General features: G+C 61.2%; 57 protein-coding genes and 1 tRNA gene (1 of these 58 only partly in view). 26 read left to right on the top strand and 32 right to left on the bottom strand.

All coding sequences use genetic code 11. The annotated features are described in order from the left end of the window. A protein-coding gene (locus ACPYOP_RS23750) for a hypothetical protein (protein ID WP_481412731.1) crosses the window boundary here: on the bottom strand, window positions 1-291 show its 5' portion. 195 nt of this gene lie to the left of the window's left edge; the window shows 291 of its 486 coding nt (coding positions 1-291); its start codon is at window positions 289-291; its stop codon lies beyond the left edge, outside the window. Between the two features lie 274 nt (window positions 292-565). Here ACPYOP_RS23750 and ACPYOP_RS23745 point away from each other — a divergent pair, with 274 nt between their 5' ends. The 3 genes from ACPYOP_RS23745 to ACPYOP_RS23735 all read left to right on the top strand — a co-directional run bounded on the left by ACPYOP_RS23745 (window position 566) and on the right by ACPYOP_RS23735 (window position 4,223). Next, window positions 566-1,429 carry a MurR/RpiR family transcriptional regulator gene (locus ACPYOP_RS23745; protein WP_481412730.1) on the top strand — a complete coding sequence of 288 codons (864 nt, stop codon included), beginning with the start codon at window positions 566-568 and terminating at the stop codon, window positions 1,427-1,429. A gap of 73 nt (window positions 1,430-1,502) precedes the next feature. Further along, a complete protein-coding gene (locus tag ACPYOP_RS23740; RefSeq protein WP_481412729.1) occupies window positions 1,503-2,279 on the top strand; it encodes an SDR family oxidoreductase in 777 nt (258 codons plus the stop codon). Window positions 2,280-2,303: 24 nt separating this feature from the next. Continuing rightward, window positions 2,304-4,223, top strand: coding sequence for a beta-N-acetylhexosaminidase (locus ACPYOP_RS23735; RefSeq protein ID WP_481412728.1), 1,920 nt, complete (start codon window positions 2,304-2,306; stop codon window positions 4,221-4,223). A gap of 100 nt (window positions 4,224-4,323) precedes the next feature. Here ACPYOP_RS23735 and ACPYOP_RS23730 read toward each other — a convergent pair whose 3' ends face one another. After that, window positions 4,324-4,506, bottom strand: a complete 183-nt coding sequence (locus tag ACPYOP_RS23730) for a hypothetical protein (RefSeq protein ID WP_481412727.1) — start codon at window positions 4,504-4,506, stop codon at window positions 4,324-4,326. A 380-nt stretch (window positions 4,507-4,886) separates the two neighbouring features. Here ACPYOP_RS23730 and ACPYOP_RS23725 point away from each other — a divergent pair, with 380 nt between their 5' ends. Next, complete coding sequence (locus ACPYOP_RS23725) at window positions 4,887-5,153, top strand: DUF982 domain-containing protein (RefSeq protein WP_481412726.1); 267 nt, start codon at window positions 4,887-4,889, stop codon at window positions 5,151-5,153. A gap of 60 nt (window positions 5,154-5,213) precedes the next feature. Here ACPYOP_RS23725 and ACPYOP_RS23720 read toward each other — a convergent pair whose 3' ends face one another. The 3 genes from ACPYOP_RS23720 to ACPYOP_RS23710 all read right to left on the bottom strand — a co-directional run bounded on the left by ACPYOP_RS23720 (window position 5,214) and on the right by ACPYOP_RS23710 (window position 7,239). Next, window positions 5,214-5,342 carry a hypothetical protein gene (locus tag ACPYOP_RS23720; protein ID WP_349957165.1) on the bottom strand — a complete coding sequence of 43 codons (129 nt, stop codon included), beginning with the start codon at window positions 5,340-5,342 and terminating at the stop codon, window positions 5,214-5,216. 296 nt (window positions 5,343-5,638) lie between these two features. Next, window positions 5,639-5,725, bottom strand: a tRNA-Leu gene (locus tag ACPYOP_RS23715). A 92-nt stretch (window positions 5,726-5,817) separates the two neighbouring features. Next, entirely contained in the window at window positions 5,818-7,239 is a 1,422-nt protein-coding gene (locus ACPYOP_RS23710) for a phosphomannomutase (RefSeq protein WP_481412740.1), read from the bottom strand. 189 nt (window positions 7,240-7,428) lie between these two features. On the opposite strand from ACPYOP_RS23710, the gene ACPYOP_RS23705 reads away from it, so the two are divergent. Beyond that, the gene (locus ACPYOP_RS23705; protein ID WP_481412725.1) at window positions 7,429-7,857 is read left to right on the top strand and encodes a BA14K family protein; all 429 of its coding nucleotides are present in this window, start codon (window positions 7,429-7,431) and stop codon (window positions 7,855-7,857) included. A 25-nt stretch (window positions 7,858-7,882) separates the two neighbouring features. On the opposite strand, the gene ACPYOP_RS23700 is transcribed toward ACPYOP_RS23705, so the two are convergent. Further along, a complete protein-coding gene (locus tag ACPYOP_RS23700; RefSeq protein ID WP_481412724.1) occupies window positions 7,883-8,176 on the bottom strand; it encodes an Rdx family protein in 294 nt (97 codons plus the stop codon). Between the two features lie 136 nt (window positions 8,177-8,312). Here ACPYOP_RS23700 and ACPYOP_RS23695 point away from each other — a divergent pair, with 136 nt between their 5' ends. After that, the gene (locus ACPYOP_RS23695) at window positions 8,313-9,047 is read left to right on the top strand and encodes a type 1 glutamine amidotransferase (RefSeq protein WP_481412723.1); all 735 of its coding nucleotides are present in this window, start codon (window positions 8,313-8,315) and stop codon (window positions 9,045-9,047) included. Between the two features lie 90 nt (window positions 9,048-9,137). Next, window positions 9,138-9,593 carry a GFA family protein gene (locus tag ACPYOP_RS23690; protein WP_481412722.1) on the top strand — a complete coding sequence of 152 codons (456 nt, stop codon included), beginning with the start codon at window positions 9,138-9,140 and terminating at the stop codon, window positions 9,591-9,593. Window positions 9,594-9,595: 2 nt separating this feature from the next. Here the strand turns inward: ACPYOP_RS23690 and ACPYOP_RS23685 are convergent, their stop codons facing one another. The 3 genes from ACPYOP_RS23685 to lepA are packed head-to-tail and all read right to left on the bottom strand — an operon-like array spanning window position 9,596 to window position 12,017. After that, window positions 9,596-9,895 carry a CcdB family protein gene (locus ACPYOP_RS23685; RefSeq protein WP_481412721.1) on the bottom strand — a complete coding sequence of 100 codons (300 nt, stop codon included), beginning with the start codon at window positions 9,893-9,895 and terminating at the stop codon, window positions 9,596-9,598. Further along, entirely contained in the window at window positions 9,895-10,125 is a 231-nt protein-coding gene (locus ACPYOP_RS23680; protein ID WP_112508970.1) for a type II toxin-antitoxin system CcdA family antitoxin, read from the bottom strand. Before ACPYOP_RS23680 ends, ACPYOP_RS23685 begins: the two co-directional genes overlap by 1 nt. A gap of 59 nt (window positions 10,126-10,184) precedes the next feature. Continuing rightward, a complete protein-coding gene (gene lepA / locus ACPYOP_RS23675; protein ID WP_481412720.1) occupies window positions 10,185-12,017 on the bottom strand; it encodes a translation elongation factor 4 in 1,833 nt (610 codons plus the stop codon). 170 nt (window positions 12,018-12,187) lie between these two features. Between lepA and ACPYOP_RS23670 the strand changes: the two genes are divergently transcribed. The 3 genes from ACPYOP_RS23670 (at window position 12,188) to ACPYOP_RS23660 (ending at window position 13,943) form a co-directional block, all read left to right on the top strand. Continuing rightward, complete coding sequence (locus tag ACPYOP_RS23670) at window positions 12,188-12,760, top strand: helix-turn-helix domain-containing protein (protein ID WP_481412719.1); 573 nt, start codon at window positions 12,188-12,190, stop codon at window positions 12,758-12,760. A gap of 14 nt (window positions 12,761-12,774) precedes the next feature. Continuing rightward, on the top strand, window positions 12,775-13,296 hold the full coding sequence (locus ACPYOP_RS23665) for an N-acetyltransferase family protein (RefSeq protein WP_481412718.1): 522 nt from the start codon (window positions 12,775-12,777) through the stop codon (window positions 13,294-13,296). A 131-nt stretch (window positions 13,297-13,427) separates the two neighbouring features. Continuing rightward, window positions 13,428-13,943 carry a hypothetical protein gene (locus ACPYOP_RS23660; protein WP_481412717.1) on the top strand — a complete coding sequence of 172 codons (516 nt, stop codon included), beginning with the start codon at window positions 13,428-13,430 and terminating at the stop codon, window positions 13,941-13,943. On the opposite strand, the gene ACPYOP_RS23655 is transcribed toward ACPYOP_RS23660, so the two are convergent. After that, window positions 13,931-14,548, bottom strand: coding sequence for an HAD-IA family hydrolase (locus ACPYOP_RS23655; RefSeq protein ID WP_481412716.1), 618 nt, complete (start codon window positions 14,546-14,548; stop codon window positions 13,931-13,933). The two genes, ACPYOP_RS23660 and ACPYOP_RS23655, sit on opposite strands and share 13 nt — an antisense overlap. Window positions 14,549-14,696: 148 nt before the next feature. Here ACPYOP_RS23655 and ACPYOP_RS23650 point away from each other — a divergent pair, with 148 nt between their 5' ends. Beyond that, the gene (locus ACPYOP_RS23650) at window positions 14,697-15,722 is read left to right on the top strand and encodes a histone deacetylase family protein (RefSeq protein ID WP_481412715.1); all 1,026 of its coding nucleotides are present in this window, start codon (window positions 14,697-14,699) and stop codon (window positions 15,720-15,722) included. Window positions 15,723-15,819: 97 nt separating this feature from the next. Continuing rightward, window positions 15,820-16,734: an EamA family transporter gene (locus tag ACPYOP_RS23645; RefSeq protein WP_481412714.1), complete on the top strand. Its 915-nt coding sequence runs from the start codon at window positions 15,820-15,822 to the stop codon at window positions 16,732-16,734. A 279-nt stretch (window positions 16,735-17,013) separates the two neighbouring features. Here ACPYOP_RS23645 and ACPYOP_RS23640 read toward each other — a convergent pair whose 3' ends face one another. Further along, entirely contained in the window at window positions 17,014-17,691 is a 678-nt protein-coding gene (locus tag ACPYOP_RS23640; RefSeq protein WP_481412713.1) for a CDP-diacylglycerol diphosphatase, read from the bottom strand. A gap of 281 nt (window positions 17,692-17,972) precedes the next feature. Continuing rightward, the gene (locus ACPYOP_RS23635; protein WP_481412712.1) at window positions 17,973-18,440 is read right to left on the bottom strand and encodes a group III truncated hemoglobin; all 468 of its coding nucleotides are present in this window, start codon (window positions 18,438-18,440) and stop codon (window positions 17,973-17,975) included. A gap of 263 nt (window positions 18,441-18,703) precedes the next feature. Between ACPYOP_RS23635 and mbfA the strand changes: the two genes are divergently transcribed. Together mbfA and ACPYOP_RS23625 are read left to right on the top strand one after the other, a co-directional pair. Next, the gene (gene mbfA, locus ACPYOP_RS23630) at window positions 18,704-19,687 is read left to right on the top strand and encodes an iron exporter MbfA (RefSeq protein WP_481412711.1); all 984 of its coding nucleotides are present in this window, start codon (window positions 18,704-18,706) and stop codon (window positions 19,685-19,687) included. 243 nt (window positions 19,688-19,930) lie between these two features. After that, complete coding sequence (locus tag ACPYOP_RS23625; RefSeq protein ID WP_481412710.1) at window positions 19,931-20,116, top strand: hypothetical protein; 186 nt, start codon at window positions 19,931-19,933, stop codon at window positions 20,114-20,116. Window positions 20,117-20,238: 122 nt separating this feature from the next. On the opposite strand, the gene ACPYOP_RS23620 is transcribed toward ACPYOP_RS23625, so the two are convergent. Together ACPYOP_RS23620 and ACPYOP_RS23615 are read right to left on the bottom strand one after the other, a co-directional pair. Then, window positions 20,239-20,838 (bottom strand): transglutaminase-like cysteine peptidase, encoded by a 600-nt coding sequence (locus ACPYOP_RS23620; RefSeq protein ID WP_481412709.1) that lies wholly within the window; start codon window positions 20,836-20,838, stop codon window positions 20,239-20,241. A gap of 235 nt (window positions 20,839-21,073) precedes the next feature. Further along, window positions 21,074-21,886, bottom strand: a complete 813-nt coding sequence (locus tag ACPYOP_RS23615; protein WP_481412708.1) for an alpha/beta hydrolase — start codon at window positions 21,884-21,886, stop codon at window positions 21,074-21,076. A gap of 277 nt (window positions 21,887-22,163) precedes the next feature. On the opposite strand from ACPYOP_RS23615, the gene infC reads away from it, so the two are divergent. The 3 genes from infC (at window position 22,164) to rplT (ending at window position 23,667) form a co-directional block, all read left to right on the top strand. Continuing rightward, window positions 22,164-22,700, top strand: coding sequence for a translation initiation factor IF-3 (infC, locus tag ACPYOP_RS23610; protein WP_184461881.1), 537 nt, complete (start codon window positions 22,164-22,166; stop codon window positions 22,698-22,700). Between the two features lie 321 nt (window positions 22,701-23,021). Then, window positions 23,022-23,225: a 50S ribosomal protein L35 gene (rpmI, locus tag ACPYOP_RS23605; protein WP_003544621.1), complete on the top strand. Its 204-nt coding sequence runs from the start codon at window positions 23,022-23,024 to the stop codon at window positions 23,223-23,225. Between the two features lie 37 nt (window positions 23,226-23,262). After that, entirely contained in the window at window positions 23,263-23,667 is a 405-nt protein-coding gene (gene rplT / locus ACPYOP_RS23600) for a 50S ribosomal protein L20 (RefSeq protein ID WP_481412707.1), read from the top strand. Window positions 23,668-23,694: 27 nt separating this feature from the next. Here rplT and ACPYOP_RS23595 read toward each other — a convergent pair whose 3' ends face one another. Further along, entirely contained in the window at window positions 23,695-23,949 is a 255-nt protein-coding gene (locus ACPYOP_RS23595) for a hypothetical protein (protein ID WP_481412706.1), read from the bottom strand. A 62-nt stretch (window positions 23,950-24,011) separates the two neighbouring features. Here ACPYOP_RS23595 and pheS point away from each other — a divergent pair, with 62 nt between their 5' ends. Together pheS and pheT are read left to right on the top strand one after the other, a co-directional pair. Then, a complete protein-coding gene (pheS, locus tag ACPYOP_RS23590; RefSeq protein WP_120662684.1) occupies window positions 24,012-25,094 on the top strand; it encodes a phenylalanine--tRNA ligase subunit alpha in 1,083 nt (360 codons plus the stop codon). A gap of 16 nt (window positions 25,095-25,110) precedes the next feature. Next, window positions 25,111-27,534 carry a phenylalanine--tRNA ligase subunit beta gene (pheT, locus tag ACPYOP_RS23585; RefSeq protein ID WP_481412705.1) on the top strand — a complete coding sequence of 808 codons (2,424 nt, stop codon included), beginning with the start codon at window positions 25,111-25,113 and terminating at the stop codon, window positions 27,532-27,534. A 258-nt stretch (window positions 27,535-27,792) separates the two neighbouring features. On the opposite strand, the gene ACPYOP_RS23580 is transcribed toward pheT, so the two are convergent. The 4 genes from ACPYOP_RS23580 to ACPYOP_RS23565 all read right to left on the bottom strand — a co-directional run bounded on the left by ACPYOP_RS23580 (window position 27,793) and on the right by ACPYOP_RS23565 (window position 37,099). Beyond that, window positions 27,793-28,152, bottom strand: coding sequence for a nuclear transport factor 2 family protein (locus ACPYOP_RS23580; RefSeq protein ID WP_481412704.1), 360 nt, complete (start codon window positions 28,150-28,152; stop codon window positions 27,793-27,795). A gap of 77 nt (window positions 28,153-28,229) precedes the next feature. Further along, window positions 28,230-30,317, bottom strand: coding sequence for a penicillin-binding protein 1C (gene pbpC, locus ACPYOP_RS23575; RefSeq protein ID WP_481412703.1), 2,088 nt, complete (start codon window positions 30,315-30,317; stop codon window positions 28,230-28,232). Window positions 30,318-30,325: 8 nt separating this feature from the next. After that, on the bottom strand, window positions 30,326-35,848 hold the full coding sequence (locus ACPYOP_RS23570; RefSeq protein ID WP_481412702.1) for an alpha-2-macroglobulin family protein: 5,523 nt from the start codon (window positions 35,846-35,848) through the stop codon (window positions 30,326-30,328). Window positions 35,849-36,103: 255 nt separating this feature from the next. Continuing rightward, window positions 36,104-37,099, bottom strand: coding sequence for an aldo/keto reductase (locus ACPYOP_RS23565; protein ID WP_481412701.1), 996 nt, complete (start codon window positions 37,097-37,099; stop codon window positions 36,104-36,106). Window positions 37,100-37,228: 129 nt separating this feature from the next. Here ACPYOP_RS23565 and ACPYOP_RS23560 point away from each other — a divergent pair, with 129 nt between their 5' ends. Continuing rightward, window positions 37,229-38,122, top strand: coding sequence for a LysR family transcriptional regulator (locus tag ACPYOP_RS23560; protein WP_481412700.1), 894 nt, complete (start codon window positions 37,229-37,231; stop codon window positions 38,120-38,122). A 113-nt stretch (window positions 38,123-38,235) separates the two neighbouring features. Then, window positions 38,236-38,853 carry a hypothetical protein gene (locus ACPYOP_RS23555; protein ID WP_481412699.1) on the top strand — a complete coding sequence of 206 codons (618 nt, stop codon included), beginning with the start codon at window positions 38,236-38,238 and terminating at the stop codon, window positions 38,851-38,853. Here the strand turns inward: ACPYOP_RS23555 and ACPYOP_RS23550 are convergent. The 4 genes from ACPYOP_RS23550 to ACPYOP_RS23535 form a co-directional block, all read right to left on the bottom strand. Beyond that, window positions 38,843-39,286, bottom strand: coding sequence for an N-acetyltransferase family protein (locus ACPYOP_RS23550; protein ID WP_481412698.1), 444 nt, complete (start codon window positions 39,284-39,286; stop codon window positions 38,843-38,845). The two genes, ACPYOP_RS23555 and ACPYOP_RS23550, sit on opposite strands and share 11 nt — an antisense overlap. Window positions 39,287-39,315: 29 nt before the next feature. Next, window positions 39,316-40,266 (bottom strand): aldo/keto reductase, encoded by a 951-nt coding sequence (locus ACPYOP_RS23545; protein ID WP_481412697.1) that lies wholly within the window; start codon window positions 40,264-40,266, stop codon window positions 39,316-39,318. Window positions 40,267-40,372: 106 nt separating this feature from the next. After that, window positions 40,373-41,371: a GlxA family transcriptional regulator gene (locus ACPYOP_RS23540; protein ID WP_481412696.1), complete on the bottom strand. Its 999-nt coding sequence runs from the start codon at window positions 41,369-41,371 to the stop codon at window positions 40,373-40,375. Continuing rightward, window positions 41,368-41,937, bottom strand: a complete 570-nt coding sequence (locus tag ACPYOP_RS23535) for an isochorismatase family protein (protein WP_481412695.1) — start codon at window positions 41,935-41,937, stop codon at window positions 41,368-41,370. The genes ACPYOP_RS23540 and ACPYOP_RS23535 overlap by 4 nt, the downstream gene beginning before the upstream one ends. A 316-nt stretch (window positions 41,938-42,253) precedes the next feature. Here ACPYOP_RS23535 and ACPYOP_RS23530 point away from each other — a divergent pair, with 316 nt between their 5' ends. After that, entirely contained in the window at window positions 42,254-43,240 is a 987-nt protein-coding gene (locus tag ACPYOP_RS23530) for a Gfo/Idh/MocA family protein (RefSeq protein ID WP_481412694.1), read from the top strand. Window positions 43,241-43,246: 6 nt separating this feature from the next. Here the strand turns inward: ACPYOP_RS23530 and ACPYOP_RS23525 are convergent, their stop codons facing one another. After that, complete coding sequence (locus tag ACPYOP_RS23525; protein WP_481412693.1) at window positions 43,247-43,633, bottom strand: GtrA family protein; 387 nt, start codon at window positions 43,631-43,633, stop codon at window positions 43,247-43,249. Beyond that, window positions 43,630-44,643, bottom strand: a complete 1,014-nt coding sequence (locus tag ACPYOP_RS23520) for a glycosyltransferase (RefSeq protein WP_481412692.1) — start codon at window positions 44,641-44,643, stop codon at window positions 43,630-43,632. The genes ACPYOP_RS23525 and ACPYOP_RS23520 overlap by 4 nt, the downstream gene beginning before the upstream one ends. A 241-nt stretch (window positions 44,644-44,884) precedes the next feature. Between ACPYOP_RS23520 and ACPYOP_RS23515 the strand changes: the two genes are divergently transcribed. Further along, the gene (locus tag ACPYOP_RS23515; protein ID WP_481412691.1) at window positions 44,885-46,717 is read left to right on the top strand and encodes a hypothetical protein; all 1,833 of its coding nucleotides are present in this window, start codon (window positions 44,885-44,887) and stop codon (window positions 46,715-46,717) included. Between the two features lie 70 nt (window positions 46,718-46,787). On the opposite strand, the gene ACPYOP_RS23510 is transcribed toward ACPYOP_RS23515, so the two are convergent. Further along, on the bottom strand, window positions 46,788-47,015 hold the full coding sequence (locus ACPYOP_RS23510) for a homogentisate export protein (protein WP_481412690.1): 228 nt from the start codon (window positions 47,013-47,015) through the stop codon (window positions 46,788-46,790). Between the two features lie 237 nt (window positions 47,016-47,252). Here ACPYOP_RS23510 and xseA point away from each other — a divergent pair, with 237 nt between their 5' ends. Together xseA and ACPYOP_RS23500 are read left to right on the top strand one after the other, a co-directional pair. Then, window positions 47,253-48,863, top strand: a complete 1,611-nt coding sequence (xseA, locus tag ACPYOP_RS23505; protein ID WP_481412689.1) for an exodeoxyribonuclease VII large subunit — start codon at window positions 47,253-47,255, stop codon at window positions 48,861-48,863. Continuing rightward, the gene (locus tag ACPYOP_RS23500) at window positions 48,863-49,453 is read left to right on the top strand and encodes an NAD(P)H-dependent oxidoreductase (protein WP_481412688.1); all 591 of its coding nucleotides are present in this window, start codon (window positions 48,863-48,865) and stop codon (window positions 49,451-49,453) included. Before xseA ends, ACPYOP_RS23500 begins: the two co-directional genes overlap by 1 nt. A 76-nt stretch (window positions 49,454-49,529) precedes the next feature. On the opposite strand, the gene ACPYOP_RS23495 is transcribed toward ACPYOP_RS23500, so the two are convergent. The 5 genes from ACPYOP_RS23495 to ACPYOP_RS23475 all read right to left on the bottom strand — a co-directional run bounded on the left by ACPYOP_RS23495 (window position 49,530) and on the right by ACPYOP_RS23475 (window position 52,436). After that, the gene (locus ACPYOP_RS23495; protein ID WP_481412687.1) at window positions 49,530-50,783 is read right to left on the bottom strand and encodes an aminopeptidase; all 1,254 of its coding nucleotides are present in this window, start codon (window positions 50,781-50,783) and stop codon (window positions 49,530-49,532) included. A 96-nt stretch (window positions 50,784-50,879) separates the two neighbouring features. Further along, on the bottom strand, window positions 50,880-51,353 hold the full coding sequence (ybaK, locus tag ACPYOP_RS23490) for a Cys-tRNA(Pro) deacylase (RefSeq protein ID WP_481412686.1): 474 nt from the start codon (window positions 51,351-51,353) through the stop codon (window positions 50,880-50,882). A gap of 27 nt (window positions 51,354-51,380) precedes the next feature. Beyond that, on the bottom strand, window positions 51,381-51,608 hold the full coding sequence (locus ACPYOP_RS23485; protein WP_481412685.1) for a toxin-antitoxin system HicB family antitoxin: 228 nt from the start codon (window positions 51,606-51,608) through the stop codon (window positions 51,381-51,383). A 1-nt stretch (window position 51,609) separates the two neighbouring features. Beyond that, on the bottom strand, window positions 51,610-52,035 hold the full coding sequence (locus tag ACPYOP_RS23480) for a putative toxin-antitoxin system toxin component, PIN family (RefSeq protein ID WP_481412684.1): 426 nt from the start codon (window positions 52,033-52,035) through the stop codon (window positions 51,610-51,612). Between the two features lie 50 nt (window positions 52,036-52,085). Further along, window positions 52,086-52,436: an ArsC family reductase gene (locus ACPYOP_RS23475; protein ID WP_481412683.1), complete on the bottom strand. Its 351-nt coding sequence runs from the start codon at window positions 52,434-52,436 to the stop codon at window positions 52,086-52,088. Window positions 52,437-52,592: 156 nt separating this feature from the next. Here ACPYOP_RS23475 and ACPYOP_RS23470 point away from each other — a divergent pair, with 156 nt between their 5' ends. Further along, window positions 52,593-53,111, top strand: a complete 519-nt coding sequence (locus tag ACPYOP_RS23470; protein ID WP_481412682.1) for a MarR family winged helix-turn-helix transcriptional regulator — start codon at window positions 52,593-52,595, stop codon at window positions 53,109-53,111. 288 nt (window positions 53,112-53,399) lie between these two features. Here ACPYOP_RS23470 and ACPYOP_RS23465 read toward each other — a convergent pair. Beyond that, a partial coding sequence (locus ACPYOP_RS23465) for a succinylglutamate desuccinylase/aspartoacylase family protein (RefSeq protein WP_481412681.1) occupies window positions 53,400-53,994 on the bottom strand: 595 nt, incomplete at its 5' end.

Raw genomic sequence — 53,994 nt, 5'->3', positions numbered from 1 at the left:
GAAAATGGCCGTACGCGGATCTTCGGCGAAGGATTGCGTGGCAAAGTCGCGCGCCTGGCGCAGCCACTCGTCGCGATAGGCTGATAGCGTCGGGAAACCGAGGCGCCACTTGTCGGGGCTGATCTCGCGCCGGCCGTCGATGCCAATGAAGCCCTCTTCGACGAAATCACCCGATACCATAGACCAATCGGCGGCAAGAAAAGCGTCGATATCGCGCGAAACGAGCATTTCCCAGATCGAATGCCGCGCGACGTCGCCGGCAGGGAAAGGATTCTTGAAAGGATCACGCATTGTAACCGCCGTCATTTAAATTCTTTTCATAATTTTCGATTTTCGCTGGTCAAAATCCGCTTTCTATGGTCACTTGTCAACGCATCAAGAAAATAATTTGCAGGAACCGCATGGCGGCCATCACACGTCAAGGTTTCCGCCGGATGGGGACGAATGGCAATGCGCGCCTGCCCACAAGCCTGTCCACAGGCAAAGGCGGGAATGGTGAGATTGAGATGGATTGCGTCGCTTACTACGTGTCAGACGTTTGTAAAACGGCGACAAAGGGGGGCTGATGGATATCTTCACGACCATGCAGGACGAGAGGGGCCGGCTTTCGCAATCGGAAATCCGCATCGCCGATATCGTCCTCAACGATTTCGAATTTGCCGTTAATGCTTCTATCATCGAGCTCGCGGGCAAGGCGGACGTCTCGCCGCCCACGGTGACGCGTTTCTGTCGTCGCCTCGGCTGCGAAAGCTTTTCCGATTTCAAGGTGCAGCTGGCGCGCACCGCCTATGTCGGCCTCCGCTATCTGAAGCCCGAGCCAAAGAGCATCGCGCCGGCCGACGTTGCCCAGGACATTATCACCAAGGCGCAGAATGCACTTTTCCTTCTGCATCGCGGCCTGGATGTCGACGCTATCGAGCAGGCGGCAAACCGGCTTGCCGGCGCCGAGATGATCTATGCCTTCGGCTCCGGCGGCAATTCCTCAATGATCGCCAGCGAGCTGCAGAATAGGCTGTTCCGGTTCGGCCTGCGGATTACGTCAAGTTCCGATCACAGCATGCAGCTGATGATGGCGGCCGCCGCCAAGCCGACGGATGTGCTGATCGGTTCATCCTTCTCCGGCCGCAATGCCGAATTGGTGCGCGCCTTCATGCTGGCGCGCGAAGCCAAGGTGCCGACCATCGCGCTCACGCAGAGCGGAAGCCCGGTGGCGCATGCCGCCGACATCACGCTGCCTGTCGACCTGCCGGAAGGCGACAATATCTATCGGCCGACCTCGACGCGCATCGCCTATCTCGCCGTGGTCGACATTCTCGCCAGCCTGGTCGCCCATCGCATCCAGCCACAGGCGACCGTGATATTGCGCCGTATCAAGCAACAGCTCGTGACCCATCGCGATGGCGACGATCGCCAGCTTCTCGGGGACTAGAGCGTCTGAAGCTACCGACAAAACAATAATAAAGAACGGCATCACCGCTCGGGAACTAATTAGGAGAAGCCATATGAGCAAATCCGTTGCCATCGTCACAGGGGCGGCCGGCGATATCGGCCGTGCCATCGCAAAGCGGCTGGCGGATGACCATGATGTCATCCTGCTTGTCGATATAGACGAGGCGGCGGTGCGGACGGCGGCGCAGGCGCTCGGACCGGCGAAGCGTTTCGTGCCGTTCAAGGCTGATATCACCAGCGACAGCGATGTTGCCGTCATGGCCAAGGCCGCATCGGGACTGGGCGGGCTGAAGACGCTCGTCAACAATGCCGGTGCCGCCCGCGCCGTCAGCCTTCACGATACGACGCCGGCCATATGGCGCGCCGACAACGCCCTCAATCTGGAGGCGGCGTTCCTGTGCTTCCGCGCCGTCGAGGATATGTTGAAGGCGTCGAAGGGGTCGGTGGTCAATATCGCCTCCGTCAACGGCTTGGCCGTCTTCGGCCATCCAGCCTACAGCGCCGCCAAGGCCGGGCTTGTGCATTTCACTCGGCTGGTCGCGGTCGAATACGGCAAGTTCGGCATCCGCTCGAATGCGGTCGCGCCCGGCACCGTGCGCACGCAGGCCTGGGAAGTTCGCGCTGCAGCCAATCCGAATGTCTTCGAAGAAGCCAAGCGCTGGTATGCGCTGCAGCGCGTCGTCGATCCCGTCGACGTCGCCAATGCCGTCTCCTTCCTCGCAAGCCCGCTCGCCTCGGCGATCACAGGCGTCTGCCTGCCCGTCGATTGCGGCCTGACGGCGGGCCAGGCGGAACTCGCCCACACCTTCTCTCAGTCCGAACACTACTGACGTTCGTTGCCAAAAGGGAACATGATGCAGCCGGCCGCTTATCATCTTGAAAACACCTGGTCTCCCGAGGGCGGAAAGCATGGTCGGCTGACCCTGACGCTCTTCAATTTCTCGGATGCGCCTCTTGCGAATGTTCGTCTTGCCTATACGACGCTGACGCGCCTCGTCGATCCGCAAGCCTGCGACAATGCCGTCTTCCTGCGCCGCAACGCCAATTTTCACGAATTCGCGCCGCCGGCCGGCCTGTCCATCGCGCCCGGAGGAAGCTGGACTTTCACGGTCTCAGCCCTTCACAGGGTCGCGCGGCATTGCACCGATGGCGCCAAATCCGCCTATGTGACGCTGGAAGACGGCACCCATGTCACGGTCTTTACATCGGATCTCCTGCTCGAAGGTCGCGTCAGCGAGCCGCCACCGGCGCTGCTGCCGGAAGGCAGGCTGGAGCTTCCCTTCGCCATCCAGCCATGGCCGGTAAAGATCGACGTCAAGCCAGGGGAAGACTTTCCGGTCGTGCTCTATCCAGCCAAAGGCTCCGATGCCGCAAGCGTGAAGGCGCTTGCCACCGCGCAGGCGCTGTTCCGCCGCCTCTTTCCCTCCAATCATATTCCTTTCAGCCTCATTGCCGCGCCTGAGGGCCGGGCACTGCGTTTCGTCGAACGGCCGGCACTGGTCCGGGAAGCCTATGAGCTTTCCTTCTCCGGCAATGAAGTCGTGCTCGCATTCTCCGCTGAAGCGGGCCGCCTCTACGGCCTGACGACGCTGGCGCAGCTTCTCGATGGAGCACGGCGCGAGCCTGGCAAGTTCCGCTTTCCGGTTTCAGGCGAAATCGCCGACCGGCCGCGCTACGGCTGGCGCGGCTGCCATCTCGACGTCTCCAGGCAGTTCACGCTGAAGGACGATGTTCTGCGTCTGCTCGATATTCTTGCGTGGCTGAAGCTCAATATCTTCCATTGGCACCTGACCGATGACGAAGCCTGGCGGCTGGAGATCCGCGCCTATCGGCAGCTGACCACCACGGGCGTGCTGCGCGGACCGGACGAGCCGCTGCTGCCGCAGCTCGGCAATGCCGCCGAGCCCGTCGGCGGCTTCTATTCGCAGGCTGATGTCAGAGAAATCGTTGCCCACGCCACGTCGCTCGGCATCGAGGTGATCCCGGAGATCGATATTCCCGGCCACAGCACCGCCACCCTCGTTGCCCTGCCTGACCTCACGGACGGGCAGGAGGCGCCGGACAGCTATCACTCCGTCCAGGGCTTCCCGAACAATGCGCTCAATCCGGCGATCGAGCTCACCTATGAATTCCTCGGCAAGGTCTTCGACGAAATGGTCGAGCTCTTCCCGTCCGAATATATCCATATCGGCGGCGATGAGGTCGCCAACGGGTCGTGGCTCGCTTCCCCGCTCGCGCGCAAGCTGATGGAGCAGGAGGGCATTTCGGGAACCTTTGGGCTGCAATCCTATTTCCTGAAGCGCATCAAGGCCATGCTCAGCGAACGCGGCCGCCGGCTTGCCGGCTGGAACGAAGTCGCCCATGGCGGCGGTGTCGATCCGGAAGGCTCCTTGCTGATGGCCTGGGAAAAACCCGAGGTCGGCATCGAGCTTGCACGCGAGGGCTACGAAGTCGTCATGACGCCGGGACAGGCCTATTATCTCGACATGGTGCAGGCCGATGCCTGGCAGGAGCCGGGTGCGAGCTGGGCGGGCACCGTGCCGCCGGCCCACACCTATGCTTACGAGGCTGAGGGCGATTTCCCGGATGAGCTGAAGCACCTGATGAAGGGCGTGCAGGCCTGCATCTGGCAGGAGAATTTCGTCTCCCGCGACTATTTCAACCGCCTGGTCTTCCCGCGCCTGCCTGCTATTGCCGAGGCGGCCTGGACGCCAAAGGCGCAGAAGGATTGGCTGCGCTTTGCCGCCATCGTCCCGCTGAGCCCCAAGCTTTAGGATCATCGCCAAAAGGCAGGAACTAGCCGCCGATATCCAATCACCCTTGAGGCCGCCGAATGAGAGTTCCGGCGGCTTTCTTAATGCTGGGCTACATGAGTTAGCCGGCCCGCAGGGTCGCCATATCGGTTGGGAAGAAGCCCGCCCAGGCCATCACCGCCATGGCTGTGATGACGAGCAGGTACCACATGACGAGATAATCACCGACCAGCCGCCGGTTCAATGCGGCAAAGAGAAGAGCGACGCTGAAGGCAAGCCAGAGCAGATTGCAGACGTGGTTCATTTTGTTGTTCCCCTTATTCGTCTCACCTCCCTGCTTCAAAAGCTAACGAGTCGAGAACGCAGGAGCTAGCGCCGTAGCGGGATGGAGGTTTGCGCAGAGCGGGAAGCGCGGATGGCTCGATCGGCGCTTGCGGCATGGGAAGGAAGCTGCCAGCAGGCGAGCCGAGTCCTGCATCGGGCCCGAGCCGGTGAAGTTCCACGAAAATCTTAACGGCACGCCCGCAGCCCAGGAACATCTCGCCACCGCTCCCGTTATCGCCTCATGGCGTCAGGAGAGGAGTTGATCTCATGGACTATCATATGGCGATAGCCGCATGCGTCGGCACCGGATCGTTTCTGATCGCAGCATTGACAGCGCTCTACGGTTGAGGAGGCGTGACGATGGAATATGGTGATTGGAACAACCCCGTCATAGTCGACCTCGGCGGCGCCGGTCGCTATGCGATCATAACCAACGCGCTTGATGCGGCCAACTGCATGAGTGACGAGTGGCCGGTGAACGGCGGGCCTGCGGTGGACGAGGCCGTGCTGGTATGTCTCGACGCCGTGCTCGGCAAGGCCTCGGCCGAGGAATCGCGGAACGCTTTCCTGGAGGCGGCAGAAGAGGCCGGGCTTAGCATCAGGCCGGACACTGAAAGCCTTCACTAGATCGATATGAAACGCCTGCAGAAGTGATGAAGCGGCCCAAGATATTGGCGCCGAAAGCGCTCAGATCATCCAGAAGATCAGGCTGAGGATCACGATAACGGCGAGGATGAAACCTATCATCCTGCCGAGCCCTTCGTTGACGTTGCCATTGCCGACGATCAGATCGTACCAGTCGCTCTTGTGGTCCATCGAAAATCCCTCAAGGTTTCCCCTATTAGGTCGGTCTCTTCTCCGGCAGTCAATGGTTTAAAGGTGGCTTGAAGCACGTGGATGTCGGCCGTAGATCAAGCCTTCATCGCCTGCCGGCGAGGGCAGCAGAGAACAGTTGGAACCGAGTTTGTAGGGGATGCCGAAGGTAAGGATTTTCATCCGCTAGGCCCCATTTCAAGGCAAACTCATGTGAACTTCCGGCTAACCGGAAGCTGCATCATGCGCAGTTGCTAAGTCTTGAAATCCTTGAGAAATCACGTTTCTCAAAAATGGAATGGTGCCCAGAAGAGGACTCGAACCTCCACACCCTTTCGGGTACCAGCACCTGAAGCTGGCGCGTCTACCAATTCCGCCATCTGGGCGACGGACACGCATGTAAGGGGGTGGCCGTCTGGTGTCAACAGGGTTTTTGAAGTTTTCGTGTCAATCTGGAAAAAAGCGGTTGAGGCCCGGGTCAAACCCGGGCCGCAGCCCATGCGCTGATGAGGCCAAGTCCCTGTTCCAGCAGGGCCTTTGCCTCGCTTTCGCTTGATGCTTCCACATAGCAGCGCATTTCCGGCGCATTGCCCGAGGGGCGGAAATGGATGATTCGGTTGTCCACAAGCGTGACCCTGAGCCCGTCGATATCGCTCTTCGAGGCGACGGTCGCGATGGGCCTGAGGAAGTCCGCGAGATTGGCATCGGAGGCGCGCAGATAGGCCATCAGCGCCGCGCTGGTTTCCACCGGAAAATTCTCCAGGCGGTCGGAGGCCGCAAAGGGCAGGCGGTAGCTGCCGGCAACGGCCGAAAGCGGCTTTTTCGCCTTCGCCGCGACGTAGAGCGTCGCCAGGATCGGCAGGAAGCTGTCGCGCGTCGGGAGCGGCTCGAAGGGCTTGCCCTCGACGGTGAAGCGGCTGGCTGTCAGCGTGCCGCCATTGGCCTCGAAGCCCATGACATTGACCTTACCTGCGGCAACGGCCTCATCCATGCCGGCGATCACATAGGGCGAGCCGACACGGGTGCGGGTGACGGCATAGGAGCCGGCCGATTCGATGCCGGAATTGGAAGTCACCGGGGTTACCACAATTTCGGCACCGAGGAAGTTCGCTGCGATGAGGCCGAGCAGATCGCCGCGCAGCGGCTCGCCGGTTTCATCCGCCACCAGCGGCCGGTCGCCGTCGCCATCGGCGGAAACGATGGCATCCAGCCCATGTTGCGGTGCCCAGCCCTTCATGAGGCGGATCGTCTCGGCCGAGACCGCTTCGGTATCCACCGGAATGAAGCTTTCGGAGCGGCCGAGCGGCACGACGCGGGCGCCGTAATAGGCAAGCACCTGACTGAAGAGATCGCGCGCCACCGTGCTGTGCTGATAGACGCCGATGGTGAGGCCGGCAAGGCTGCCTGATGGCAGCAGGCCCTTATTGCGCTCCAGGAACAGCGCCTCGGTCTCGGCCGTGCGATTTTCCGCTTCGGCGGGCGTTTCGTCGAGCATGGAATCGCCGATCGCGAGAGCTTCCTCGCTGATCGCCACCTCGTCGCGCTTGTCGATCTCGCCGTCCGGACGGTAGAATTTGATGCCGTTGCGGTCGGCTGGGATATGCGAGCCGGTGATCATCAGCGAGGCCGCCTTCAGCTGCAGCCCGTAAAGCGCCAGCGCCGGCGTCGGCAGGGTGCCGCAGTCGATCGGCGTCAGGCCAGCGCGCTTCAGCGCGCCGATGCAGGTTGCGGAGATAGCCGGGCTCGATGCGCGGAAATCACGGCCGATGAGGACGAGATCGCCCGATTTGGCGCGGCCGCTTTTCAGGAGATAGCGGGCAAAAGCCGTGGCATAGAGAGCGGATGCCCGTCCGACGAGGTCTGCGGATAGGCCACGAAGGCCGCTGGTGCCGAATTTCAAGCTGCTCACAGGCAATCTCCCTTGCAATGATCGGGTTGTTATGGAGCAAGCCGCGCCGACGATCAACTGATCGCGAGCAGTTGCGCGCGAGAGCCGGTGGTACTGGTTTTGCCCTGGCTGCGACCCCAGATAGGTAGGAACTGCTGCGAAAAGCATGCGGTTTCGCCGCAGAGTGGATAGGAGTTCATCATGACTGTTTTCGGCAGGATCGCGCCCGGATGTGTTCTCGCACTCGCCTTGCTGGCGCAGGCGGATTTTGCGGCCGCCGCTTCGAATTCCCCGAAGATCGTCATTCCGCCGCGCAGCACGAATTCCGTCATCTGCGATTCCCGAGGCTGCTTCGGCTTCGGGGAGCGGCAGTTTTACACTCGACCCGGCCAGCCGCTGCCGATTACGCCGCCCTATACCGGCGGGGTGAACCGCTACGACGCTCCGCGAATCCAGATCCCCCCGCGTGAAACCTATACGCCGCCGAGGACGGTCTATCCTTCGCCGGCCCAGCAGCGCGTGCGGCATCAGACATGGTGCGCCGAACGCTACCGGACATACAATCCCGGCACCAACCTCTATTCCACCATCAATCGCGGCTTCCAGCCGTGCCGCGCGCCCTTCGACTGACGGCTCGGGCGGTACAAGGGTCGCTTTAGCTTTCCAGCGAGGAGCGGTCGGTATGGCCGAGATCGCGCTCGGGATCGATGACATCGCGTACCCGCTGCTTCAGCTCCTTCGGTCCGGGGAAGCCGCCGTCGCGCTTGCGCTCCCATAAAAGCTCGCCGTCGATGCGGATTTCGAAGACGCCGCCGGTGCCGGGGATCAGCGCCACTTCGCCGAGGCTTTCGGCAAAGGTCTGCAGGAGCTCCTGCGCCATCCAGCCGGAGCGCAAAAGCCAGTTGCATTGGGTGCAGTAGAGAATGGTGATCCTGGGCTTGTCGCTCATTGCAGAGTCCTCTTTGTTTGCTGACATTTATGCTCAACTTTAGCCGGCTGCAAGCCGGAGCTAATCAAGGACGGCCCTTGCCTGTCTCGTCGCCTCATGCTCATCTCTGCCCAGGATATCGTTCGGGATCATCGCAATGCGCGTCGCCATCGTCGAGAATATGAAGAACACCCCGCTCGGCGCCCTCGGCATCGCGCTCGAAGAGGCCGGGGCCGAGATCGAATGGTTTCGCCCGTGGAGCGGTGAAGCGCTGCCCGGGGATACCGCGTCCCACGATGCGCTTGTGGTGCTTGGCGGCGAGCAGAGCGCCCGCGACGATGACACCCATCCCTATCTGCCCGAACTGGCGCAGCTCATGCGCCGCTTCGAGAGCGAGGATAGGGCCGTACTCGGCATTTGTCTCGGCAGCCAGATCCTGGCGCGCGCCTATGAGGCGGAAAATCTTCTCGGCACCGCCCATGAATTCGGTTGGAAGACGGTCGGCCTCACCGACGAAGGTAAGGCGGATCCGCTGCTGGCCGATGTCGGCGATGATTTCACCATCTTCGAATGGCATTCCGACACCTTTACCTTGCCGGCCGGCGCCACCCGCCTCGCGACCAACGGCGTGACACGCAACCAAGCCTTCCGTATCGGCCGCGCCACCTACGGTACGCAGTTCCACTTCGAGGCCAATGCGGCCGTGGTCGACCGCTGGCGCGACGAATTCAAGGAGGTCATCGAGCGAAAGGAGCCTGGCTGGCTGGAGAATTATCCGGAGCTTGTCGCCAAGCACGCCGCTGCGGCCGAGACCGCCGGTCTAGCCATCGCGCGGGCCTGGGTGCGCACGATTGAGGCACAAGTGGAATTTCCGCAGGCCGTGGAAGCCTGAGGACGGCATGCGATAATTATGCGCCGCCGGCAGATCGTGTCGCGATGTGCCATGCGCAGGCAGATTTTGAAATGGGAAGGAAATGACATCATGAGCATGCTGGAACTACCTTGCGAAGGCGGCTGCCGCTGTGGGCAGGTGCGGTTGAAAATCAACGCCAAGCCCTTGCTGACCATGGCCTGCCATTGCACGGGCTGCCAGCGCATGACGGCCGGTCCCTATTCGCTGAGCGCCGCCATCCCCACGGAGGGCTTCGAGGTAACGCGGGGCGAGCCTGTCATCGGCGGCCTGCACGGCGATGTCATCCATCACTATTTCTGCCCGCATTGCATGAGCTGGCTGTTCACGAAGCTCGACGGCGTCGACTGGTTCGTCAATGTCCGCGCCACCATGCTCGACGATACCAGCTGGTTCACGCCCTTCGTCGAGACCTGGACGAGCGAAAAGCTGCCCTGGGTGACGACACCGGCCAAGCACAGCTATGCGGCACTACCGGCGATGGAGGAGTATGAGGGCTTGATCGGGGAATATATGGCAGGAAACTGAGGTTAAAAGCCTTGGAAAAGAAAGTCGGTCGCGGCGGTAATCTGATCGCCGTGCGAACTGAGATCAGTAACCAATTCTCCGATTTCGGTAAGCGGTATAGCCGCCATCAGCTGGGTCGCCATGATGTACGGCTCGCCAGCGATAGTAAATTGCGGGTTGAGCCGTGCCATTGGCATAGACACTTCCTCCGCACGAAGTAGTGGCGCCATCATCCGCGTACGTAGTCTTTCCAGCAAATCAGACTGAAGGTCCAGCGCGAGAATTCGACTTTGCTTCAAGCCATAGACATGGAATCGCGCCATCAGAACTGCCGGTATTTTCCAAACGGCAGGCCATGTTTTTCAACATAGGCATTGGCTTGGTCGATCGCTTCAGCATTTTCCAAAAGCCATAGGCGCTCGCGCTCAGCCTTGATTGCGCGCGCTATGCCGTCTTCGGCAGCACGTGAGATATTGATTTTCAGTTCACGGGCATCTGAAACGAGCCCCTCGTCGAGAGACAAATTCGCAGCTTTTCGCGTCGCTTGAGTCATGAGGCATTCCTTAAATTATGCGCAAACTATATGCGCATAATTTGTTATTGGGAAGAGCCTCACTCATCCCCCATCTTCAGCGCGGCAATAAACGCTTCCTGCGGGATTTCGACCTTGCCGAACTGCCGCATGCGCTTCTTGCCTTCCTTCTGCTTGTCGAGCAGCTTGCGCTTGCGGGTGGCGTCGCCGCCGTAGCACTTGGCGGTCACGTCCTTGCGCAGTGCCTTCACCGTCTCGCGGGCGATGATGCGCCCGCCGATGGCGGCCTGGATCGGGATCTGGAACATGTGCTGCGGGATCAGGTCCTTCAGCTTTTCGCACATGACGCGGCCGCGCTTTTCGGCGGCGGAGCGGTGCACGAGCATCGAAAGCGCATCCACCGGCTCGGCATTGACGAGGATCGACATCTTGACGAGGTCGCTCTCGCGATAATCGGTCAGGCTGTAGTCGAAGGAGGCATAGCCCTTGGAGATCGACTTCAGGCGGTCGTAGAAGTCGAAGACGACTTCGTTGAGCGGTAGGTCATAGGTGATCATGGCGCGGTTGCCGACATAGGTCAGCTCGGTCTGGACGCCGCGGCGGTCCTGGCAAAGCTTCAGGATCGAGCCGAGATAATCGTCCGGCGTCAGGATCGTCGCCTTGATCCACGGTTCGCGGAATTCGGAAATCTTGACCACGTCGGGCATATCGGCCGGGTTGTGCAGCTCGATCTCGGTGCCGTCGGTCATGGTGAGCTGATAGACGACGGAGGGGGCCGTCGCGATCAGGTCGAGATTGAATTCGCGCTCGAGGCGTTCCTGGATGATTTCCAGGTGCAAGAGGCCGAGGAAGCCGCAGCGGAAGCCGAAGCCGAGAGCGGCCGAGGATTCCATTTCGAAGGAGAAGCTGGCGTCGTTGAGGCGCAGCTTGCCCATGGCCGAGCGCAGGTCCTCGAAATCGGCGGCATCGACGGGGAAGAGGCCGCAGAACACGACAGGCTGGGCTGGCTTGAATCCGGGCAGCGCCTGGGCGGTCGGGCGCTTGTCTTCGGTGATGGTATCGCCGACGCGGGTATCGGCCACTTCCTTGATCGAGGCGGTGATGAAGCCGATCTCGCCGGGGCCGAGGCTGTCGACAGCCACCATCTTCGGCGTGAGAACGCCGACGCGCTCGATCTGGTACTTCGCATCCGTGCCCATCATGCGGATGGTCTGGCCCTTGGTCAGCGTACCGTCGATGATGCGCACGAGAACCATGACGCCGAGATAAGTGTCGTACCAGCTGTCGACCAGCAGCGCCTTCAGGGGTGCCTTTTCGCCGCCCGCACTCTTCGGCGCCGGCAGCTTGTTGACGATGGCTTCAAGCACGTCGGGAATGCCGAGGCCGGTCTTGGCCGAAATCAAAACGGCGTCGGAGGCGTCGATCCCAATCACTTCCTCGATCTGATCCTTGATGCGGTCGGGCTCGGCCGCCGGCAGGTCGATCTTGTTGAGCACGGTGACGAGCTCGTGATTGTTGTCGATCGCCTGGTAGACGTTGGCGAGCGTCTGCGCTTCCACACCTTGAGAGGCGTCGACCACCAGCAACGATCCCTCGCAGGCCGACAGCGAACGCGAGACTTCATAGGCAAAGTCGACGTGGCCGGGCGTGTCGATCAGGTTGAGGATATAGGTCTCGCCATTGTTGGCCTTGTAGTGCAGGCGCACGGTCTGGGCCTTGATGGTGATGCCGCGCTCGCGCTCGATCTCCATATTGTCCAACACCTGCTCCGACATCTCGCGTTCGGCAAGGCCGCCCGTCGTCTGGATCAGGCGGTCGGCCAGCGTCGATTTGCCGTGGTCGATATGGGCCACGATCGAGAAGTTGCGGATGTGCGAAAGCGGAGTGGTGGAATTGGTGCTCATGCGCGCCATATAGCAGCGCCGCCCCGCGCCGCAAAGCGGAAAAGCGGGCTTTGGCGGCTATCTTCACCTTATGTTAGCCTTTTCCGGCCGGCCATCGGTGAACGCCGAAGCGCACTTGATTCCATTATAGGATCGTGTATTTCTCTTATAGTAGAATTGGGAAGCATGAGACGTAGGCGATGGTGGATGATGATCTGGAATTGGCGATCGGCGCGCGCATCAAGGAGCTGCGGATCGCCCGTGGCCTGACGCTGGATGAGCTTGCCAATGCCTCGGCCGTCAGCCGCGCCATGATCTCGCGCATCGAGCGGGCGGAAGCGAGCCCGACGGCTTCGCTGCTGTCGCGGCTCTGCGCGGCGCTCGGCCTTTCGCTCTCGGCCTTCTTTGCCGAGGAGGACGAAGAGGCGTCGCCGCTTGCCCGCCGCGAGCAGCAGGCGAGCTGGCGCGACCCGGGAACCGGCTATGTCAGGCGTGCCGTCTCGCCGCCGGGAACGGGCTCGAAGGTCGATGTCGTCGAGGTCATCTTCCCCGCCGGCGCGCGCGTCATCTTCCCGCCGAACACAGCAAGTCTCGGCATGACCCAGCATGTCTGGCTGTTCGAGGGCGAGATGGAGGTGACGCATCGTGACATCGTCCATCACCTTCTGCCCGGCGATTGCCTCTTCATGGGCGTCGGCGACGGCCATGCCTTCCACAATCCCGGCGAGGGACTGGCGCGCTACAGCGTCATCCTCGATCGCGGCCGTTCATAACCAAGGACCTTTTCATGCCCGACATTCGTCTTCTCTTCGCCGCCGATGCCCGTACTGTCCTGCTGGATCTCTGCGACGTGCTCGCCGATTGCGTCAATGGCGGCGCCTCGGTCGGTTTCATGCAGCCTTATGGGCCGGCCGATGCGGTGCCTTATTGGCAAGGCGTCGCCGATAGCGTCGAGAGCGGCGCAACGCTGCTTCTCGTTGCCGTGATCGAGGGCAGGATTGTCGGAACGGTGCAGGTGGGCGCGGCCCAGATGCCGAACCAGCCGCATCGCGGCGATCTCAAGAAGCTGCTGGTGCATCGCTCCGCACGCGGCAAGGGACTTGCCCGGCTGTTGATGGAGGCGGCGGAGCGCGAAGCTGCCCGTATCGGCAAGACCTTGCTCGTACTCGATACCGCGACCGGCAGCGATGCGGAGGCAATCTATCCGCGCCTCGGCTGGCAGCGCGTCGGCGTGGTGCCGGATTATGCCATGTGGCCGGAGGGCGGCCTTTGCGACACGACCATTTTCTATAAGCGTATTGCGGCCTAAGGCAGTTGAAAGTCATATTTACACAAATAGGTTGCATTCTGACGATTATTTCTCAATATATGATATACATCAGGCAGCGGTTTCCAGAGATGGTTTGATCCACTAAGCGGCAGAGTGTTTGAACGATGCGAATGCGAATATTTGGTATCGCCGTTCTCATATCTGTGTTGGCTTATTTCGTTTATCAGGATTGTGTTGCGAGTTTTTACAGAAAGGCTCTGCCAAACGCGCTTGAGACGACAAGTAGCGTTACTTGGGGCAGCGACGTCGGCTGGTCCAATATCATTTTGCCAATCCGGCGCGAGGCATGTGGTGCCGTTGTCTTTCAGCTGACGCCGGATACGATTGAAAAGATTCAGAAGCAGGGTATCGCGTTCTTCAGTGAAGCGCGCCAGGGTAGGGATAACTCATCGAATAACAGGTATTACTATTCCTACGCCGCATGGCAACCAACTCCCGCTCCAAGTGAGTGGTTTGGCGACGGCGCTGTCACTGGATCAATGTCTTGTGCCGGATTTGGTGCCAGACGGATGCAGGCGATCAAAGATAGCGCCACCCGCGCCGGTGGCTTTTTTACGACTCGCTCGAACGTTCAGCTTATTGTGCTGCCGAGCGAGCAAATCGTCGTCTTCACCTATTTCGACTGACCCCGAGAAAAGGCGTCAACGGCATCCTGCAATGTCGATCCCGCTTTCCATTGCATCGCCTTCCAGCCGAAGTGCCGCGCGGCCTCGACATTGGCCTCCACATCATCAATGAAGCCGATCTCGCTTGCGGATATACGGACACGTTCGGTTGCCAGCCGGAAGAATTCGGCTGCTGGCTTCTGATAGCCGAGGGCGGCGGAATAGAAAATGCCGTCGAAATAGTCGGAGAGCCCGAGTTCGCCCATTAGATAAGCGGCGCGCATGTGCTCCTGATTGGTCGCAAGGAACATCTTCGTTCCCCCGGCCCGCAGTGCGGCGAGATCGTCGAGCAGGTCGTGGTCCAGGCGGGAGTCATTCTCGAACCAGTAGTCGATCAGAGTTCGGGCGCTGAGATGGGGCGCAATCTTCCCAAGAATCTCTGCAAGCCTCGGCTCAAGCGCGTCGAGGCCGGTGACGATGTCATGCCAATAGGTTTTGAAGAATGTCTGTTGAAGCACATCCAGCCGCAAGCCGAGATCGCGTTCCAGATAGGTGAACAGCGGCAGTCCGTCGCTCGGGCGGCCGTGCACCAACACGCCGTCGACATCCACCATCAGGATTTTCATGCTGCTTCCCCTATTCTTCAAACGCCAGCGGAAGTTGTAGTTGTTTGCGACGGCGTTCAAGACGGCATGCCACCCTTTTTTCTCCGGCGCGATGCATGTAAGCCTTCGTGTCATCAGCAGAACAATGCCGGCGATGGAGGAGGCGAACATGCGGGTCATCTATTCGGAGGATCACAAGCTCAGGGATGCCAAGACCGAGCTGCATGATGGCCAGCTGGTCACTCCCTTCGAAGCGCCCTTCCGCGCCGAATGGATCCTCGCCGCCGTCAAAGAGGCGGGCTTTACCGATGTCATCGCACCCGAAGCCCATGGGCTGGAAACCGCGCGCAAGGTGCATGATCCGGCCTATCTCGATTTCCTGGGCGTGGTCTGGGAGCGCTGGGTCGCCGCCGGCTACAAGGGCGAGGCGATCGCCAATTCCTTTCCCGTCAGGCGCACCAGCCAGCGCGTGCCTGACAATATCGTCGGCATGATCGGCCATTATGCCAATGCCGCCGATACCTCGATCACCAAAGGGTCTTATGAGGCGGCGCTCGCTTCCATGCGTTGCGCTTTGACGGGAGCCGATTGGCTGCACGCCGGCAATCGCTTCGCCTTCGCGCTCTGCCGCCCGCCCGGCCATCACGCCGGCTTCGATCTTTTCGGCGGCTATTGCTTCATCAACAATGCCGGCGTTGCCGCGCAGCGGCTGCGCGACCATGGCGCGGCGAGAGTTGCCGTCCTCGATGTCGATTTCCATCACGGCAATGGCACGCAGGACATATTTTACCGGCGGGGTGATGTCTTCACCGCCTCGCTGCATGGCGATCCCGTCCATGCCTTTCCCTATTTCCTCGGCCATGCCGATGAGGAAGGCGAGGGCGATGGGCTCGGCGCCAACCGCAATTACCCCATGCCGCGCGGCACGCCGTGGGAGGTCTGGTCAGCGGCACTCGACGATGCGCTTTCCCGCATCAAGACATTCGGCGCGGAGGCGATCGTGCTCTCGCTCGGCGTCGATACGTTCGAGCGCGATCCCATCTCCTTCTTCAAGTTGACGTCGCAGGATTTCATTCGCATGGGCGAGCGCATTGCTGCCGCCGGTCTGCCCGTTCTCGTCTGCATGGAGGGCGGTTATGGCGTGCCCGAAATCGGCCTCAACGTCGCCAATGTGCTGAAGGGCCTCGAGGCCTGAGGCGTCTTGCATCAAAGCACCTGATCGCAGCATGAAAAGTTTGAATTTGCCAGTATGGGCCCAGACCTCTACAACCGCCGCCTGATTGGGGGAGGTCATGGACCAGAAGCTTGTCGAAAGTGGATCGGATGGCGGCGCGGCGCTGACGCCGCATCCGGATGTTGCGCCTTCAACCGGCAGCATCGCCGCCGGCGTGCTGATGTGCGTCCTGTCCATGTGCAGCATCCAATTCGGCTCGGCATTGTCATCTCCGATCATCAACGCCTATGGACCGGTCGGCGCCACGTGGCTGCGGCTCGTCGTCGCGTCTGCCGCCTTGGCGATGATCGTCCGTCCGAAGATCATGAGCTACAACCGCTCGCAATGGATCAGCGTGCTGGCACTTGGTTCCGTATCGGCGATGATGACGGCTTCCTTCTTCTCGGCGATTGCACGCATTCCGTTGGGACTTGCCGTCGCCATAGATTTTCTCGGTCCTTTGCTGGTTGCAACCCTCGGCTTCGGGCTGAGCCGTCAGCTTCTCTGGCCTGTCCTCGCCGGCATCGGCGTCCTGCTGTTGGCCTATGACGGCGAGGAATGGGTGGGCAATCTGCCGGGCATCCTCTTTGCTTGCGGCGCGGGGGTGTGCTGGGCCTGCTACATTCTGCTGACGAAGAAGGTCGGCAATGCTTTTCAGGGTTTGGAAGGACTTTCCATGTCGCTGCTGGTTGCGGCGGTCGTCTCCACACCCTTCGGCTATGCCTCCGCCGCTCCGCACCTGACGGGTTTCGGTCTCCTCGAAATAGCCGGGCTGGCGCTGCTCGTGCCGCTCCTTCCCTACGTGCTGGAAATGGTGGCGCTGCGGCGCATGCCCACTTCATCTTTCGGCATCCTCATGAGCCTCGAACCCGCCATCGGCGCCTTTGCCGGCTTCGTCATCCTGTCGCAACCGATGACGCCATCGCAGATGTTCGGCACCGCGCTTGTCGTCTCCGCCAGCATCGGCGCGACGGTTTTTGCCGCGAAGGGTTGATTAGTCGTTGTTCGGAGGCTTGTCGTCCGGCATCGAATTTGCCGTGCCTCTGATACCCCCCTCTGTCACTTCGTGACATCTCCCCCACAAGGGGGGAGATCGTTGGGAATTTGCTGCTTCTTATCTGCAAAACAATAGGCTGCGGATTCGATGCCTATTTGGATCGAGGGTGCCTCGCGAGTTACCAATCTCCCCCCTTGTGGGGGAGATGTCCCGAAAGGGACAGAGGGGGGGTATACACACCCTCCGCGAACTCAAATCCAAAATGTTCACTCATTCCTATCGTGACGCATCTTCCAATGCGCACTTGGGATCGATCATATCCTCCGCGGATCCGCGGGATTTGTTTTCTCCCATGATTCTCGCCAGAATATAGAAGCCATGCTGCCCGTCCGGTGATGTCGAGCCAAAGACGCCGACCACGACGTTTTCCATATTGGCGCGGGCTCCATCCACACCGTCCGCGACAAGCTTCAGCGGGTTCAAATTTGAAAGGTCATCGGCCGCCTGGAATGTCGCCCACCAGCCGGCCTTGATCCGCAGGCTTGTAAACCGGCCGCTTCCAATCTCTGTTGCGTGGGTTTTCAAGAGCGCGCGAAAGCGAGGTGTCTCGCATCCCATGTGGATATGAAGCCGATCTTGGGTGCGCCAGTTGGCGGCGTTTATCGCCAGCGCAAAATTCTGTGGCGACTCTTTCCAGGCGCGCTGGCCCAGTCCGTCGGCCCGCTCTCTCCAGGCCGCATCGAAATAGTTCGGGGCGTCCGCCACAAGAAGGCGAGGGTCCTCGATCCCCGGCACATCGGCTATCGGCGCAAGAATGGTTCGCTCCTTATCGGCCGGCTCGCGAAGAACCGCGTAGGAAGACAATGGATTCTCCGCCTGGACGACTTTGAGGCATGGATACGGCGATCCTGTCAGGGCAGAGTTGACCTCGCAGGCCCTGACGACCAGCCCCAACGCAGAGCGGCTGGCGAATGAGCTCATGATGACGACGGCGATAACGAGGGAAATAGAGAGAACGACAAGCCGGTGCTTCATGGGTGATTTCGATTTCCTGCTGGGGAGCCGATCATTCCGGAAAACCTGCCTCTCATGACACCTTGCTCTATCGGCACATTGATATTTCCAGAAATGCTGCCTGGCAAAACAGAAAATGTTGAACTTGAAACACAGCCGATGGACCGCGTACGGCGCAAACTTGCCATGACGATGTCATCGCGCATTTGCCCGCGAGGTGCTTAAACGGTCTTCCTTGCGGGATCATCCAGTGCCGGATTGTAGAAGAGCGAGAGCGTCAGGCTCTTGGCGATGCGTTCGGCCGTTGCCATGAACCAGTGCCTTGCTTCTGCCGATGGCGCGATATCGGCAAGCGTTCGCGAGAAAAGCGCCAGCCATTCCGGAAAGAGTTCGGCCGCCATGCCTTCGACGCCGAGATGAGCCTGCACCGGCTTGCCGCCATAGGCGCCGTTCTTGAAGGCGACTGATGACCAGAAGCGTTTCATCTTTTCCATATGGTCCGGCCAGCGCCCGGCAAGGCGTCCGTCGAAGACCGGTCCCAGCCGGGGATGCGCCTGAACGCGCCCATAGAATGTGTCGACCAGCCTGTCGATGAAGGCGGCATCGATGCCCATGCGAGCCATCTCCGCCTCGGCCTTTTCGCGGATGCCGGCTAGACGGGCGGCCCGGCCCTGTATGTCGTTTTCCATGATGCACTCCGGGCGGTCCCGCATTGAATTCGCGGCAACCGGTTTTGTCAGCGTCTATGTATGCAATTTCCTGACGCAGCCAAGACGTCATGGAGATGTTGCGGCAATCTGTCAAAACCATCCCGCGACTCGCCGCCGCCTTAGGCGATAGCCCCCTGAATTTTCCAGCACGATTTCCCTCCTTGCAACAGCGCTTCCCGCTTGACCGGCGCAATGGCTCATTTTAAAATTAGAATAATTCTAAAATTATAAGGTTGCCCCCAATGCTGTTAGGTCTATTTCGCCCGTCGAAACGTTCCTTTGCCTCCCTGTCCGAGCAGGAGATTCTCGCCATCGCCATCGCCGCCGAAGAGGACGATTCGCGCATCTATCTCGCCTACGCTGATATTCTGCGCCCCAATTTTCCCGAGTCGGCCAAGGTTTTCGAAGATATGGCCGAGGTCGAGGACACCCATCGCAAGACGCTGATCGACATGCATCGCCAGCGTTTCGGCGAGCGTATTCCGCTCATCCGGCGCGAGCATGTGCGGGGATTCTACGAGCGCAAGCCGGATTGGCTGCGCAAGAACCTCTCGCTCGATGCCATGCGCGACGAGGCCGAGGCGATGGAGCAGCAGGCCTATCATTTCTACGTCGAAGCCGCCAAGCAGGTTTCCGATGCCTCGACACGCCAGCTTCTCGGCGACCTGGCGCTGGCCGAGCAGGGGCACGAAGACGTTGCCCGCATGCTTGGCGACAAGCACACGCCGGAAACGGTCAAGCAGGAGGAGGATGCACAGGCACGCCGCCAGTTCGTGCTGACCTATGTGCAGCCGGGCCTTGCCGGCCTCATGGATGGCTCCGTCTCGACCTTAGCGCCGATCTTCGCCGCCGCCTTCGCAACGCAGCAGACATGGCAGACCTTCCTCGTTGGTCTTTCTGCGTCTGTCGGTGCCGGTATCTCCATGGGCTTCACCGAGGCGGCGCATGACGACGGCAAGATCTCCGGTCGCGGCTCGCCGATCAAGCGCGGCCTTGCCTGCGGCATCATGACGGCACTTGGCGGTCTCGGCCACGCGCTGCCCTATCTCATTCCGCACTTCTGGACGGCGACGATCACCGCCGCTGTCGTCGTCTTCTTCGAACTGTGGGCCATCGCCTTCATCCAGAACAGATATATGGAGACGCCGTTCCTGCGTGCGGCCTTCCAGGTCGTCCTTGGCGGCTCGCTCGTGCTCGGCGCCGGCATTCTGATCGGAAATGGGTGAGACGCATTCGGCGAAGCCGACGAAACGATCCAGTGAATCGTTTCGAGCGTCGAACGCCCTTCGGCAGGCCCAGGATGCCCAAGCGAAGGGCCGGCGGGTGATGGATGATGTTTTGTCCCCCAAAGCAGGGGCGGCGATCATCCATCATCACGAAATGTTAAAATTCGGAACGCCTGCCGCCGCCGTCGGTTAGCAACACGAGGCCGCTCTTGGCCTCGTCAGCAAACCAAAGGAGATGATCCAATGGCAAACCAAGGTGGAACCCACGAGCAGCATGTGAAGGCTGGCCAGCAGAGCCACAAGAACATGGAGAACAACACCAGGAATGCTTCGTCCACCAGCACCCGCGAGCAGCACTCTGGTGGCTCGCGCGGCGGCACCCACGAACAGCACGTCAAGGCAGGCCAGCAGAGCCACAAGAACAGTTGACGTTCGTGGTGACGACCTATTCGTCCTTACCGGAGAGTAAGGAGCGTTCTTACCACATGATAAAAAGCGAAAGGCCGGTCCGATGGGCCGGCCTTCCTGCATGATGCAAATTACTTTTGCGCTTACTTGACGGCGCCGACCAGAACGTCGTTGCCGTTCTCGATGGTCACCCAGCGCCCAGCATTGAAGCTCGCCTGACGCTTCAGGTAGGAATAGGGGGTCTTGTTCCAGACCTTGATCTGGTCCTCCAGATTGTCGAGAATATAATCGCCCTGTTTGGTACGCAGCGTCAGTACGGCATGGCCCTCGCCATCCGGCTTGCGCACGACCGTCATCAGCAGGTCCGAGGCGGAAATGCCGCTCTGTATCAGAAGCTTGCGCTTCAGCAGGGCAAAATCCTCGCAATCGCCGGCGGTCTTCGGATATTCCCAATATTCTTCCTGGCCGTAGACTTCCATGTCCGTTGCCGGTTGGATGGTCTTGTTGACACGCAGATTGATCTGGCTGACCAGCGCCCAGGAGGCGGCGTCCATGTCGAGGGGACCGGCATTGCGGGTCGGGCCGCATTCGTCGGCATGTCTCTGGCAAAAATCATAGTGCCCGATCGGCTGGGAGGTCACGTTGCCCACCGTCATCGACGGGCTCTGCTGAGGCGCCGGCACAGCCGACGACGACATCGCAACTATAGCAGCGAAGGCAATCAATACGCCCTTAATACGCACGCCCACTATCCTTGTATCGTCCCTGCATTCGTTAACAAATTGTTAATGTAGGGGGGCGTGGGAAGTCAATCGTTACTTAAGTGTTAACGCCGGAACCGGCTCACATGGTTAATTTCGGCACAATCCAGAGGGTAGTTGCCACAATTTCATGCCTCTTATGATTATGGTAACGCGCGCGGACATAGCCCTGGCAGCGATGCCGCGCTCGAAGTATCTCGCTCGTATCTGCTTGTTATTATGGCGTATTATGCAGAGCCAAGGTCTCGGCAACATCAAGCATGCGCTCCAGATCCTGGGGACGCGACAGGCGATGGTCGCCATCGCGCACAAGCGTTAACACCACATCGTCCGCCGGCAGATGCTCGACGAGCTTTAACGAATGCGCGAAGGGCACGTCGGCATCCTGCATGCCCTGCAATATGTGCACCGGGCAGCCGGTCGCGACGATGCCGGTCAGCACGCGATTGGCGCGACCGTCCTCGATGAGGGCACGGGTGAAGATGTTCGGCTCGGGGCTGTATTCCGAAGGCTCTTCGAAATAGCCGCGCTCCTCCAGCGATCGCCGCTCCACCTCGGAAAGATTGGGTTCGATGAGGTCGACGGTAAAGTCGGGGGCGGGCGCGATCAGTACGAGGCCGGCAACGGCGGGCGCCTTCTTGCGCTTGCGCAATTCCTGAACGAGCCGGAGCGCGATCCAACCGCCCATCGACGAGCCGACAAGAACGATCTTCTTCGGCTTGGTATGGTCGATGACGGCAAGCGCCTCTTCCAGCCAGCGCGAAATCGTGCCGTCGGTGAACTTGCCGCCGGATTGGCCGTGGCCGGAATAGTCGAAGCGGATGCAGCCGAGGCCCAATCGTGCCGCCAGCGCATCCAGCTCCACCGCCTTCGTGCCGCTCATATCGGATCGATAGCCGGAGAGCCAGACGAAGCTGACGTTCTTGGCGCCCTTGCCGGCCGCGCGCTGGATGATGGCGATCTGGCGTTCGGTCTCGCTCCTGCCGACGGGAAGGAAGCTCGGTTGGATGGCTGTGGCTGTCTCGGACATGAAAACTCCCGGATTTTCTGCCCTATAGAACAGATTCGCGTTTGCGTGACCCGAAAAATCCTCGATCTTTGCGCAAGGGTTTCTATATTATCCGGGAACGATACTGTGTCCTTGGCGCATCTTGCGCCTCCAAGACATGCCCCTGACACGCGGGAGGTGTTTTTTTCCTGCTGTCATGCTATTGACTTCAACACAGCTTTTACGACATTTCCGTCAGTTGCGCCGGCGGGGAGCGAGAGGCTGCAGCTATCCGAAACAATTCGTGGAGAATACGACCATTCGCAGACCCTTTAAAACCGATGCGCCCGTAAAGGACGGGCCACGTTCCAACAGGGAAATTCGCGTTCCCAAAGTTCAGCTCATTACAGCTGACGGCCAGAATTTGGGCGTTGTGCCGATCGACCAGGCATTGAGAATGGCAGAGGAGGCCGGTCTCGATCTGGTGGAGATTTCCCCCAATGCTGAAGCGCCTGTGTGCAAGATCCTCGATCTGGGCAAGCTGAAATATGCCAACCAGAAGAAGGCCGCCGAGGCGCGCAAGAAGCAGAAGATCGTCGAAGTCAAAGAAATCAAGATGCGTCCCAACATCGACACCCACGACTATGAGGTGAAGATGAAGGCGATCGGCCGTTTCTTCGAGGAAGGCGACAAGGTGAAAGTGACCTTGAAGTTCCGTGGCCGCGAAATGGCTCACCAGGAACTCGGCATGAAACTTCTTCAGCAGGTCAAGGAAGACACGCTCGAGATCGCCAAGGTTGAAGCAGAGCCCAAGCTCGAAGGCCGCCAGATGATGATGGTGCTTGCGCCGAAGTGAGGCGCAGGTTGAAATAAGAGGTCGGAGCCGTCCCCTTGGGCGGCTTTTTCCTTTTCTGCGGTCCGGTTGCTCGTTGTCATCGATCTGCAAAGATTCACGCGCTCGGCCCGTTGCACTTCAAGGCAAGTGCGGTTATAAGCGCTCGTCCGAACTGACCGGCAGGGCATGCCGTGGCGGTTCAGAATGCTGGCGGGGCGGTTCATCACCGGATCCGCCGTTCAACAACAAACGCTCCGGCACCTTGTTGCAGCCCGGCCTGTCCGGATCTGTGGGAAGGGCTTTTTAGCAAAGCGCGCCAGGAAGCATCGAAGGAGTAGCAAAATGCCCAAGATGAAGACGAAGTCCTCTGCCAAGAAGCGGTTCAAGATTACCGCTACCGGCAAGGTCAAGGCAGCCGCTGCTGGCAAGCGCCACGGCATGATCAAGCGTAGCAACAAGTTCATTCGCGATGCACGCGGCACCATGGTTCTCGCAGAACCGGATGGCCGTAAGGTTATCAAGAACTACTTGCCGAACGGTCTCTAAGACTATTCGTAACGCTATAGACTAAGGAGATCATGAAATGGCACGTGTAAAAAGAGGCGTTACCGCCCACGCCAAGCACAAGAAGGTTCTGAAGCAGGCCCGTGGCTTCTACGGCCGCCGCAAGAACACCATCCGTGCTGCCAAGGCCGCCGTCGACCGTTCCAAGCAGTACGCTTACCGCGACCGCAAGGTTAACAAGCGCAACTTCCGCGCCCTCTGGATCCAGCGCATCAACGCTGCCGTCCGCGAATTCGGCCTGACCTACGGCCGCTTCATCGACGGCCTGAACAAGGCTGGCATCGAAGTCGACCGCAAGGTTCTTTCCGACATGGCGATCCATGAGCCGGAAGCTTTCGGCGCGCTCGTCGCAGCCTCCAAGAAGGCTCTCGAGTACCTCAAGGACGCTGGCACGAAGAACGAGTTCGAAGCTGCTGTAAACTAATCAGCGCCTCGCACGTCTTTCGTATATTCATCGCAAAACCCGTGCTGGCAAACCGGCGCGGGTTTTGTGTTTGAAGGCTGAGACTTCTCGACCGGATAAAGCATGCCGCGCAAAAGCGTGCAGCGGTTCTGCGATAATGTCGCGCTTCAGGCCCGTTGATCGGCTGACGGCCGGGGATTTCAAGGGCAAGGCGGTTTTTTGTTCCTTGCCCGGTTGATTGGCCGCGTGCACATGGGTAGTGATCTCCAGCGCTTCATCGTTGCCACAAGCTTTCTGATGCATGCGTTCACCAATTATTCCGTGGACTGAGTGCCCGATGGCCATGGTCCGCAAGGCAGGACCAGATGACGGAACTCGTAACGCTTGAAACCCAACTCATGGCCGAAGTTGCCTCGGCGACCGACGAACAGTCGATCGAGGCCGTGAGGGTCGCCGCGCTCGGCAAGAAGGGCTCGGTTTCGGAACTGCTGAAGACGCTGGGCTCGATGTCGCCGGAAGAACGGCAGACGCGGGGTGCTGCGATCAACGCCTTGAAGAATTCCGTCACCGACGCGATCAATGAGCGCAAGGGCGCGCTGCGCGATGCCGCGATCGAGGCGAAGCTGAAGGCCGAGACCGTCGATGTCAGCCTGCCGGTTCGCTCGTCGCCTGCCGAACGCGGCCGTATTCACCCGATCAGCCAGATCGTCGACGAGATCACGGCGATCTTCGGCGACATGGGCTTCTCGATCGCCGAGGGTCCCGATGTCGAGACGGATTACTATAACTTCACGGCGCTGAACTTCCCTGAAGGGCATCCGGCCCGCGAGATGCACGACACTTTCTTCTTCCAGCCGGATGAAAAAGGTGAGCGCAAGGTGCTGCGCACGCACACCTCGCCGGTGCAGATCCGCACCATGGAGGCGCAGAAGCCGCCGATCCGTATCATCATCCCCGGCAAGACCTACCGGCAGGATAGCGACGCGACGCATTCGCCGATGTTCCATCAGGTGGAAGGCCTCGTCATCGACAAGACGGCCAATGTCGGCAATATCCGCTGGGTGCTGGAGGAGTTCTGCAAGACCTTCTTCGAGGTCGACAATGTGACGATGCGCTTCCGCCCGTCCTTCTTCCCGTTTACGGAACCGTCCTTCGAGGTCGATATCCAGTGCGACCGCTCCGGCCCGATCGTCAAGTTCGGCGAGGGCACCGACTGGATGGAAATCCTCGGCTGCGGCATGGTGCATCCGAACGTGCTGCGCTATGGCGGCCTCGATCCGGACGAGTACCAGGGCTTTGCCTGGGGCATGGGTCTCGACCGCATCGCCATGCTGAAATACGGCATGCCCGACCTGCGCGACTTCTTCAACGCCGACGTCCGCTGGATGAACCACTATGGCTTCCGCCCGCTCGACATGCCGACGCTGTTCGGTGGCTTGAGCGCGTAAGGAAGGGATAAAGCACATGAAATTCACACTCTCCTGGCTGAAAGAGCACCTGGATACCGACGCCACGCTCGACGAGATCTGCGCCCGCCTGACGATGATCGGGCTGGAGGTGGAAGAGGTCGACGACAAGGCGGCATTCAAGCCCTTCGTCATCGCCAAGGTCCTCACAGCCGAAAAGCACCCGCAGGCCGATCGTTTGAAGGTGCTGATGGTTGATACCGGCAGCGGCGCGCCCGTTCAGGTCGTCTGCGGCGCGCCGAATGCGCGCGCAGGCCTCGTCGGCGCCTTCGCGGCTCCCGGAACCTATGTTCCCGGCATCGACGTGACGCTTGCCATCGGCAACATCCGCGGCGTCGAGAGCCGCGGCATGATGTGCTCGGAAAAGGAGCTGGAAATCTCCGACAGCCATGACGGCATTATCGACCTGCCCGAAGATGCGCCTGTCGGCACCAGCTTCGCAGCCTATGCCGGCCTCGACGATCCTGTCATCGAGATCAACCTGACGCCGAACCGCCCGGATTGCACCAGCGTCTACGGTATCGCCCGCGATCTCGCCGCTTCCGGCCTCGGCACGCTGAAGCCGCGCAAGGCGGCGTCTTTCGCCGTCGAGGGCGAAACGACGACCGAGCTCAGGATCGATCTGGACGATATCAGGCTTTGCCCCGGCTTTGCGCTGCGCCTCGTGCGCGGCGTCAAGAACGGCCCGAGCCCGAAATGGATGCAGCAGCGCCTGCTCGCCATCGGTCTGCGCCCGATCAGCGCGCTGGTCGATATCACCAACTATATGACCTTCGATCAGGGCCGGCCGATGCACGTCTTCGACGCAGCCAAGGTCAAGGGCAATCTGGTCGTGCGCCGCGCCAGGGACGGCGAGACCGTGCTGGCGCTGGACGAGCGCGAATACAAGCTCAACCCCAGCAATGTCGTCATTTCCGACGACAACGGCGTCGAGTCGATCGGCGGCATCATGGGCGGCGAACATTCCGGCTGCGACGAGAACACCACGGACGTGCTGATCGAGTCGGCGCTGTGGGATCCGATGAACATCGCCAAGAGCGGCCGCAGCCTCGGCATCATCACCGATGCGCGCTATCGCTTCGAGCGCGGCGTCGATCCGGAATATATGGTGCCCGGCCTCGAGCGCACCACGGAGCTGGTGCTTGCCAGCTGCGGCGGAACGGCCGCCAAGGCTCGTATCGAAGGCTACAAGGGCTATGAGCCCAAGGTGGTCGATTTCCCGTTGTCGGAAGTCAAGCGCCTGACCGGCCTCGAAGTCTCGGCTGACGAGAGCAGGTCCATCCTGACGAAGCTTGGCTTCTCGGTTTCCGGTTCGGGCGAGCGCGTCTCGGTCGCCGTTCCCTCCTGGCGCCCGGATGTCGACGGCAAGGCTGACCTCGTCGAAGAGATCATGCGCATCCACGGCGTCGACAACATCAAGCCGCAGCCGCTCACAAGCCATGCCGCCGTCAACGGCAAGATCCTGACGGCGTTGCAGATCCGCACCCGCACGGCCAAGCGCGCGCTGGCATCACGCGGCATGCTGGAAGCCGTCACCTGGTCCTTCATCTCCGAGGATCAGGCCAAGCTCTTCGGCGGCGGCTCCAACGCGCTGAAGCTCGCCAACCCGATCGCCGCTGACATGTCCGACATGCGTCCCTCGCTGCTGCCGGGTCTGCTGTCGGCTGTGCAGCGCAATGCCGACAAGGGCTATGGCGACGTCGCGATCTTCGAAGTCTCCGGCACCTATGAGAACGATACGCCCGAAGGTCAGCGTCGCGTCGCCGGCGGTATCCGCCGCGGCACGGCAACGCTTGCCGGCGCGGGCCGCATGTGGTCGAACGTCGCCAAGGGCGGCGGCAAGCCGGTCGACGTCTTCGATGCCAAGGCCGATGCTCTGGCTGTCATCGAGGCTTGCGGCCTGCCGATGGGCAATATCCAGATCGAGCAGGGCGGCCCCGCCTGGTATCACCCCGGCCGTTCCGGCACCATCAAGATGGGTCCGAAGGTCGTGCTCGGCTATTTCGGCGAATTCCATCCGAAGACACTGGAAGCGCTCGACGTGTCCGGCGCTCTCGCCGGCTTCGAAGTCTATGTCGATGCCATGCCCGAGCCGAAGAAGAAGGCGACCCGCACCAAGCCGGCACTGGATCTCTCTCCGTTCCAGGCCGTCAAACGCGATTTCGCCTTCGTGGTCGACAAGTCGGTGGAAGCCGGCGCCGTCATCCGCGCCGCCGTTGGCGCCGACCGCAAGCTGGTAACCGGCGTCAACGTCTTCGATATTTTCGAAGGCACATCGCTCGGCGAAGGCAAGAAGTCCATCGCCATCGAGGTGCAGATCCAGCCGGCCGAGCGCACGCTGACCGACGAGGATTTCGAGGCGCTGACGCAGAAGATCGTCGCCAACGTCACGAAGTCGACGGGTGGGGTGCTACGGGGGTAATCGGCTGCGAGTGCGGGGAGGGTGTGTCACCCCCTCTGTCGCTGTCGCGACATCTCCCCCACAAGGGGGGAGATTGTTGGGAGTCTGCCGCTCGCTCCTCGAAATCTAAGAGCTTCAGCGTCTGCAGCTTCGATACTTGATTGAGGCAGGGGAGCTCCACGAGTTGCCAATCTCCCCCCTTGTGGGGGAGATGTCACGAAGTGACAGAGGGGGGTATCAGAGGCTCGGCATAGACGGAGCAGCCTTGAGGCCAGCAATTCATCGATGCAGATGATATACCTTGTTCACCACGCTCCACCGCCCATCGATTTTCACCAATGAGAGATAGTCTGAAAACCGCATGCCGGCGAATTCGTCGACGACTTTGACGCTGGCCGCATCGCCTTCGATGTCGATCAGCTCGATTTCCATCAGCGGTATCGTGTCCGGAGGCGCGCTGCCTTGTTCGACGATGGCGGCAATGAATTCATCCCGCGTCATCCACTCCACCACGCCTTGATAGTTGCCGATGATATCGGCCCGCGGATGGAACGCCTTGCGCAGCGCCGGCTCGTTCGCGAATGCCATGCCATCGACATAGAGGTGAACAACCGCACGGATTGCCTGCTCTTCCGACATCTCGTCATTCCTTGTTTGAGTATCCGGTAAACTATCACAGGCGGGTGCGGCTCGCAAAACTCGCGCCTGAAATCAACCTATTCCACGAAAACCCGCACGCTTGCCGCGCGTCCAGCAGCATCGATGACGGTCAGCGTCGAATAGCCCGCGCCATCGGGCGTCCACTGGTTGGTGCGGCGGCGCGACATGTCGGGCAGCGGCTTGCCGTTGGCGAGCCAGCGGAACGGCGCGCGGCCGCCCTGCAGCTTCAGCGCCAGCGGCATGATCTCGTTGCTGCCACCGTTTGCGCTGAGATCGACGCGCGCGCCTTCTGGGGGATAGACGATCTGTGGCGCCGGTTCACGGCTCGAAGCGGCCAGCAGCCCGGCGGCGGTGACGGAAAAGCGTCGCTGGCTGATCGGCAGCTCGGTCGGCGCGATGCGCACGGCGCCCATCGGGGCCGGAGGGAAGGGGGTGATGGCAACGCCCGATTTGGCAAAGGCCTCGAACAGGATTGGTGCGGCCGAAACATAACCCGCCAGCCCCGGCACGGCGCCATTATCCGGCCGGCCGACCCAAACGCCGAGTACATGCGCGCCGTCATAGCCGATCGACCATGCATCGCGGTTGCCATAGCTGGTCCCCGTCTTGTAGGCGATGCCCAGCTGCTTGCTGCCGCGCGGCGCGATGATGTCGGAGAGAATGTCGGTGATGTTCCACAGCGCGATCGGCTCCATCAGCGGTTCGCCGTCGATCGGCCCCGGCTCGTCCTGGATGCCATCGCCGATCCGCATCGCCTTGCCGCGATTGGCGAGCCCGGCATAGAGCTGCACGAGGTCCTTCAGCGTGACGCCAACGCCGCCGAGGCCGATCGCAAGGCCCGGCGCTTCGTTCGGCGGCAGCTTCGGCTTCACCTCGGCGCGGCGGAAGCGCACCAGCAGCCGGGTCGGGCCGACGGCGTCGAGCAGGCGCACGGCCGGCACATTGAGCGACAGCTGCAGCGCCTGGCGCACGCTGACATCGCCCTGGTAGCTCATGTCGAAATTACGAGGGCGGTAGCCGTAGAAATCGGCGGGGCGATCCTCGATGATTGTTTCCTGCGCCACATAGCCCTGCTCGAAGGCAAGGCCATAGATGAAGGGCTTCAGCGTCGAGCCGGGCGAACGCAACACGCGGGTCATATCGACCCAGCCGGTCCGCGAGGAATCGAAATAGTTGGCCGAGCCGACTTCGCCGATGATCTCACCGGTTTTGGCGTCGGCCATGACCATGGCGACCGAGATCTTCGGCCCGAGCCGTTTTGCCGCCGCGTCGGCCACGGCTTCCAAGCCCTGCTGCACATCGCGCCGCAGTGTCGTTTTGTGCTTGACGATCCCGGGCTGCTTGCGGAGCGCCAGCTCGGCCAGATGAGCGGCATAGGCTGGCAATTGCCGCCGCTGGGCCGGAATGGGAGAGAGGGAGGCGCGCTCCGCTTCGCCTTCGCCGATCACTGTAGCGACGGCGGCGCGCTCGAGCACGCGATGTCGGGCAGCCAGGGCGGCGGCGAGGTTGCGGTCCGGCCGGCGCTTTTCCGGCAGCTGCGGCAGTGCCACAAGCAGGCCTGCCTGCGCGACGGTCAGGTGGCGTGGCTCTTTGCCGAAATAGGCAAGGCTCGCCGCCCGAACGCCCTCCAGATTGCCGCCATAGGGCGCATGCGTCAGGTAGAGGTCGAGAATCTGCTCCTTGGTCAGCCGCCGCTCGATCTGGATGGCGCGGACGACCTGCAGCAGCTTCGCCGCCATAGAGCGCTCGCCGCGCGGCTCGATCAGTCGCGCCACCTGCATGGAGAGCGTCGAGCCGCCTGAAACGATGCGGCCATGCGTGAGGAGTTGCAGGACGGCACGGCCGATCGCCATGGGATCGACGCCGTGGTGATCGTAGAAGCGGCGGTCCTCATAGGCGACCAGCATGCGCAGATATTGCGGATCGACATCGGCAACGCCGGTCTTCAGCCGCCAGCGGCCCGCGGGCGTGGCAAAGGCGCGCAAGAGATCGCCATTGGCGTCGAGCACCTCGGCAGAGACCACGCGGGCATTGTCGAGCGGCGGCGGATAGGCGCGGTCCGCAGCCTCAAGGCCGAAGACCAGCGCCACCGCCGCCGAGGCAGTGGCTCCGAAGCCGATCGCAATCTTCCATCGTCTCTTCATGACGGCTCTTACTTCTGTGCAGCAAGCACCTCCATGCGGCCCATCGCCGTGCGGGCCGAGAACTGCGGACGATACATGTCCTCGACGCTTGCGGCCGGATGATCGTAGACGCCGGGGGTCACGGCGCGCACGACATAGGCGAAGGTCAGGTCACGATCGGCGCCGGAGCCCTGGTCGAAGGCTGCGACGAAACGGTCGTTGCGGAATTCGACATGGGCCGGCTGAATGTCGCTCAGCCAGTCGAAGTTCGAGAGTTGGGCGCTGTTGACGATGCTCGGATTGTCGATCTCGAAGCCGGCGGGCAGGAGATCGGTCACCAGCAGGCGCTGCGGCCAGTCGTTACTCTCCGTCACATGCAGCACGACGACATACCGCTCGTTCTGCTGTGCCTGGCTGACATTCGCCTCTTCGCCATCGAGCGTGTAGTATTTGCGCTCGATGGCGAAGCCGTTGCCGCCTGACGGCAGCGGCGCAACCGGAGCCGCGACCGTGGTCACGGCCGCCGACAGCGGCTGGCGGGTGGTGTTGGTGACGGTCAGCGGATGGCTCATCAGGGCGTCTCCGGACATCTGCGCCATATAAGTGCCGCTATGGGCAGCACCATTGACATCGAGCGTCAGGCCGTCGTCGCCATTCTGGAGGGCGCGGGCAGCAAGCAGCATCCAGGTCTGTTCCTGCGTGCTGGTATATTTCTTGGTCTGCCAATCTTTGGCGACGACGCTAGCGAGTTCGGGAATGATCGGCGGCACGGGACGGCTTTCGGCAGCCAGCGCCAGCACGGCGGCGCCATCGCGCAGCGACGAACCGTAATCCGAGCGGACAAAGCTGACTTTGGTGACCGCCGCCTTCTGCGACATCTGCAGCGAGTCCACGAAGATGTTGCGCGAGCGCTGAGCATCTCCATAGAGCGCGAGAGCGGCCGCCAGATGCGCCTTGGAGAACGGCGTCGGGAAGTCGTTCAGCATCGTGTCGGCGTAGTAGCGCAGATCGCTGATCGATGCCTTCTTGTTGCGCGCCAGCACATAGAGCGCATAGGCGATCTCGTTGCCGTTGTCCTTGACGTTGGTATTGGCGCTCAGCGCATTCTGGAGGTTCTCCAGCGCCTGCACCATGGCCTGATCCGGCACATTGTACTTCTGCTCGCGTGCGCGGGTCAGGAAGTCGGTCACATAGGCGTCGAGCCAGAGATCGCCCGAACCGGGGCTCCAGAGACCGAAGCTGCCGGTCGAGGACTGGTAGGACATTTCGCGATAGATGGCGTCCTGCACGCGCTTGCGGATTTCGGTGTCATCAGCAAGGCCGTTCTTGATCGCCATGTCGCTGAAATAGAGCAATGGCATCGCGCTGCTCGCCGTCTGTTCCGCACAGCCATAGGGATAGCGGCTGAGGCTCATCAGCAGTGCCGGCACGTCGAAGGCGCTGGAGCGGCTGACATTGACGCTGACCGAGGCGCCGGGCAGCACGCTGTCGGCGAGAAGGTCGGCATTGACGGTCAGGCTCTTGCCGGGCGCAAGCGCGATGACGCGCCGTTCGGTGATCGGCAGCTGCGACGGGCGAACGGGAATATCGACCGATTGGTCGAGCGACATGCCCGATGCATTCGACAGCTTGATCGAGATCGTGCCGTCGCCGGGCTGCCCGCCGGTCAGCGGCAGCGTGATGGCGTATTTGCCGCCGGCCTGCAGGTTGATCTTCTGCTGCGTGGCGCTTGCATCCACGGTCACGGCGCTGTTGCCCGCCACCGCGAGCGTATACTCGCCGGCAGGGGCATCCGTATTGGCGACGTCGAGACGCAGGTTGGCCTTGTCCCCAGGCGCGAGGAACTTCGGCAAGCTTGCGGTGACGACGACGGGGTCACGGATGATCACGTCCCGTGTCGCGTGGCCGACGCCTGCTTTCGACCAGGCAACGGCCATCAGCCGTGCCGTGCCGTTGAATTGCGGGATATCGAAGCTGATATTCGCTTTGCCCTCGGCATCGAGCTTGATTGGCCCGGAGAAGAACGCGATCAGCTTTTCCTTCGGCGGGCTTGCCTGCAGGGCCGCCTGTCCGCCGTCGCCACCGGTGCGCAGCTTGCCGGTTGCGCCGAGCGAGCCGTCGATGAGGCGACCGTAAATGTCGCGGATTTCAAGGCCGAGTTGGCGCTGGCCGTAATACCACTCGTCCGGTGCCGGCGGCTGGTAGCGCGTCAGATTGAGAATGCCGACATCGACAGCGGCGATCGTCACATAGGCGTCATCATTGGCGCCTGCGCCGGCGACCTGTAGAGCGATATTGAGTGGTTGGCGCGGCAGCGTCTTCTCGGGCGCGTCGATCTTGACCTGCAGCTTGCGCTCGCCGGGATCGACCGGTGCCCATTTGATGCCGATGGCACGCATCGGCATGCGGCTTTCCTGCGCCTCGCCGGGGCGGAAGAGCGTCGCTGTCAGATAGGTGCCGGCGCCCCAGTCGGTGGTGACGGGAACGTCCACTTCGCCGCCATTGGCGCCGATATCGGCATTGGTGACCGAGATCAGCGTTTCGGAGCCGGCCGTCACCATCAGCTGGCCGGCATAGCGCGAGGTCACCTTGAGCTTGGCGGTATCGCCGACATGGTAGCTTTCCTTGTCGAGCGCGATCTCCAACGCATCCGGCGTTTCCGTCGAGGTGGAGGCCACATACCAGCCCGCATTGAACTCGATGCTGGATTCCGGACCGTTCGCATCGGCAGTGGAGACTTCCAAGCGGTAGCGGCCCCAGGTGACCGGCATGGAAATCGCCGCGCCATCCCTCGTGGCGTTGACCGTGCCGACCGCCACCTGCTTGGTGGACATGATCGGCTCGTATTTCCAGCTGCTGCCGTCGCGATACCATTGATAATTGCGCTCGACACTCAGCAGCTTCCAGGTCATGCCCTGCATGGCCTGCTTCTGGCCGTTGGCGTCGACAGCGATGACGTGGAAATTGCCGACGGCATTTTCGCCGAGATCGCCGTCGAATTCCGGCTTGATGCCGATGCGCGGACCATCCGCCTTGACGGGCAAGGTCAGCGAGCGCTCGACGGCGCGGCCGCCGGCCTCCTGCATGCGCACGGTGATATTGGCGTTCAGGAGCTGCGTGGTCGAAGGCGTGTCGTTGATCGTGACGTTGAAGGTGGTCTTGCCATTCTCGTCCAGTGCCTGCAGGTCGTCGAGCGGCACTTGCGTGCTTTCGGCCTTGCTGTCGCCGCCGCTGCTGTCCTCGTCATCATTGTCATTATTGTCCTTGCCCGCGCCCTCATCGGCGAGGCCGAACTGATAGCCCTTGTAGGCGTCGCTCTGACGCGTCGGCTTCAGCGTAACTTCGCCTTCCAGATTGAGGCCGGCGGCCGGTGCGCCATAGAGGTAGCGTCCATCGACATTAACAGGCGTCGGCTGGCCGACTTCGATCTCCTTGGCGTCGCTCTTCATGTCGAATTCGATGCGATCCGGCACGAAATCGTCGACGAGGAAGGTCTGCGAGCCGATGGAGGAGCCCTTCGGATCGGTATAGATGTTCATCGTCCAGGTGCCGCGCATTGAGGTCTGCTGCAGCGGCAAGTCGACATTATAACCGCCGAGCTTGCCGCCGTCGGTGACGATGCGGCGGTCCTCGACGCCATCCGGGCGCAGGAAGACGAAGGTGAGCGGCAGGTTTTCGACGGCTGTCGAGCTGACGTCGCGGGCAAGCGCGGATGCATGCACGGTCTCGCCGGCGCGGTAGATGCCGCGCTCGGTCCAGCTCAGCAGGTCGATCGCGCCGGGCGCGGTTCTGCCTGCCACGCCGCGGTCGGAAAGATCGAAGCCGGCGCGCGTCATGTCGAGGAAGACATAATCCTGATCGCCATTCTCAGCGGTGATGACGGCCGGCGTCATACCCGCCGTGCCGCGCATCAGGCCGGCGCTGAAGGTGGCGCGGCCATTGTCGTCGGTCTTCGCTGTCCCAAGGATTTCATTGTTCTTGGCGAGCAGTTGCAGCTGAACGCCGGCGAGCGGCTTGGCGTTGCCGAGCGAGCGGGCGAAAACGCTCAGCCCGTCGGTACCGGCATAGGTGGTGACGCCGATATCGGAAACCACGAACCATTGCGTCGCCTGCGGGTCCCACTCATGACCGCCGCTCTCAGGCGCAACCGCCGTCAGCACATAGACGCCGGGTTTGCGCTTCGGCAGCACCTCGTCGACCGGGAAGCTGGTCGCGACTTCCTTGTTGAGGTCCTGCTTGATCTCGATCGAGCCCTGCCAGACCAGCTCGCCATTGGTGTCCTGGACGGTCTGGGCGCTGTAGCTGTCCATCTGCGTCAGGAATTGCGAGCCGTTCAGCAGCTGGGGGATATTGCGGTCGCCGATGCGATAGAGCTTCAGATTGGCCGTAGTGGCGTTGACCGAAATGATCGGAATGCCGCGGCGCGCGGTCGAGGGCAGGACGAAATTGTCACCCGTGAAGCGCAGCGAAGCCGTGCGATCCTTGACGTACATGTCGACATTGACCTGCGAGGCGAGATTTTCATCCACCGAGGAGGGCAGGCCGGCGCGCAGCGAGATGCGGTAGTGCTGGCCGAATTCCAGGCCTTCGACGCAGATCTGGTTGTCCTTGGCATCGACGCCCTTCGGCGCGGCGTTATTGACGGTGACGAAGGGGGTGTAATCGACACCGCTCTTCACCAGCTTTTCGGAGAACTGCGCACAGGCGCGCGGCGAGGCATTGTCGTTGTCGAGCGTATTGCCCGTGACGCGGAAGCCCTGGCGTGCCCTCAGATCGTCATAGGCCGCCTGGACGGCGGCAGAGCTGGTGAGCTCGAGGCTTGCCTTGTAGGCGCTGAGCGCCGGGCGGTAGTTCTGCGCATTCTTCAGCGACTCGGCGAGCACAGACAGCGCATCGGCGCGGCTGCTGCGTGTGCGGGTCAGCTGGTAGCCGTTGAGCGCGGCATAGGCGGCGCGCGTGGCGACGCCGGTGTCGTTCGTGATCGTATTGGCGGCGCGTGCCATCTCGATCCACAGATCGCCATTGTCGGGATTGAGCGAAAGCGCGCCTTGGAAGGCGTTCAGGGCATTGTTGACGTTGCCCGAGGTCAGCTCGATGCGGCCGAGCGCGATCAGGCTCTCGACACCCTGGCCTTTCAGCTCATTACCGAGCGTCAGCGTGCTTTTCGCGTCGCGCGCGCTCTGGACGAAATTGTCGGAGAGGAAGGAAAGGGCGGGTGCCGCGCCGATATCCGGCTCGGTGGTGGCGGCCGTCTCGACGATCTTGCCGGCGATCGCGCCGGGGAAGCTGTTCAGCTGGTTGAAGTCCGACTTCATGAAGCACCACTTCACCTTCGGATTATAGGTGAAGGCCTTGCAGGACTTGTCGCCGATACAGGCGGCCGAGCACTGGTCCAGCGTCACGTTCTGCTCGGTGCGCAGATCGAAACCGAAGTAATCGCCGTCCTTCGTGGTGACCACCTGGCGCTTGACGTCGGCAGCGGCCGAAGGGTTCAGAGAGGCGAAAGTGGCGAGAAGAAAAGCAGAGAAGCCGATAAACGCGCGCTTAGACATAAGTCCCCCCGACGCTGCCCGTTTTTGATGGCGGCAATCTTCAAATTTCGTGCCCGTTTGTCAACCGAGCGTGGAGCTTCTGAATGAGCTTCGCGTCCCTGACGATCAACGTAGGGGTTTGAAAAAGCCTGCAATTCAGGCGATTCGCATGTTCCGCCCTCCGCTCTGCGATGTTTCACTTTTCTTTTCGATCCCAAAAAGACACCGGCCTTTGCGGCCGGTGTCTTCGCTTGGGCAGACGGAGCAGCCCATTTGTCATATATTCGTCATCGCCAACGCGGCATCGGTATACCGTTTTCCGGCGACCGTTTGCGGCGAGATGATGCCGCCGAGTTCCTTCAACTCCTGCGGCGACAGTATGATATCGGCGGCCGCCGCGTTCTGCTCGAGATGGTGCAGCTTGCGCGCGCCGGGGATCGGCACGATGTCATCGCCCTGATGCAGCACCCATGCGAGCGCCAGTTGTGCCGCCGTGACGCCCTTTTCCTCGGCCAGCGCCTGAAGTCTTGCGACGAGTGCCGCGTTGGCATCGAAATTCTCGTCCTGGAAGCGCGGCAGCGAGCGGCGGAAATCATCGGCGGCAAGATCGTCCGTCTTGTGGATCGCACCGGTCAGGAAGCCGCGACCGAGTGGGCTATAGGGCACGAAGCCGATGCCGAGTTCGCGGCAGGTGGCAAGCACATCCTCTTCCGGATCGCGGGTCCAGAGTGAGTATTCGCTCTGCACAGCGGCGATCGGATGCACCGCATGGGCGCGGCGGATGGTGGCAGAACCGGCTTCGGACAAGCCAAGTGCCCGCACTTTGCCCTCTCTCACCAGCTCCGCCATGGCGCCGACCGTGTCTTCGATCGGCACGTTCGGATCGACGCGATGCTGGTAATAGAGATCGATGACATCGGTGCCGAGCCGCTTCAGCGAGGCTTCGGCTACTGCCTTGACATGTTCGGGCCGGCTATCGACGCCGATCATGGCAGCCGGACCTGATTTCGTGTGATCGAGCTTGAAGCCGAATTTGGTGGCGATGACCACGCGGTCGCGAACCGGCTTCAGCGCACGGCCTAGCAGCTCCTCGTTGGTAAAGGGGCCATAGACTTCAGCCGTATCGAAAAAGGTGACGCCGAGATCGACGGCGCGATGGAGCGTCTTGACGGATTCGGCCTCGTCGGCCGCGCCATAGGCAAAGCTCATGCCCATGCAGCCAAGTCCAACGGCGGAAACGGTGAGATCCTTACCAAGCCTGCGGGTTTTCATAATGTATTCCTCTTGAGACGTATGGGAGCGGCAGGGTTTGTGTTCGCTGCCTACGAACTCAATGTAGGATTCTGGATAGTGGATGAAAATCCATGCAAATTCTTACAGGTTGTTCTATAATTTAGATCAATGAACCGAACACAGCTCTCCCAACTCGCGGTATTTGCCGCCGTCGCCGCCCATCGCAGCTTCCGCGCTGCCGGCAAGGAACTGTCGATCGCACCATCCGCGGTCAGCCATGCCATCTCCAGCCTCGAGGAAAGCTTGGGCGTGCGGTTGCTCGCCCGCACCACGCGTAGCGTGCTGCCGACGGAGGAGGGGCAGGCACTGCTTCAGCGCTTAGCGCCGGCTCTGGAGGAGATCGACATCGCACTGGAGGATACGCTTGCGACCCGAGGCCGCCCGGCGGGAACGCTGCGTATCACCGCGCCGCGCTTCGCCTCGGATCTCTTGATGGCGCCGCGGCTGGGCGATTTCCTCAACACCTATCCTGATATCACGCTGGAGATCGCCAACGAGGATGGCTTCAGCGATATCGTCAAGGAAGGCTATGATGCTGGCATCCGGCTGGAGGAGAGCATCGAGGGCGACATGATTGCGGTAAAGGTCTCGCCTGATATCCGCACCGTGATTGCCGGCTCCCCGGCCTATTTCAAAAAGAATCCGAAGCCGTTGCATCCGCGCGATCTCGTCCATCACCGCTGCATCAAGCGGCGCTTCACCGATGGCTCGATCTATCGCTGGGAATTCGAGAAGGATGGCCAGGAGCTGGTCGTTGCCGTCGACGGACCCTTGATCGTCATCGAGGATCGGCTCGGGGTTCTCGCGGCTGTCAACGGCGCCGGCCTTGCCTATCTCTTCGATATCCGCGTGCAGCAGGAGCTGGCCGAGGGCAAGCTTATCCGAGTGCTTGAGGACTGGTGCCCGCCCTATCCCGGTTTCTGCATCTATTATCCGAGCCGCCGCCAAATGCGCCCGGCCCTCAGAGCCTTCATCGATTTCTTCAAATATACGGGGCCTTAGAACGTCCGGAATTGCGTTGGACAAGCAATGAGCGACTGCTGACAGAAATCGGGTGGCGGCGATGCCATAACTCGTCTCGACTGATCGGATGGTTTCAGGAAGGAATTGCAGCGATGAGAAAACCGGGGTCGATGAAGGGGCTCGAGGATCTCGGCCGTGTCAGGTTGTCGAAGAACTTCTTCTTTCGCGATTTCCTGCATTCGGAAGTATCAGATTTCTATCGCATTCCCAATATCCCCGAAGACCCCGATCTGGCGATTGAAGCTGGCCGCAGGCTCTGCGAGGAATTGCTGGAGCCGCTGGAGGCGACATTTGGCCGGCTACATATCCGTTCCGGCTATCGTTCGCCCGAGGTCAATGCCTTCGGCAACAAGAACGGGCTGAATTGCTCGACCAATCCCCACACCGCTGCGCACCATATCTGGGACATGCGCGATCTCGACGGCTGCATGGGCTCGGCCGTCTGCATCGTCGTGCCATGGCTCATCGATCATCACAGCCATGAGGGCGATTGGCAGAAGCTTGCCTGGTGGATCCACGATCATCTATCCTACGCGTCCCTCTGCTTCTTCCCGAAACTATGGGCCTTCAATATCCAGTGGCACGAGCGACCCAAGCGGACGATTCAAAGCTTTGTCAGCCCGCGCGGCATGCTGACCAAGCCGGGCATGGCCAATTGGGAGGGCGATCATTCCGCCCATTATGAAGGTTTTCCCAAACTCAGAAGCTGATGCGATAGCGAATGTGCCCGTCGCTCTCGACATAGGTGTCGTAGAGCTTGCGGGCAGTCGCATTGCCTTCTTCGGTGTGCCAGTAAAGCCGGCCCCAGCCATTCTTCTTGCAGAGCGTAACGAGATCGTCGAGGAGCGCCCGGCCGACGCCGTGGCCTCTGGCGCTTTCATCGACGAATAGGTCCTCCAGATAGCAGTCGGGTGCGCGCACCCATGTGCCTTCATGGGTGATGCAGAGCGTGAAGCCCTGCACCTCGCCATCGACCTCGGCCACGCGCATGAAGATCGTTGACGCCGGATCGAAGACCCGGCGCCATGTTGCATCGGTGATGTCAGGCGCGATGGTGACGCCGTAAAAGGCCAGATATCCGTCCCAAAGCGCTCGCCAGCGCGCTTCGTCTTCGGGTCTGGCATCTCGTATCGTCACTGTCATCGGCCCGTCCTTGTTTATTTGGCCTCTATCTATTCGCCGGCTGCGTCGAGCAGGCGCATGGCGTCATCTGAAAGCGAAAGCTTCGCCGAATTGATGAGCGCGTCGAGCTGGCTGAGGCTAGTCGCGCTGGCGATCGGGGCGGTGACGCCGCGCTTGCGCAGCAGCCAGGCAAGCGCGATCTCGGCGGGCTTTGCGCCGGTTTCGGCGGCGATCTTGTCGAGAGCGGCGAGAATGCGCAGGCCCTTGTCGTCGAGATAGGCGGCGACCCGGTTCTCGCGCGCCCGCCCCTCGGTATCCGCCTTGCTGCGGTATTTGCCGGTCAGGAAGCCGGCGGCGAGGCTGAAATAGGTGATGACGCCAATATCTTCTTGAACGCAGAGATCCGCCAGTGGCCCTTCGAAGCTGTCGCGGGCATAGAGGTTATATTCGGGCTGCAGCACGTCGTATCGCGGCAGGCCGGCCTTGGCGGCGGCATCGAGCGAAGCCAGGAGCTGCGTCGCATCGAGGTTCGAGCAGCCGACATGGCGGATCTTGCCCTGTTCCTTCAGCTTGGCATAGGCGGCAAGCGATTCCTCATGCGGCGTCTCGGGATCCGGCCAGTGCGAGAGATAGAGATCGATGTGATCGGTCTGCAGCCGCTTCAGCGAAGCCTCGGCCGCCTCGATGATATAGTCGGCCTTAAGGCCCTTCTTGCCCGGCCCCATCTCCGATCCGACCTTGGTGATGATGATGGCCTTGTCGCGCTGAACGCGGCCCTGCTTCAGCCATTTGCCGATGATCTCTTCGGAATCGCCGCCCTTGTTGCCGGGAACCCAGCGGGAATAGACATCGGCCGTATCGATCGTGTTGAAGCCGGCGTCGAAGAAGGCGTCGAGCAGTGCATAGGAGGTTTTCTCATCGGCCGTCCAGCCGAAGACGTTGCCGCCGAACACAATGGGGGCGACAAACAGATCGGTTCGTCCAAGCTTGCGCATGTCCATGATATCTCTCCAAATCACGTGAGGGGCAGGCCGGCGAGCGGGCGCCGGCGTGAAGGGACAGGGCAAGGCTAGCGACCTTTCGCAATGAACGCCACAAACGATTTCTTTATTCCGCCGCCGAGCGCCGATAGTGGCTGGGCGGCAGCGTGTTGTATTTCGACCAGACGCGCCGCATATGCCGTGGCGATGCGAAACCGGATTTTTCCGCCACGCGCTCCATGTCTAGCCGCGAATTGGCAAGCACGTCGCGCGCCAGCGTGACCCGCATTAGATTGACATAGGCCGTGACAGACAGGCCGGCATGCTCCTGAAACAGCCGTGAAATATGCCGCGCGCTCATCGCGCCGATGCCGGCAAGCTCGGAGAGCGACCATGTGTGAGCCGGATCGGCCATGATTGCATCCTGAACACGATGGATGGCGGGGTGAACATGGTTGCGGCCGCTGAGCCAGGGCGAGAGCTGCGGTTCGGCGCCGGTTCGCCGCATATACACGACCATGTGCCGGGCAATCGTCAGCGCCGTCACCGGCGAGGTCAGCTTGGAGGCGAGATGCAGCATCAGGTCGGTGCCTGTCGTGATGCCGGCGCTGGAATAGCGATCGCGGTCTTCGACATAAAGCCGGTTGTCGAGAACTCTCGCCGTCGGGGCAAATTCCCTGACTTCGTCGAGGCAGGCGGCATGGGTCGTGCAGGCATAGCCGTCCATCAATCCGGCCCGGGCGGCAAGCACCGCTCCCGAGCAGATGGTGACAATGGTAATGCCCGGACGTATCGCACCTCTTAGCCAGCTCGCAAGCTTGGCGAGCTCCGGCTCGATATCCTCGGCATCGTCGGGCGGCGTGACGCTGCCGGACAGGATGACATAGGCGCCATCGGGAATGTGATCCGGCAGCGGCTTGAGATCGGCAAGCATCAGCCCGACCGAGGTCGTCTGCGCTGGCTGGGCAGCAATGAACTGGTAATCGAACAGGACGTCGTCCTGTTCGATATTGGCGCGGCGCAACACCTCCACCGGCCCGGCCACGTCCATCAGCAGCGTATAGGGCGGCAGAACGACGTAAACGGGAATGATCCGCCGATGGAGGCGCCGGTCGTTTTGGGTCATGCGGCACTCCGGATCGATGCGTCGGCAAGCGCCTCTTCGATCGTTGTGATGCGGGCGAAACGGCCTGACAGCACCAGCTCGCTGCGCTTCTTGATATCATCGGCGCTGAAGACGGTGCCCGAGGCATGCGTCATCGGGAAGGTCAGCGTCGCCTCGGTGACGTAGTCGACCTCGTAGCCGAGGTCGGAGGCGTGCCGGGTGGTCGTCTCGCAGCATTGCTCCGTGCGAATGCCCGAAACGATCACCTTGCGGATGCCGTTTGCCACCAGCCAGACATCGAGGCCGGAACCGACGAGCGCCGAATGGCGGCGCTTGTGGAAGATAGCGTCGGCCTCCAGCGAGATTTCATCGAGCTTGCGAACGAACCCGCTCTCGAGGCTGAAATGCGCGTCGCCGTCCTCGACATGGAAAATCTGCACGACGGGAATGCCCTTCGCCTTGGCGCCGTCGATCAGCGCCTGCAGGCGGTTCGTGAAGGCTGGCAGGTCGTCCGTTCGCCAATAGGGGCGCTGGCGAAAGGATTCCTGGACATCGATGACGAGCAGTGCGGTATCCGTGTGGGACATTTTCGTATCTCCTGTGCTTGAAGGATAGCCGAGATTAGGCATCGCTTGGAAGCTTCGAAAGCCATCTGGCAGACAGAAAGAGGACAAATAAGGACATGGCCTGATGATCGTCATGACGTCGCCTCCGCTCCCACAATCCGCTTCGGGCGTTGCGCCTTCGGCAAGGGCCGAATAAGGTTGGCGCCGGTTTCGTTAAGAGCGAAATGCCCCGTTTCGCTTGACCCCACCGTGTTCACCAAGGATCCCGCCGGAAGGCCATGTCGCGATCATCGCCACGCGGCCGTCTGCTTCGGGACGATGCTTCAGGAGAGAGATCATGCTGCGTTTCGGAATTCTGTCGACCGCGAAGATCGGCCGCGATCTGGTCGTGCCCGCCATTCAGGATGCGGAAAATTGTGTTGTCACGGCCATCGCCAGCCGCGATCTCGCTCGTGCTCGCCAGATGGCCGACCGCTTCTCCGTGCCGCATGCCTTCGGCTCCTATGAGGAGATGCTCGCCTCCGACACGATCGACGCCGTCTATATCCCCCTGCCGACCTCGCAGCATGTCGAATGGACGATCAAGGCTGCCGATGCCGGCAAGCATGTGCTGTGCGAAAAGCCGATCGCGCTCAAGGCTGAAGACATCGACAGCCTGATCGCCGCCCGCGACCGCAACAAGGTCCTGGTGACGGAAGCCTATATGGTTACCTATGCACCGGTCTGGCGGAAGGTTCGCTCGCTGCTGGCCGATGGCGCCATCGGCCGCCTGCGTCACATCCAGGGTGCCTTCACCTATTTTAACCGCGATGCCGGCAACATGCGCAATATTCCGGCGCTCGGCGGTGGCGGTCTGCCCGATATCGGTGTCTACCCGACGATCAGCACCCGTTTCGTCACCGGCCGCGAACCCCTGCGCATTCAGGCCGTCACTGAGCGCGATCCGGAATTCGGCACCGACATCTATTCCAGCGTCAAGGCCGATTTCGGCGATTTCGAGCTGAGCTTCTACATCTCGACGCAGATGGCCAACCGCCAAGTCATGGTCTTCCACGGCACCGACGGCTTTATCGAGGTGAAATCACCCTTCAATGCCGATCGCTACGGCGTTGAAGAGCTGGAACTGACCAATCGCGGCCATTCGGAATCCCAGATCTTCCGTTTTCCCGACAGCCGCCAGTACAGGCGCGAGGCGGAAGCTTTTGCTTCGGCAGCACTGGGTCAAGGTGCGGAAGTCGTGTCTCTGGAAAGCTCGAAGCTCAACCAGAAGGTCATCGACGCCATCTACCGCGCCAGCGAGAAGGATGACTGGGAGCCAATCTGATAGGATTTAGGGGTTTTGCCGGTGGCGGAAAACGAAGCGTGAATAGCCGAAGAAGCTGAACGCCGTTGCCGCCGCCGAAGCAAGCGTCAGCGCGATGATCGGCCGCAATGACGGTTCGGTCATCAGCAATGAACTGAAGAGGGCATAGTTCAAGAGCGCCGAGGTCAGGCCGACCGAACCATAGCGAAAGCCTTCCGAAGCCAGCGACCGGTTGGACCGGCCGAAGGTGAAGTTGCGGTTGATAAACCAGGTGGCGAGCAGCGCACTCGGGATCGAGAGTGCCCGGCCGACGAAGGGGCCGAAGGGCGTAAACCACAGCAACAGATGCAACACACCGGCATCGACGATGAAGCCGACGCCGCCGGCGATCAGGAAGCGAAAGAGCTTCTTCATGCAGCCTTCGCCCTTTTCTTCCGGCTTGCAGGTTTTTCGAGTTCGGCCATATAGACCATCCGATCGTCGCCGTTTTCGCGGGGCGCCGGCTTGGCGAGGCTCATATAGTGAATGCGCAACTGCTCCGCGCGGGCGCGAGCCACCGAATCGAGGATCAGGCCGGCCGTGAACAGCATGAAGGCGATCATCGTCAGTGCCACGGAAAGCACCCAGGTCGGCATGCGCGTCACCAGCCCGGTTTCGAAATATTCGGCAAGGACCGGAATGCCGAAGCCGATGCTGAGCTCCATGGCAACGGCGCTCAATATGCCGAAAAAGGCGAAAGGCCGCGTTTCCTTCATCAGCATCGCGAACATCCAGAGGATTTTGCCACCGTCGCGGAAGGTGGAAAGCTTCGAGTGCGACCCTTCCGGCCGCCGGCCGTAGTCGAGTTCCAGTTCGCTGACGGGCAACTTCAGCCGCGATGCATGCACCGACATTTCGGTCTCGATCTCGAAGCCGCCCGACACGGCCGGGAAACTCTTGACGAAGCGGCGCGAAAAGGCGCGGTAGCCGGAGAAGATATCGGTGAAGTCAGCACCGAAAATGGTGCGATAGAGCCAGTTGAAGATGCGGTTGCCGAAGGCATGACCCTGGCGCCCGGCATCACTGCGAACGTTGCGGCGGGTGCCGACGACCATGTCGGATCCCTCGGTCAGCAGCGTGCGGATCAGCTCTTCGGCGTCCTCGGACGCATAGGTGCCGTCGCCATCGGCCATGACGTAGATATCGGCCTCGATATCGGCGAACATGCGCCGTACCACATGCCCCTTGCCCTGCCGGCGCTCGCGCACGACGGTCGCGCCCGCGAGCATCGCGTGCAGCGCCGTGCCATCGGTGGAATTGTTGTCGTAGACGTAGACCGTCGCCTGCGGCAGCGCCTTGCGGAAACCACGCACGACGTCGCCGATCGTCGCAGCTTCGTTGTAGCAGGGCAGAAGGACGGCGATGCTCAGCTTCTCATTCCACATGGTCTTGGCCGGTTGTTCCTACGCGTAAAGTCAAGTTGAGGCCTGATGGACGATCCGGACGAGAGCTTATCCCGCTGGCTGTTAATAAGACCCTATGGCTGCGTAATAAAAATGGCGGGATCTCGGCTCTGCGAAAAACATTATCGTGATGAATTCGGCGGCTCACAGGCGCTTTACTGTTTTTTGATGCGCAGCCGCTAGCCTATCTCCTTACTATCCTTCCAACATGGGGTTTATCGAGATGGCGCAGACGCTGGCAATGCCACCCGAGGCAGCCGGAGCGGCAGAGAAGACAGCGCCACAGCGCTGGTCTCATCCTGCCTTGGTTGCGCTCATCTATGTCGTCGTCATCATCATCGCGCAGCTCGTCATTCATCGTAACCTCACGGACTATGTCGGCCCCGACAATGACGACGCGATGCGCCTTGTCGAAGTGCGCGATTTCCTCGCCGGCCAGGGTTGGTTCGACATGATGCAATATCGTCTCGGCCTCGAAGGCGGGACGCTGATGCACTGGTCGCGCTTCATCGACCTGCCGATTGCAAGCCTCATCCTCTTCTTCCGGATGTTCTTTTCGCCGGAAGGCGCCGAAGCGGCGGCACTGACTGTCTGGCCGCTGGTGCTTATCCTGCCGTTGATGTTCTTCATGGGCCTTGCCGGCCGTCGCATCGCCGGCGCGGAAGGCATGCATTTCTCACTGATCCTGACCTCCCTGTTCGTGGTCATGTCGCCGCGCTTCGTGCCGGGCTCCATCGATCACGACAATGTCCAGCTCGGCCTCGTCGCCCTCACGGTCGCGATGCTGGCGGACGAGACCTATCGGCCGCGCAACTTCGCCATTGCCGCCATCGCCCTTGCCATCCAGCTCGGCATCGGCGCGGAAACGACGCCTTTCGTCGCCGTCGCCTGCATGTCGGTCGCCTGCATATGGGCTTGGAAGGGCGAAGCCTTCGCACCCGCTGCCACGGCTTTTGCCCTGACGCTGACGATTGCCGTCAGCGCCGCCTTTTTCTCGCTGGTGCCACCGCGTCTCTATTCGAGCGTTACCTGCGACAATCTCTCGCTTGGCTTTTACGGCATCGTCAGTGCCGGCTGCATCGGGCTTTTCCTGTCGACGCTCTTTGCCAGCCGTCTGTCGCGGCCATGGCGCATCGCGGTTTTGCTGGTCAATGGAGCGTTCGTGTTTGCCACGACCGTCGCGCTCGCGCCGCAATGCCTGCGCAATCCGCTTGCCGATCTGGACCCGCTGCTGGTGGACCTCTGGCTGAGCAGGGTGACCGAGGCGCAATCGATCATCTCCGTGGCCCACAGGCAGCCCGATACGCTCGGTGCCTTCTATGCGACGGGTCTCCTGGCGATGCTCATTTGCGCGGTTCGTATGCTGCGGGGCAATCGCGCGAGCCTTCATTCAATGCTGATGGCTCTGATCGCGATCAATTGGGTGATTACGCTGGTGCAGGTGCGCGGCGCGGAATTTACCAATCTGCTGGCCATACCGCCATTGGCATTGGTGATCGCCGAGCTGCGGAAAAGCTATATGGCCGATACCAAAAATCTGCGCTCCGTTCTGCTTTACGCGGTGACGGCACTGGCTTCCGTTCCGGCCGTTTGGGCGGTGGGCGGTGCGCTTGCAAGCAAGGGGATCGTCAACGGCTTTGCGGCCGCGACACCGGCCAAGGCGGAGGAGTCTGCCAATTGCGCCTCCAAGGAGGCCCTGGCGCCGATCGCAGGGCTTGAGCCGGGGGGCGTCGCAGCGGCCTCAAATATGGGAGCGCCGATTTTGCGCTTCACGCCCCATCGCACACTCTCCGGCCCCTATCATCGCGATCCCAACGGGATGTTGGCAGAGCTGCATATCGGCCTTGCTGAACCGCAGCAGGCGGAAGCGCTTCTGCGCGAGGCAAAGGTGACGATTGTGGCTTTCTGCAAGGGTGATCCGCAGGCGGAGCTCTTGAGCGAGCGGGCACCGAAGGGGCTTTATGCCCAGCTGAGTGCCGGGCGGGTCCCCGCTTATCTGGAACCTATTGCCGCGCCGGCGGTGTCGGATGTGCAGTTCTTCCGCGTCAAGCCATAGAATTGAGCCGAACCGCTCGATTTCACGTAACTTCGGATAGGAAACGGCGACGCACTTCCCGAAGTTGCTTTCAGGCGCGGCGTTGCTCCGTCATGTCGGCCGTGATCAGATAGCCGATGAAGCCGAGATTGTAGCCGCCAAGCGCGATGAACAATGTCGTCAGCGGCGGGGGAACGATCGATGTGGCGACGGCGACCATGAAGGCGATGCTCACCAGCGCGACGCCGAGCAGCGCGCCGATCGTCGTGCGCTGCAGGCCGGCGGCAATTCCGATGATCGTGGCGGTCGCGAAAATCATCGCTCCATATCCTCTTTACCAAGAACCAGTTTGCACAGGTTTACGCATGGATGGCTAAGAAAGGCTTTGCCAGCAGGGTTAACGTTCGATGAAGCAATAGGCTCCGCGCCCTTTATGGGACATGCAAAGGAGGCGGCGGCACCTTAAATATGCGCGCATCCTTTCCTTCGATCGATTCAGACTTAAGGGGTATGCATCAGGCTCCGCATTTACCGCGACATCGGCTAGAAAGAGGACATGAGCAGCTTTTTTGAGAATGATTCGCCTTCGAACCTGACGGAATACTCCGTCTCGGAATTGTCCGGATCGATCAAGCGCACGGTCGAGAACGCGTTCGACCAGGTGCGCGTGCGCGGGGAAATTTCCGGCTATCGCGGGCCACATTCCTCAGGCCATGCCTATTTCTCGCTGAAGGACGATCGCGCCCGCATCGATGCGGTGATCTGGAAGGGCACGTTCTCCAAGCTGAAATTCCGCCCCGAGGAGGGGATGGAAGTCATTGCGACCGGCAAGGTGACGACCTTCCCGGGCTCGTCGAAATACCAGATCGTCATCGAGACCCTGGAGCCCGCCGGCGCCGGCGCCCTGATGGCGCTTCTGGAGGAGCGTAAGCGCAAGCTCGGCGCCGAAGGTCTCTTCGATCCCGAGCGCAAGCGCCGGCTCCCCTTCATGCCAAAGGTGATCGGCGTCGTCACCTCGCCGACCGGCGCCGTCATTCGCGATATCCTGCACCGCATCTCCGATCGCTTCCCCGTGCATGTGCTGGTCTGGCCGGTGAAGGTGCAGGGGGAGGGCTCCGGTGACGAGGTGGCGAATGCCATTCGTGGTTTCAATGAATTTGCGCCCGGCGGCCCGATCCCGCGCCCCGACGTGCTGATCGTCGCGCGCGGCGGCGGCAGCCTCGAGGATCTCTGGAGCTTCAACGACGAGGCCGTCGTTCGTGCCGCTGCGGCGAGCGATATCCCGCTGATCTCGGCTGTCGGTCACGAGACCGACTGGACCTTGATCGATTATGCCGCCGATGTGCGGGCTCCGACGCCCACGGGTGCTGCCGAAATGGCCGTGCCGGTCAAGGCCGAACTGGAGGCGCAGCTTGCCAGCCTTGCCGCCCGGCTGCAGGGCGGGATGATGAGGCAGATGGATCAGCGGCGGCAGGCAGTGCGCGCGTTGTTGCGCGCCCTGCCTTCGCTCGATCAGATCCTCGCTTTGCCGCGCCGCCGTTTCGATGAGGCGGCCGCCGGCCTCGGCCGCGGGCTTGAGCTGAACACGCTGAACAAACGCCGCTCCTTCGAGCGCATGGCCGCGCAGCTACGGCCGGATATCCTGTCGAACCGGATCGCGGAGCGCCGCCAGCAATTGGGCGAGCGGATGACCCGGGCGGAGCGGACCATCGAGCGCATGCTCGACCGATCCCGCGCCCGTATCGAACGCGCCGATGCCGTCTTTGCCACGCTGCCCTCCCGCCTCGAAGCACAGACCGGACGTGCGCGCGACCGTCTCGGCAACCTCGTGCGGCACGCCGATACCGCCATCCGTCATCAGTTGACCCGCGCGCGCAGCGAACTGCTGGCGCAGGAGCGGATCCTGCAGTCGCTCTCCTACAGGAATGTCCTGAAGCGCGGCTATGCCGTCGTGCGTGACGAGGACGACCGCCCGGTTTCGCTGGCGGCGGCGCTTTCGACGGGCGCTGCCATCTCGATCGAATTCGCGGATGGTCGCGTCGGCGCGGTCACCGGCGATGATGCCGCCCCGCCGTCCTCATCCGCATCAGGCACTCCGCCTGCGAAGAAACGCGCCACCAAGCAGGCTGAGGCTGCCGCTCCGCCGAAACAGGGAAGCCTGTTCTGATGCGCATCCTGCTGGTGCTGGCCCATCCGCTGGAGGACAGCTTCGCCGCCGCAGTGGCGAGGCTCGCGCAGGAGACACTTGCTGCCGGCGGGCACGAGGTCGATCTGCTCGATCTCTATCGCGAGGGTTTCGATCCCCGTCTTTCGCAGGCCGAACGGCGCGGCTATTTCGACCAGCCCTATGACACGTCTAATGTCGATGCCATCGTCGCGCGGCTGCAAGCGGCCGAGGGACTGATCCTGGTCTTTCCGCAATGGTGGTTCAATTTTCCGGCCATCCTCAAGGGTTTCTTCGATCGCGCCTTTGCGCCCGGCGTTGCCTTCACTCACGATGCCGCCGGCGGGCGTATCGTGCCGCGGCTCACCAATGTCCGCCTGTTCTGGGCGCTGACGACGACCGGCTCGCCCTGGTGGATCGTGCATCTCTATATGGGCAATCCGGTGCGGCGCCTGCTGAAACGCGGCATCGCCGCCTTCTGCGCCAAGCGGCTGAATTTCCGTATGCTGGCGCTGCACGACATGGATCGCGTCACCGAAGTCGGACGCAAGGCGCATCTCGCTCGTATCAGGAAAGCCCTGGCGACGATCTGATCCAGCGCTTCTAGCCAAAAAATATGCCGCGGCAAAAATACCGCGGCACGATAGCGTTCGGGATATGCGAGCGTCCTTACGCCCATTCGCCCTTGCGCATGACGGGCACGCGCGAGCCATCCGCATTGATGCCGTCGATATCGACCTTGTCAGAGCCGATCATCCAGTCGATATGGATCAGGCTGGAATTGCCGCCCTGCGCCTTGATCTGCTCCTGGCTGAGCGTGGCCCCGTTGACGAAGCACTTCGAGTAGCACTGGCCAAGCGCGATGTGGCAGGAGGCATTTTCGTCGAAGAGCGTGTTGTAGAACAGGATGCCGCTCGCCGAAATCGGCGAGGAATGCGGCACCAGCGCCACTTCGCCGAGCCGGCGGGCGCCTTCGTCGGTGTCGAGCACCTTATTCAGCACTTCCTCGCCGCGCGTCGCCTTGGCCTCGATGATCCGGCCGCCTTCGAAGCGCACCTGGATATTGTCGATCAGCGTGCCCTGATGCGACAGCGGCTTCGTCGACGAGACATGGCCTTCGACACGCAGCGCATGCGGCGTGGTGAAGACCTCTTCCGTCGGAATGTTCGGGTTGCAGGTGATGCCGTTCTTGGCGGTCGAGGCGCCGCCGTGCCATTCATGGCCATCCGCCAGGCCGACGGTCAGGTCGGTTCCCGGTCCCTGGAAATGCAGGGCGGCGAAGCGATGGTCGTTCATCCATGTCGAGCGCTTGTGCAGATTGGCATTGTGCTCCGCCCAAGCCGCGATCGGATCTTCGACGTCGACGCGCGAGGCTGAGAAGATCGCCTTGGCGAGCTTGGCAACCGCGATCGCTTCCGGATCGTTCGGGAAGACCAGCTTCGCCCAGGAGGCGTTCGGATAGGAGACGATGTTCCAATTGGTGTCGAAATTCGAGATCTTTTCGAGCGCCGGCTTGTAGGCGGCGGAATTGGCGCGATTGGCGCGCGCCACCTTGTTCGGGTCCTGATTGGAAAGCAGCATCGGATTGTCGCCGGCGATGGCGAGGCGGGCCGTGTTGTTGGAGAAGGCCTTGGCCATGCCTTCATAGAGCCACGTCGCCGCGCGGTCGAAGCTCGCCTCCTGACCGTATTCGTAGCGGGCAAGCGTCGTCTCTTCGTCCGAATAGAAGGTGGAGACGATGCCGGCGCCGGCCTTGTAGGCCTCGCGCGTGATCAGCCGCACCAGCGGCATCGCCGCCACCGGCGCCGTCATCAGCAGATCCTGGCCGGCCTGCAGCTGCAACCCGACCCTTACGGCTACTTCCGCAAGCTTTTCCAGCTTGGCGTGATCGACGGGATAATGGTTGGGGGAGGCTGATGTCATGACGAAACCTGCTTGGCTGATATCGAAAGAATGGTCTGAAGACTTAGACCGGTTTGCGGCAAAATTGAAGGCGGTTTGTCCGACTTTGGGAGATCGTCAGGCAATCAACGGCGCGGCCTTGGCCTTCAGCGCAGCCAATGCATCCTGTGGGTTCAACCGTACCTGCAGGCCGCGTTGGCCGCCGTTGATATAGACATAGGCCTCGGTCATCGCCTGTGCCTCGATGGCTGTCGGAACGAGCTTCTTCTGGCCGAAAGGGCTGATGCCGCCCACATGATAGCCCGTCAGGCGCTCGGCATCGCCAGGCTTCATCATGGCGGCAGACTTGCCGCCGAAGGCTGCGGCGAGCTTCTTCATGCTGACTTCGTGGTCGGAAGGCACGACGGCGCAGACCGGCTTGCCGTCCACCTCCGCCATCAGCGTCTTCAGCACGCGATGCGGCTCCTCGCCAAGCGCCTCCGCCGCCTGCAGGCCGACGCGTTCGGCATTCGGATCGTAATCATAGGCATGCACGGTGAAGGCGACTTTCGCTTGGGCCAGCACTTGCGTCGCGCGGGTCGTTTTTGACATGGGACCAATATTTCCAGCCGTGCGGCTTTATCCGCGTTCGGAATGAACGCGGTCAAGCTTTTCGAGAATTTCCAAACCACGAGCTTTGTCGCCCTTGGCCGCCTTGAGCCGAAACCGCGTTTCGACATCGAACTCTGTGAGTGCCTTTGTCGTCAGTTCTTCAAAAAGCTTATTGAGACTCGTGCCGCGAGATGCAGCAAGAGCTTTTAGCCGTTCGTGCTGATCGCTTGGAAGACGAATTGTCAGCGTGCTCATGTCAAAGTTTCCTCCGAATAAGGAACTCACCTGCTGTGTGAATTTCCAACTGCGGAAATAGCAATTCCGCTTGGGCGAAATCTTTCTTGTTTGCCGTTATCAGCGCCGAAGCACCGCCACCAACGGCGAGTTCGATCAAATGATTGTCTCCTTCATCGCGCAAGTTTGGGCGCCATAAATAATATATGGGAACCCACAAGCAGCTTGAAAGAAATGCATCGAGGAGTGCCGTGCGATCTTCTTTTGAGATGAACCGATTATCGAAAAGGGCATCCCTTCCGCAAACATCCTCGTATTCGGCAAACAAAGCGTTGCTGATCAGTGGGACCAGTTGCCCTTCAAGGCAGAGGCGGATGACCTGTCGTGGCGCCCCGTCGGCATTCATGATCGCAGAAACGAAAATGTTCGTGTCGATGACAACCTTCATGAGAAAGTGATAGCATATATGCTATCAAATTCAAAGGGCGCCGCAGCCGATCACGCCTCGAAAAAGCCTGCATAAATGTCCGGCTTGAAGCCAACCAGCAATTTGCCGCCTGCCTCCAGGACCGGGCGTTTGATCATCGAAGGCTGCGCCAGCATCAGCGCGATGGCCTTGTCCCTGGAAAGGTCGATGCGATCCGTTTCCGGCAAGGCCTTGAAGGTGGTGCCGGCGCGGTTGAGCACGACTTCCCAGCCGGCTTCCTTCGTCCAGCGCTCCAGATGGTTCCGGTCGATGCCGACGGCCTTGTAGTCGTGGAAATCATAGGCGATGCCGTGGCCCTCGAGCCAGCTCCGGGCCTTCTTCATCGTGTCGCAGTTCTTGATGCCGTAAATGGTGATCGTCATGTCGAATCCGTCGCTTGCTGTCCGGTAGGGCATAGCACGCGAATGAAGCGCGGCGAAAGCCGACCTCGGGGCAAAGCGGTTCCCTCGTCCATTGCGGTTGCCATCAAACATCCTGTAAATATGCAGCATGCATATTTACAATGTGGACGCAGCACGATGGCGGACAAGGAAATATTACGGCTGGAGAATCTCTTCGGCGCCATGGGCCTTGCTCTGGTGGACAAGATGGAGAAGGCCTTCGCCGATGAAATCGGCCATGGTCCGAGCGCGATTGCCGCCATCGTCCAGATCGGCACCGAGCCCGGTATCACGATCGAGACCTTGCGCCGAATGATCGCGCTTTCGCATTCGGCCACCGTGCGTCTCGTCGATCAGCTGGTAGCGTCCGATCTCGTGTTGCGCGCCGGCGGCGTCGAGGGTGACAAGCGCGCCCGCTCGCTGCAGCTGACCGAGAGCGGCCGCGCGCTTTTTGGCCGGAGCCTTGCCGCTCGCCAGGCCGTTATTCACCGCGCTTTCGCGGCGCTGAGGCCTGAAGAGACGGAACAGCTCGGCCGCCTCATCGAGAAGCTGCTGCCGGCATTGGTCGATCTTGGGGATGACCAGGACGTGGTCTGTCGCGTTTGCGATCAGGGCGTTTGCGATCAGGATCGCTGCCCCATTGCCTTCATGTCATAGCCTTTCAGCTCCGGCCTTGACATTTTCCTCATATATATGCACTATACATACATATAAGTTGAGGGCGTGCTGCCACGCTCTTCGATGCTCTTAACATCGCTGCATCAGCTTGATCGGAGGCATGATCGTGATGGGAAATCGTTCAATATTTGCCCGGCTAACGGGTATGGTGCACGCGGCCTTTGTGGACGCGCTGTGTCACAGTCGCCGCTTGGGTACGCTTCTGCGGGAAGCGGCCGCAATCGCCTTTACGATCAGATGTAAGGTAATAGACGGTCGCTAGGCCAATCAGTCTTCCAGCGTCCCCGGCTTGCGGGCGACGGAGCTCGGCTTATCGGAGCCGATCTTCATCAGGTCACCGCGACGACGCACCAGCCGATCCGACACGCGGGTCACGATCAGGCCTGCCTGCGGCGCGCGGACGTCGATGGTCCCGTCTGCCATGCCGGGCTTGGTGATGATGGTCGCCAGCAGATCGCCTTCTTCGACCCGTTCGCCGATATTGCGATGGAAGAGCACGGTCCCGGCTTGTGGTGCGCGGATCATCTCGACATTGTCGAGCGGCACGGCTGGGCCATCGAACGCGCCGAGCGTCACGCTTTCGTCCTGCACTGCGCCGCGCGCGGCCAGGAAGCGCCAGAGCCCTTCTGCATCCTGCTTGGCCATCTCGGGATAGACATCGCGGGTGCCGCGCAACTCGACCGTTACCGAAAGCTTGCCCGGCAGCCTTGCCTTCTTTTCCCCCGGCACTTCATATTTCCAGGCGAAGCTCACGGCCTCCTCGAAGGCCGAGCTTTCGCCGTCCGACAGCAAAACGGCATCCATATTCAACGCGGCGGCAAGACCGGAAGCCTCCGGCCAGAAGGCCTCGTCGATATAGGCA

It is taken from the genome of Rhizobium sp. KNZ2-6A (assembly GCF_056755475.1).
This window is presented reverse-complemented; position numbering and strand designations above follow the sequence as displayed.

Excerpts from the sequence above, each read along its gene's own strand:
- ACPYOP_RS23745 (WP_481412730.1), top strand. The coding sequence starts at position 566 with ATGGATATCTTCACGACCATGCAGGACGAGAGGGGCCGGCTTTCGCAA.
- ACPYOP_RS23740 (WP_481412729.1), top strand. The coding sequence starts at position 1,503 with ATGAGCAAATCCGTTGCCATCGTCACAGGGGCGGCCGGCGATATCGGC.
- ACPYOP_RS23735 (WP_481412728.1), top strand. The coding sequence starts at position 2,304 with ATGCAGCCGGCCGCTTATCATCTTGAAAACACCTGGTCTCCCGAGGGC.
- ACPYOP_RS23730 (WP_481412727.1), bottom strand. The coding sequence starts at position 4,506 with ATGAACCACGTCTGCAATCTGCTCTGGCTTGCCTTCAGCGTCGCTCTT.
- ACPYOP_RS23725 (WP_481412726.1), top strand. The coding sequence starts at position 4,887 with ATGGAATATGGTGATTGGAACAACCCCGTCATAGTCGACCTCGGCGGC.
- ACPYOP_RS23720 (WP_349957165.1), bottom strand. The coding sequence starts at position 5,342 with ATGGACCACAAGAGCGACTGGTACGATCTGATCGTCGGCAATGGCAAC.
- ACPYOP_RS23705 (WP_481412725.1), top strand. The coding sequence starts at position 7,429 with ATGACTGTTTTCGGCAGGATCGCGCCCGGATGTGTTCTCGCACTCGCC.
- ACPYOP_RS23700 (WP_481412724.1), bottom strand. The coding sequence starts at position 8,176 with ATGAGCGACAAGCCCAGGATCACCATTCTCTACTGCACCCAATGCAAC.
- ACPYOP_RS23695 (WP_481412723.1), top strand. The coding sequence starts at position 8,313 with ATGCGCGTCGCCATCGTCGAGAATATGAAGAACACCCCGCTCGGCGCC.
- ACPYOP_RS23690 (WP_481412722.1), top strand. The coding sequence starts at position 9,138 with ATGAGCATGCTGGAACTACCTTGCGAAGGCGGCTGCCGCTGTGGGCAG.
- ACPYOP_RS23685 (WP_481412721.1), bottom strand. The coding sequence starts at position 9,895 with ATGGCGCGATTCCATGTCTATGGCTTGAAGCAAAGTCGAATTCTCGCG.
- ACPYOP_RS23680 (WP_112508970.1), bottom strand. The coding sequence starts at position 10,125 with ATGACTCAAGCGACGCGAAAAGCTGCGAATTTGTCTCTCGACGAGGGG.
- lepA (WP_481412720.1), bottom strand. The coding sequence starts at position 12,017 with ATGGCGCGCATGAGCACCAATTCCACCACTCCGCTTTCGCACATCCGC.
- ACPYOP_RS23670 (WP_481412719.1), top strand. The coding sequence starts at position 12,188 with ATGGTGGATGATGATCTGGAATTGGCGATCGGCGCGCGCATCAAGGAG.
- ACPYOP_RS23665 (WP_481412718.1), top strand. The coding sequence starts at position 12,775 with ATGCCCGACATTCGTCTTCTCTTCGCCGCCGATGCCCGTACTGTCCTG.
- ACPYOP_RS23660 (WP_481412717.1), top strand. The coding sequence starts at position 13,428 with ATGCGAATATTTGGTATCGCCGTTCTCATATCTGTGTTGGCTTATTTC.
- ACPYOP_RS23655 (WP_481412716.1), bottom strand. The coding sequence starts at position 14,548 with ATGAAAATCCTGATGGTGGATGTCGACGGCGTGTTGGTGCACGGCCGC.
- ACPYOP_RS23650 (WP_481412715.1), top strand. The coding sequence starts at position 14,697 with ATGCGGGTCATCTATTCGGAGGATCACAAGCTCAGGGATGCCAAGACC.
- ACPYOP_RS23645 (WP_481412714.1), top strand. The coding sequence starts at position 15,820 with ATGGACCAGAAGCTTGTCGAAAGTGGATCGGATGGCGGCGCGGCGCTG.
- ACPYOP_RS23635 (WP_481412712.1), bottom strand. The coding sequence starts at position 18,440 with ATGGAAAACGACATACAGGGCCGGGCCGCCCGTCTAGCCGGCATCCGC.
- mbfA (WP_481412711.1), top strand. The coding sequence starts at position 18,704 with ATGCTGTTAGGTCTATTTCGCCCGTCGAAACGTTCCTTTGCCTCCCTG.
- ACPYOP_RS23625 (WP_481412710.1), top strand. The coding sequence starts at position 19,931 with ATGGCAAACCAAGGTGGAACCCACGAGCAGCATGTGAAGGCTGGCCAG.
- ACPYOP_RS23615 (WP_481412708.1), bottom strand. The coding sequence starts at position 21,886 with ATGTCCGAGACAGCCACAGCCATCCAACCGAGCTTCCTTCCCGTCGGC.
- rpmI (WP_003544621.1), top strand. The coding sequence starts at position 23,022 with ATGCCCAAGATGAAGACGAAGTCCTCTGCCAAGAAGCGGTTCAAGATT.
- rplT (WP_481412707.1), top strand. The coding sequence starts at position 23,263 with ATGGCACGTGTAAAAAGAGGCGTTACCGCCCACGCCAAGCACAAGAAG.
- ACPYOP_RS23595 (WP_481412706.1), bottom strand. The coding sequence starts at position 23,949 with ATGCATCAGAAAGCTTGTGGCAACGATGAAGCGCTGGAGATCACTACC.
- pheS (WP_120662684.1), top strand. The coding sequence starts at position 24,012 with ATGACGGAACTCGTAACGCTTGAAACCCAACTCATGGCCGAAGTTGCC.
- pheT (WP_481412705.1), top strand. The coding sequence starts at position 25,111 with ATGAAATTCACACTCTCCTGGCTGAAAGAGCACCTGGATACCGACGCC.
- ACPYOP_RS23580 (WP_481412704.1), bottom strand. The coding sequence starts at position 28,152 with ATGTCGGAAGAGCAGGCAATCCGTGCGGTTGTTCACCTCTATGTCGAT.
- pbpC (WP_481412703.1), bottom strand. The coding sequence starts at position 30,317 with ATGAAGAGACGATGGAAGATTGCGATCGGCTTCGGAGCCACTGCCTCG.
- ACPYOP_RS23570 (WP_481412702.1), bottom strand. The coding sequence starts at position 35,848 with ATGTCTAAGCGCGCGTTTATCGGCTTCTCTGCTTTTCTTCTCGCCACT.
- ACPYOP_RS23565 (WP_481412701.1), bottom strand. The coding sequence starts at position 37,099 with ATGAAAACCCGCAGGCTTGGTAAGGATCTCACCGTTTCCGCCGTTGGA.
- ACPYOP_RS23560 (WP_481412700.1), top strand. The coding sequence starts at position 37,229 with ATGAACCGAACACAGCTCTCCCAACTCGCGGTATTTGCCGCCGTCGCC.
- ACPYOP_RS23555 (WP_481412699.1), top strand. The coding sequence starts at position 38,236 with ATGAGAAAACCGGGGTCGATGAAGGGGCTCGAGGATCTCGGCCGTGTC.
- ACPYOP_RS23550 (WP_481412698.1), bottom strand. The coding sequence starts at position 39,286 with ATGACAGTGACGATACGAGATGCCAGACCCGAAGACGAAGCGCGCTGG.
- ACPYOP_RS23545 (WP_481412697.1), bottom strand. The coding sequence starts at position 40,266 with ATGGACATGCGCAAGCTTGGACGAACCGATCTGTTTGTCGCCCCCATT.
- ACPYOP_RS23540 (WP_481412696.1), bottom strand. The coding sequence starts at position 41,371 with ATGACCCAAAACGACCGGCGCCTCCATCGGCGGATCATTCCCGTTTAC.
- ACPYOP_RS23535 (WP_481412695.1), bottom strand. The coding sequence starts at position 41,937 with ATGTCCCACACGGATACCGCACTGCTCGTCATCGATGTCCAGGAATCC.
- ACPYOP_RS23530 (WP_481412694.1), top strand. The coding sequence starts at position 42,254 with ATGCTGCGTTTCGGAATTCTGTCGACCGCGAAGATCGGCCGCGATCTG.
- ACPYOP_RS23525 (WP_481412693.1), bottom strand. The coding sequence starts at position 43,633 with ATGAAGAAGCTCTTTCGCTTCCTGATCGCCGGCGGCGTCGGCTTCATC.
- ACPYOP_RS23520 (WP_481412692.1), bottom strand. The coding sequence starts at position 44,643 with ATGTGGAATGAGAAGCTGAGCATCGCCGTCCTTCTGCCCTGCTACAAC.
- ACPYOP_RS23515 (WP_481412691.1), top strand. The coding sequence starts at position 44,885 with ATGGCGCAGACGCTGGCAATGCCACCCGAGGCAGCCGGAGCGGCAGAG.
- ACPYOP_RS23510 (WP_481412690.1), bottom strand. The coding sequence starts at position 47,015 with ATGATTTTCGCGACCGCCACGATCATCGGAATTGCCGCCGGCCTGCAG.
- xseA (WP_481412689.1), top strand. The coding sequence starts at position 47,253 with ATGAGCAGCTTTTTTGAGAATGATTCGCCTTCGAACCTGACGGAATAC.
- ACPYOP_RS23500 (WP_481412688.1), top strand. The coding sequence starts at position 48,863 with ATGCGCATCCTGCTGGTGCTGGCCCATCCGCTGGAGGACAGCTTCGCC.
- ACPYOP_RS23495 (WP_481412687.1), bottom strand. The coding sequence starts at position 50,783 with ATGACATCAGCCTCCCCCAACCATTATCCCGTCGATCACGCCAAGCTG.
- ybaK (WP_481412686.1), bottom strand. The coding sequence starts at position 51,353 with ATGTCAAAAACGACCCGCGCGACGCAAGTGCTGGCCCAAGCGAAAGTC.
- ACPYOP_RS23485 (WP_481412685.1), bottom strand. The coding sequence starts at position 51,608 with ATGAGCACGCTGACAATTCGTCTTCCAAGCGATCAGCACGAACGGCTA.
- ACPYOP_RS23480 (WP_481412684.1), bottom strand. The coding sequence starts at position 52,035 with ATGAAGGTTGTCATCGACACGAACATTTTCGTTTCTGCGATCATGAAT.
- ACPYOP_RS23475 (WP_481412683.1), bottom strand. The coding sequence starts at position 52,436 with ATGACGATCACCATTTACGGCATCAAGAACTGCGACACGATGAAGAAG.
- ACPYOP_RS23470 (WP_481412682.1), top strand. The coding sequence starts at position 52,593 with ATGGCGGACAAGGAAATATTACGGCTGGAGAATCTCTTCGGCGCCATG.